Here is a 43314-nt window from a genome sequence, read left to right as displayed (position 1 = left end):
GGGGCGGGGTGGGGGGTGATGCGGGTGGTCAGGACCCCGGGCCGGGGTCCGGCCGTGGGGCGGTGGCGAGGCTGAGGGACACCTGCCGGGTGGGTGCCCGGACGATGCCCTCGACGGTGAGGGGGTCGAGGGCGGTGAAGAACGCCTCGCGAGCGTCGACGAGGGCTCGTCGCAGACCGCAGTTGCCCGCGAGCGGGCAGGGCGTCGGACCCTCGCACTGGACGACCTCGCCGGGGCCCTCCAGTTCGCGCAGCAATGACCCGACCGACTCGTGTCGGCCCGCCTCGGTGATGACGAGCCCCCCGCCCCGGCCGCGCCGGGACTCGGCGAGGCCCAGGTCGACGAGCCGGGAGACGATCTTGGCCACGTGGGAGGTCGAGGCGTTCACCGACTCCGCGATCGCCGCGGCGGTCATGCGGTCGCCGCGCTCATCGGCGACGGCGAGGCGCATGAGAGCGCGGAGCGCGAGATCGGAGGACCGGGACAGCTGCACAACGCCGAGCGTGCCATATTGCGAGCTGGCCGGGCGCATTTGATGCCGGTGATCTCAAATACCTTCTGAACTGGTCATTTGGGGCCGCCCTCCGACCTGCGGGAACGCCTCACCGCGGGCCGGTCAGATCCAGTCGATGATCTCCACGAGGTCGTCGGCCCCGGCGTCGGCGTCGGGGCCCCCGCCCTCGGGCACCACGGCCAGGGCGGGCGCGCCCGCCAGATCCGCCAGGTGCGCGGTGCGCACGCGGTCGGCAAGGTGCCAGCCGCCGGCGCCGTCCGGTCGGGCGGGCAGGATCCGCGAGCGGCCCGGGGTGGCCAGGTCGGCCAGTCCGTGGACGCGCCTCGAAACGGGTGTGCGCTGGCGGCCGGTGAGGGCGTCGACCAGCGCCCGGCCCGTGGTCGCCGCCGCGGACACCGCCGCCAGCGGGTTGCCGGGCAGCCCCAGCAGGATGCGCCCGTCGGCGAGGACGGCCACGAGTTGCGACCCTCCCGGGCGGACACGGACCCCGTCGAGGACGATCCGCGCGCCCGTGCGCGCCAGGGCCGGGCGCAGGAGATCGGCCACCCCGCGGCCGGTGGCCCCCACCAGCACCACCACGTCGCCGGTCGTCGCGTCGACGGAGCCGGAGCCGGCGTCGAGCAGCGCGTCGAGCGCGTCCGGGGTGTCCGCGCAGTGCCCGGGCGGGCCGACGCCGACGAACCCCGCCCGCGCCAGGACCCCGCCGAGCAGCGGGCCGACCGTGTCGCGGATCCGACCCGGCGGCAGCGGCGACGGCGTGTCGGCGGGCAGGACCTCGTCACCGGTGGTGACCAGCGTCGCGCGCACCGGCCCCCGGACCGGGACCCCCGTCACCCCCGCGGACAGGGCCGCGGACGCCAGTGCGGCGTCGAGCTCGACGCCCGCCGGGGCCAGTTCGTGACCGACCGGCCAGTCCTCGCCGACGGGGCGGAGGTCGTTCACCCCGTCGCCCCCCGGCAGGGCGGCGACCACCGGGGGGCCGGAGGGGGCCGGGGTCACCGTCACCAGTTCGTGCCGCAGTACGCGGTCGCAGTCGGCGGGGGCGAGGGCGCCGGTCGCGATGGGCACCGCGGTGCCGTGGGTCAGCCTCGCCGACGAACCGTCCCCGGCGCGGCGGGCGGTACCGGACAGTCGCCACGGGCCGGGCCCGGCCAGCGCGTAACCGTCCATCGCCGACACCGGCCCCCGCGGCATCGGGTCCTCGGCGACCAGCGGTGAGGTGAGTACCGCGCCGACGGCTGCCAGGGGCGGGCGCACGTCCGCCGGCAGCGGGGTCAGCCCGGCGCGCAGGACGGCCCCCACGTGTGGGAGCGCGACCGGTCCGTGTCCGGCCAGGTCGGCCCACGTGTCCACGTCGCGTGCGGGGTCGCCGACGGGGACGCGGACGACCTCCTCGTCGTCGTACAGGGCCCGTACCGGTCGCCCGCTCACGCCGCCGGAGGCCTCCAGGGCGGCCAGGCGCGCGGCGAGGGCGCGGCGGTCCCACACGGCGAGGAGATACTGGTCGTGCCCGGCGACGTCGACGGCGAGTGCCGCGCCGGGGGCGTGGGTGGTGGCGGCGGGCCGGAGCGCGGCGAGGAGGGCGCGGAGGGTGGCGGCGTCGAGGTCCGGCAGGTCACAGGCGACGACGACGACGAGGTCGACCGACGGCGGGAGCGCCCGCAGTCCCGCGGCGATCCCGGCGACGGGTCCCGAGTGGGGCGGATCCTCGCGGGTGTCGCCCCCGGGGCCCACGGTGCGGACGGGGCCCGCCACCGCCCGGGCGGCGCCGAGCACCGCCTCGACCATCGGCCGACCCGCCACCGCCAGTCGCGCCTTGTCGACCCCGCCGAGGCGACTCGCGCGACCCCCGGTGAGGACGATCGCGCCGACGGCGACCGCGGTAGCACTGTCCGAGGTGCCGCCGTCCGTCATCCGGCGTCCTCGGCCAGGCGGCCGCGGAGGAAGTCGTCGACGAGTCGCTCCACGTCCTGATCGGTGTACGGGCGCAGGCCGATCATCCGGGCCAGGACGACGGGGCCGGCCAGCTGCGCCACGGCCAGATCGCGGTCGCCGGGGATGAGGGCTCCGGATTCCTCCGCATCGGAGAGGACGGCGTGCAGAGGCTCGGTATAGGACTCGACCACGCTGCGGCGGAGCCTGCCCACCTCGTCGTCGTCACCGGCGTCGCGGCCCATCGCCAGCCACCCCAACATCGACTGCTGGAGCGGCGCGTCCTGGATGAGCTGCGTCATCGAGGCGGCCAGGTGCACGAGCTGCTCCCGGACGGGCAGGTCGGCCGGGGGGCGTGTCGGGGTGGGCAGCAGTCGCCGGAACGCCGCGGCGATGAGCGAGTCCGTCGACGGGAAGTTGCGGTACAGGGTGGTGCGGGCGACCCCCGACAGCCGGGTCACCGCGTCGACGGTCACGGCCGCCGCGCCGCCGGACAGCAACAGCGACGCCGCCGCGTCGAGCAACTTGCCCTGCGAGCGGGCGCGCCGCGGATCCGGGGTCGACATGGCCTCCATTGTGGCCTGTCCGGTGCGCTAGGGTGGGCGCACCATGCGATACCGACGGTATCGTTTCCGTGGAGCGGAGGCAGATATGTTGGAGATGAGTGCGGGTCGGCGGCGGTGGCTGCTGGTCGTCAACCTCGTGGCCGTGTCCCTGGTGGTGGCCACGATGTCCGCCCTGTACACGTCCCTGCCGGACATCGCCGTGGACATCGGTGCCACCCAGGCCGAGCTGACGTGGATCGTCGACTCCTACACGCTGGCACTGGCGGCGCTCGTCCTCACCGCCGGTGCGCTGGGGGACCGCTTCGGCCGCCGGGCCACGCTCATCGTGGGCCTGGCGCTGTTCACCGTCTCCTCGGCGCTGCCCCTGTGGTTGGACTCGCCGCTGTGGGTGATCATGCTCCGTGCGGTGGCCGGTGTCGGCGCCGCCTTCGTCATGCCCTCCACGTTGTCCCTGCTCACGGCAAGCTTCCCGCCGGATCGCCGGGGTGCGGCCGTGGGCATGTGGGCCGGCTTCGCCGGGGTCGGCGGCATCATCGGCCTGCTCGGATCCGGGCTCATGCTCAAGGTGTGGACCTGGAAGGCGATCTTCGGCGTGTACGCCGTCATCGGCCTGGTCGTCCTGGTCGCCGCCTTCACCATCGGCGAGTCCGTGGCCTCCCGCGTCGGCAGGCCGGACGTCTTCGGGGCGGTCTTCTCCGCCCTCGCGGTGGGCGGGGTGGTCTTCGGACTCATCGAGGGCGCGCACACCAGCTACTCCGAGCCGCTGGTGATCGTGGCGCTCCTCGTTGCGGCGGTGAGCGTCGTGGCCTTCGTCCTGGTCGAGCTGTGCGTCGCGGACCCCCTGCTCGACGTGCGTTACTTCCGCCGACGCGGGTTCACCACCGGCTCGGTGTCGGTGGCGCTGCAGTTCCTCACCATCTTCGGGTTCTTCCTGCTCATCGTGCAGTTCCTCCAGCTGGTCAAGGACTACGACGCCCTGTCCGCCTCGCTGGCCCTGGCTCCGATGGTCGTGCCGGTCATGGTCTTCTCGCTGCTGTCCCCGCGCATCACCGCGGCCGTGGGGCTGCGGGCGGTGTCCGTGGTGGGCGTGGGGGCCATCGCGGCCGGGATGGTCTTCCTCTCCCGGCTGTCCGTGGACTCCGGGTACTGGGACATCCTCTGGCCCATGCTCGTCGCGAGTATCGGGCTCGGCTTGTCGACCGCGCCTGCCACGTCGGCGATCGTCTCGGACGTCCCGTCCGACGAGCAGGGCGTGGCCGCCGCCGTCAACGACGCGATGCGTGAGGTCGGCGCCGCGATCGGCATCGCGCTGTCGGGCAGCATCCTGGCCGGGCGCTACGCCGCGGGGATCGTCGACGTCCTGCCCGGCGTCCCCGAGGCCGGCCGGCAGGCGGTCGAGAGTTCCTTCGCCGGCGCCCGCGAATTCGGCGCCGCGGCCGGGCCGGCGGGGCAGGCCGTCATCGACGCGGCCGCCGGGATCTTCGCGGACGGCATCTCGTCGGCGCTCTTCGCCCTGGGGATGGTGGCCGCGGGCGCGGCGGTCCTGCTGTTGTTCGTCGCGCCCGGTCGCGGGTACGTCGCCCTCGGGGACACCGACACCGACACTGACGCCCCCGGCGACCCCGACCCCGAACCCGGCGTCGGCGTCGGCGCCGATCGCGACCCGGTCGGCGCGGCCGGTGGAACGAGTGGCTACCCGGTGGCCGGATCGCAGGGGGTCACGACGCGTCCGGACCGGTGACCACGGGTCGTCCGCTCGCGGCCCAGGCCCTGGTCCCTCCGTCGACGCTGACGGCCGGAATGCCCCGGGCCTCCAGCGCCCGGCAGGCGGACTTGCTGCGATTGCCGGACGCGCAGATCACGAAGACGGTGGTCCCCTCGGGCGCGACATCCGGGGCGGAAGCGACGTCGCCCAGGGGGATCAGGCGCGCGCCGGGGACGTGGCCCGCGATGTACTCGTGGGGCTCGCGGACATCGATGAGCGGGGCGCCCTCCTGGTGGTGGGAGGCGAAGGTGTCTATGTCAGTCGTGGAAACCATGCCTGAAAGATACGCTGGGGGGTATCTAGTTCGCCAGGGTTGGGGTGAGTCAATCGCGGATGCGTTCGGGGTGGGTGTAGATGGTGGCGCGGTCGACCCGGCTGAAGGCGGCCAGGGTCACGCCGGTTCCCGCGGCGAGGTCCACCGCCAGCGATGACGGCGCGCTCACCGCGGACAGGAGCGAGATCCCCGCCATCGACGCCTTCTGCACGAGCTCGAACGAGGCCCGGCCGGAGACCTGCAGGATGGCCCCGCGCAGCGGCAATCGCCCCTCGCGCAACGCCCAGCCGACCACCTTGTCCACCGCGTTGTGTCGCCCCACGTCCTCACGCAGGCACAGCAGTTCGCCGGTGGGGGAGAACAGCCCCGCCGCGTGGACGCCCCCCGTCTTGTCGAAGACCCGCTGGTGCTCGCGGAGCCGGTCGGGCAGGGACAGCAGGACCGCGGGATCGATGAGCGGCTCCGCCGGCTCGGCCGGGAAGTGGGTCGAGCGCCGGACCTCGTCGATCGAGTCAACGCCGCACACGCCGCAGGCGCTGCTCATGGTGGACGCCCGCGCGGAGCGGGGCTCCGGGATGTCCGGTGACAGGGTCACGGTGAGGGTGTTGTAGTCCTGTTCCGTCCGGCCACTGACGGTGGTGCAGTAGCAGATCTCGGGCAGGTGCTCGCGGTTCCAGACGGCGCCCTCGGAGACCAGGTGGCCCGCCGCCAGGTCCATGTCGTCGCCCGGCGTCCGCATGGTCACGACGAACGGCTGGCCGCCGACCCTGATCTCGAGTGGTTCCTCGACGGCGAGCGTCGCCACCTCTCGCCTGACGTCACCCGCGGCGAGAATCCTGCGCGCCGGGTGACGAGTCGTCCGCCGTCCCATAGTCGCGCAGCCTAGCGCCGTCCGGGCCGGCGCGTAGGAGCAGGAGGGCGGCGAGCCCCACCGCGGCCAACCAGGTCAGCGGGTAGGCGTTGGTGATCACGGTGTAGATGACCGGCGGGATGTCGCCGCCGAGCATGAACAGGCCCATCGCCACCCAGCGGTCGTCCGGGAAGTTCGGGTCGGGGAAGCTCTGCACCCAGTTCGCGGTGGCCGCCCAGAGCAGCGCCGGCAGCAGCCAGAGATACCAGCGCCGGGCGGCGATCGCGTAGTGCACGGTCAGCACGAGTAGCGGGACAAACCACACCCAGTGGTGGCCCCAGGAGAACGGCGAGACCATGGTCATCGTCAGTCCGGCCAACGTCAGGGCGAGGAGCTGGTGCCCGGCGCGATGGGCCAGCGCGGCGACGCCCAGGCCGACGGCCGCCACCACCGCGGCCCCGAGCAGCCACGCCCAGGTGGGCGCCATCTCCGTGCCGGCGAGACGGGCCATGGCACCCCGCAGGGACTGGTTGGCCAACATGGCGTCGTGCCCGATCCGCTGGGATTCGAACAGGGTCCCCGACCAGTAGTCCGCGGCGTCGCGGGGGATCAGCACGAAGCCGAGGGCGACGGTGCCTGCGAACGCCGCCCCGGAGACGACCGCCATGCGCCAGCGTCCGGTGAGGACCCAGTGCGCCCAGAAGAACGCCGGGGTGAGTTTGATGCCCGCGGCCAGACCCGAACCGATCCCCGCCCACCGGCGGCCCGACCTCCAGGCGAGGTGATCGGCCAGCACCGCCACCAGCAGCACGATGTTGATCTGGCCCAACCACGCGGTGGTCCGCACCGGCTCGGTGGACAGGGCGATCAGCGCGAGACTCAGCGAGACCTGGGCGGTGACCCGGTCCGGGCGGTAGTCCAGTGCGCGCAGGCACATCCGGACCGCGAGGTAGAGCAGAGCGAGGGTCAGCGCGAGCCACGCCGCCTCCATGAGCCGCGGGGTCACCAGGTCCAGAGGGGTGAACAGCAGTGCGGAGAACGGCGGGTAGGTGAACGGCATCTCCGGGTAGAAGCGCCCGGAGTCGTCACCCGTCAGCAGTCCGTCGTACAACGGGATCGAGTTCAGGACGGCGCTGCCGCCCCAGCGGTAGACGTTGACGTCGAGGAAGTTCCCGGTGATGCCCCACCACGGGGTCCGCTCGTCGGGCGCCCGCAGGACCATGACGACCGAGGCGAGGGCCAGCAGCGCCAGCGGGGCGCGCAGCCAGTAGGTGGTGGGAAGCGTCCGCACAGCCGGAGAGCCTAGTCCGTCAACGAGAAGACCGTTCCGCACGCCGTCACTCGGGCGATGCGTGCGGAACGGTCTTCTCGATGGGATCCGCCTCAGATGTAGATGGCCGGATCGATGTAGAACTGCGCGTCGCGCAGTTCCTCCTTGGTGGACCTGGCAGGCCGTGCCTCGCCCGGGATGCCCACGACGATCGAGTCGGCGGGGGCGCTCTTGACGACGACGGCGTTGGCGCCGACCGAGGAGTCGTCGCCGATCTCGACGGGACCCAGGATCTTCGCGCCGGCGCCCACGGTCACACGGTCGCCGAGCGTGGGATGACGCTTGGTCTGCTTAAGCGAGACCCCGCCCAGGGTGACGCTGTGGTAGAGCATGCAGTCGTCGCCGATCTCCGCTGTCTCACCGATGACGACGCCCATCCCGTGGTCGATGAAGAACCGTCGGCCGATGGTGGCGCCGGGATGGATCTCGATCCCCGTGAGGAACCGTGAGAACTGGGACAGGACGCGCCCGGCGGTCCGACCGAACCCCCCCGCGTTCCAGAGTCGGTGGGACAGGCGGTGGATCCAGATCGCATGCAGGCCGGAGTAGACGACGGCGTTCTCGACGTCACCGCGGGCGGCCGGGTCGTGGGCGCGCGCCGCGGCGAGGTCCTCGCGCAGGGTGCGCCAGAACCCCACCGGGCGGTCGGAGATTCCCGACATCAGTCGCGGTAGTCCTCGAACAGCATCGTGGAGACGTAGCGCTCGCCGTAGTCGCACACGATGACGACGATGGTCTTGCCCGCGTTCTCGGGACGCTTCGCGAGCTCGAGCGCGGCCCACACGTTGGCACCGGACGAGATACCGGCGAGGATGCCCTCCTCCTTGCCGAGACGCTTGGCGATCTCCAGCGAATCCTCGAGGGTTACATCGACGACCTCGTCGTAGATCTCACGGTTCAGGATCTCGGGCACGAAGTTGGCGCCCAGGCCCTGGATCTTGTGCGGACCGGCCTTGCCCTCGGTCAGCAGCGGGGAGTCCTTGGGCTCCACGGCCACGATCTGGATGTCGGACTTCTGCTCGCGCAGGTAGCCGCCGGCGCCGGAGATGGTGCCACCGGTGCCGATGCCGGCCACGAAGACGTCGACCTCCCCGGCCGTGTCCTCCCAGACCTCCGGGCCGGTGGTGCGGCGATGGACGTCCGGGTTCGCGGGGTTGGCGAACTGCCGGGCCAGGACCGCGTTCTCGCGGGTCGCCGCGACCTCCTCGGCCTTGGCGACCGCGCCCTTCATCCCCTCGGAGCCGGGGGTGAGGATGAGCTCGGCGCCGTAGGCGCGCATGACGGCACGGCGCTCGACCGACATGGTGTCGGGCATGACGATCACGGCCTTGAATCCACGGGCCGCGGCGACCATGGACAGCGCGATACCGGTGTTGCCCGAGGTGCCCTCGACGATGGTGCCACCCGGCTTGAGGCCGCCCGACGCCACCGCGTCGTCGATGATGGCGGCGCCGATGCGGTCCTTGACGCTGGCGGCCGGGTTCGCGGACTCGAGCTTGGCCAGGACGGTGGCCTGCAGTCCCTCGGTCAGGGAGTTGAGGCGGACCAGCGGGGTCTTGCCGATGGTCTCGCTGATGTCGGAGTAGATCTGCGCCATGTGGGGGTTCCGTTCTGAAGAATGAACAGGTCTGTCTATCCGTGAGTGTACGTGATGGGACGACAGGGCACGAGGGTGTGGCCAGGGAATGGTCCCCTGATTGCCACGAGCGCCCGGCGGGCCGATAATCGACTGCGCTCCATTTTCATCGTCGCCCGAAAGGCCGCCTCCGGCATGCGCGAGATCACCGTCCCCGCCCAGCGAAACTTCATACGTTCCGACCTGATCCCGGTGGTGGCGCGAGGGCGCGCCGCCACGGCGCCGCGGGCGGTCCCGTTCGACCATCACGTCGACGGCCGGTGGCGATCCGTCTCCAACGCCGAACTCGTCGAGCGCGTGGACAGGATCGCGGCCGGACTCATCGCGGCCGGCGTCGAGCCCGGGGACAGGGTGGCGCTCATGGCCGGAACCCGCCTCGAATGGGTGCTGGTCGATCTCGCCGTCTGGACCGCCGGAGCCATCACCGTGCCGATCTACCCGTCATCCTCGGCGGGGCAACTCGAATGGATTCTCGCCGACTCCGCGGCGAAGGTTCTCGTGGCCGAGAACGATGAACACGTCGTCGTCGTCGGAGACACGACCGTCCCCGACACCTGCACCCGGATCCTCTACCTCGACGACGGCGGGCTCGAGGCCCTCGAGGCCGACGGCGAGTCCGTCGAGGCCGAGACCCTGGACGCCGCGGTGGCCACTCTCGAGCTCGACACCCCCGCCTCGATCATCTACACCTCCGGCACCACCGGACGGCCCAAAGGTTGCGTGATCACCCACCGCAACCTCCTGTCGGAGTGTCACGCGCTGCTCGACCACCCCATCGGGTCGATGGCGCAGCAGGGCAAGAAGGTCCTGATGTTCCTGCCACTGGCCCACGTGCTCGCCCGCGCCGTGACCTACACGGTCTACCTCGGTGACGCGACCGTCGGCTTCTGGGACGACACCTCCACCATCCTCCCGCGCTTCGCCGATTTCCGGCCGCACATGATTCTCGGGGTCCCCCGCGTCTTCGAGAAGGTGCGCGACGGGATCGCCACGAAGGCCGCCGCCAAGGGCGCGGTGCAGAGGGGGATCTTCGAGCGCGCCGAAGCGGTCGCCATCGAGGACAGCCGTCTGCGCGGCAACGACGGACTGGACGACGCGCGCCGGCCCTCGCTCCTGCACGCCGCCCGGTACAAGGCGCTCGACCTGCTCGTCTACAAGGCCATCCGCGAGGCGCTCGGCGGCCGGTGCGAGTACGCCATCTCCGGCGGCGGCGCCCTGCCCGACCGCATCTCGCACTTCTTCCGCGGAGTCGGCGTGCCCGTCTACGAGGGCTACGGGCTCACCGAGAGCACCGCCGCCGCCACCGTGAACGGTCCCGGCTGCCAGCGCATCGGCACCGTCGGGCGACCCGTGGCCGGGACGAGCGTCCGGATCGCCGACAGCGGTGAGGTGGAACTGGCCGGCGAGCTGATCTTCGACCGCTACTGGAACAACGAGGAGGCCACCGCCGAGGCCGTCCGCGACGGCTGGTTCGCCACCGGTGACCTCGGTTCGCTCGACGCGGACGGATACCTGACGATCACCGGTCGCGCCAAGGAGATCATCGTCACCGCCGGCGGCAAGAACGTCTCGCCGGGGCAGATCGAGGACGCGATCCGGGCGCATCGACTCGTCGGCCACGCGGTCCTCATCGGTGAGGCCCGTAAGTTCGTCTCCGCGCTGATCACGGTGGATGAGGTCGAGCTCGAGAACTGGGCGGCGGAGAACGATCGCAGCGGCCGGCCGGTCGAGGACCTGGTCACCGACCCCGCGCTGCGCGCCGAGATCCAGGCCGCCGTGGACGATGCCAATCGGCAGGTCTCACACGCCGAGGGCGTCAAGAAGTTCGTCGTACTGCCCCGCGACTTCACTGAGGACTCGGGCGAGTTGACGGCGACCCTCAAGGTCAAGCGGCACGTGGTCGAGCAGCACTACGCCGAGCAGATCGAGGGCATGTACGTCTGATCGGGCGGATGTGGGAGCGCCCGGAACCCGTCCGGGCCCGGGCGCTCCCACGATCGGCGGATTAGGCGCCGGTGTACAGCGACTCGATCTCGCTGTCGAACCGGTCGTGCACGACGTTGCGCTTGAGCTTGAGGGTGGGAGTGAGTTCGCCGGACTCGACGGAGAACTCGGCCGCGAGGATCTTGAACTTGCGGATGGATTCCGCGCGGGAGACCGACTTGTTGGCCCGGTCCACCGCGTCCTGGACCGCGCCGACCAGGTCGCCGTCCTGCAGCAGGTCCGAGACCTCGCCGGTCTTGCCGTGTCTGTCCCGCCACGCCGGGAACGTCTCCGGGTCGATCGTGACGAGCGCCGCGATGTAGCTGCGGTTGTCGCCCACCACGACGGCCTGGCTGATCAGCGGGTCGGAGGTGAGCAGGTCCTCGAGCTGTGACGGCGAGACGTTCTTCCCGCCGGCGGTGACGATGAGGTCCTTCTTGCGACCCGTGATGGACAGGTAGCCGTCGGAGTCGAGCTCGCCGATGTCACCGGTGTGGTACCACTCGCCGGTCCACGCGGCCTCGCTCGCCTCCGGGTTTCGCCAGTAGCCCTTGAACAGTGTCTTGGCCTTGGCCAGGACCTCGCCGTCCTCGGCGATGCGGATTGTGACGCCCGGGATCGGCGTGCCGACGGTGCCGATCTTGGCCCGGTTGGTCGGGTTGACGGTGAGGACGCCCGAGGACTCGGTCAGGCCGTAGCCCTCGAGCAGGTCGAACCCGGCGCCGCGGAAGAAATGGCCCAGGCGGGCGCCCAGCGGCCCACCGCCCGAGATGATGCGGTCGCATTCGCCGCCCAGTGCGTCGTGCAGCTTCGAGTAGACGAGCTTCGAGTAGAGCTTCTGCTTGACCTTCAGCGCGGCCGACGGCCGGCCGCCGTTCTCGAGGGCCTTGGAGTAGTCGATGGCCGTCTGGACGGCGGCCTTGAAGATCTTGGCCTTCGCGCCACCGGCGTTCTCTGCCTTTGCCGCGGCGGAGTTGTAGACCTTCTCCAGCACGCGCGGCACCGACACCAGGAAGGTGGGGTGGATCTCGCCGAGGCGCTCGATGACCTTGGTGGTGTCCGGCTCGTGCGCCACGGCCACGCGCTTGTAGAAGCAGGCCACCTCCAGGATGCGGGCGAGGACGTGGGCCAGCGGCAGGAAGATCAGGGTGCGGCTGTTGGGTACGAACGCGTCCTGGAGCTGCTCCTCCACGGCCACCACGACGCCGCCGAACCCGCCGTGCAGGATTTCGCAGCCCTTGGGTTTGCCGGTCGTGCCGGAGGTGTAGACGATCGCGCAGGGGTCCTCGTGGCCCATCGCCAGCGAGGCCTGCTCGAGCTCCTCGTCGGAGACGGCCGCGCCGGCCTCGGTGAGCTGGGCGACGAGATCGTTCTCGATGACGAGGATGTCGCCCTGCCACTCGGTCTCCGCGGCGAGCACCCCACGCAGGTCGAGGTCCTCGACCACCGCGACGGTCGCCCCGGAGTCCGTGAGGATCCAGTTGCACTGGGCCGACGACGAGGTCTCGTAGATCGGCACCGTCACCGCGCCGACGGACCAGGCCGCCCAGGCGATCAGCGACCACTCGTAGCGGGTGTGGCTCATGATCGCGAGGCGGTCCCCCGGCTTGACGCCGCGGGCGATGAGGCCCTTGGCCACGCCCTTGACCTCCTCCAGGTACTGGGCGCAGGTGACCTCTTTCCAGTCGCTACCGACGCGGCGCAGCACTGCGACGTCGTTCGGGGCCTCCTCCGCGTTCTTGAACACCAGTCTGGCCAGGTTCGGAACGGGGAAGGGCTTCGAGGCGGGAGGGGTGGCGAACTCGGTCGTCATCGCGATCCTTAGGTCATGTGTGGCCTGTATCACTGTCAAGTGTAGAGGGTTGCTCGCCATCCGTGTTCATCACGGTCTGTTTAGATCCGTTTATGAGGGGCGCGTCAGGTTCGTGATCCTCGTTACTGTGATATGGGTTACACTAGCGTCATGTTCGGGGGTACGGGACCCGCGGCGAGCCTGCTGGTGGCCGAGTCGTGGGAGCGCAGCAGGCACCGGGGGATCGACCCCACGGTGGTCGCGCCGTCGGTCGAACTGGAGGGTCCGGACCTCTCCCGCCACGTGGCGCAGCACCGGATGGCGTCGGTCCTCCCGGTGGTCGAGTCCGTCCTCGTCCCGGGGGTGGTCTCCAGCGGGCACATCGTCGCTGTCGCGGACGAGCGGGGACGACTGCTGCGGGTGATCGGTGACCGCGGGGTCAGGTCCCGCGCGGAGTCCATGGCGTTCATCCCCGGCGCGGTCTGGACGGACGAGGCGGTCGGGGCCAACGCGCCGGGGCTCGCGCTGAGGCACGACACCGAGGTGCGGGTCCGCGGATCCGAGCACTATCTTGAGATGGCCCACGAATGGAGTTGTGCGGCGGCGCCGGTCCACGACCCCGCCACGGGTGAACTGATCGGGCTCATCGACGTCACCGGCCCGAGCAGCGCCACCTCGGACCAGATGCTCGCGCTGATACGGGCGACGGTGATGCTCGCCGAGGGCGAGCTGCGCACGGCCGCCGGCCTCGTCGTCCCCCGGCGAGGCGGGGTCGACCACCCCCTCGGAGGGCGTGTGAGGCTGCGGGTGCTCGGTGCGGGGGCCGGCGTCCTCGACGGGGACGGCCCGGGAGGCGCGGGGCGTGCCCTGACCGGCAGGCATGCCGAGATCTGTGTCCTGCTCGACGCGAATCCGGAGGGGTTGACGGGAGGGGCGCTCGCGGAACTGCTCGCCGACGACAGGCTCGACGAGGTCAGCGTCCGCGCCGAGGTCTCCCGCCTCCGGCGGGTGTTCGGGCCGGATGTGGTGGCCTCGAGGCCCTACCGCCTGGCCCCGGGCGCTCTGGTCACCGACGTCCGAGAGGTCACGGACGCACTCGATTCCGGGGACGTGATGAAGGCGGTGGCCTCCTATCCGGGACCTATCCTGCCGGCCTCGGACGCTCCCGGGGTGGCCGACCTGCGGCTCGAGCTCCACTCGATGGTGCGGGCCGCGGTCCTGTCCGCTGATCGGCTCCCCGTCCTCAGGGCCTGGGTCGCCGGCGCCGGGCGGGAGGACCTCGCCGCGTGGCGGAGCCTGGCCCGGTCCCGGTACGCGGACGCCTCCACCGTCGCGGCGGCCGAGGCGCGGTGTCGCGTCCTCGATCAGCGCTTCGGGGCGTGAGGGGCGCGGGGATCGCGACGGCGACGGTGGCCTGAATGTCGGGGACGAATCGGCCCGGGCCCGTCCGTTCGGGTAGGTGCGGCGGTGCCATCCGGGTTGTCCGTGTGTGCCGGGTGGACAGAACACCGCAGTAGCTGTTCCGGACAGGGCGGCCGCCGGGCAAGAGTGATCGGTGTCACATTCACCGCCCCGCCGAAGGTGGGGGTCGCTCGAGCAGGAGGCGCACGATGGCGATCGAACTGAATCAGATCTGGGACATGCCGATCAAGGAGTTCCACCCTCTCCCCAAGGCTCTGCTGGGTGTCGGAGCACACGACATCCTCGGCGTGGAGGCCAAGAAGCTGGGGATGACCCGGGTTCTCATCATGACCACCGGACTACGCGGGTCGGGGATCATCGAGGAGCTCAAGGGCAAGATCGAGTATCAGGGGCTCGACGTCGTGGTCTTCGACAAGGTCGAGTCCAACCCGAAGGACTACAACGTCATGGACGCCGCGGCCCTCTACAACTCGGAGAAGTGCGACGGCATCATCTCGGTGGGCGGTGGCTCCAGCCACGACGCCGCCAAGGGCGCGCGCGTGGTGATCGCCCACGACGGCCGCGACATCAACGAGTTCCAGGGCTTCTCCAAGTCCACCAACTTCGAGAACCCGCCGCACATCGCGGTGTCCACCACTGCGGGGACCGGTGCGGAGACCTCGTGGGCCTACGTGATCACCGACACCTCGGACATGGACCACCCGCACAAGTGGGTCGCGTTCGACGACGCCAGCCTGGTCTCGCTGGCGATGGACGACCCGCTCCTCTACTACTCCTGCCCCCAGCACTTCACCGCCTACTGCGGCTTCGACGTCCTCGCGCACTGTTCGGAGCCGTACGTCTCGCGGCTCGACTTCGCCCCGTCGCTGGGCAATGCGTTGTACGCGACCAAACTCGTGGCGGACAACCTCACGACGGCCGTGTACGACCCCCGCAACCTCGAGGCGCGGACCGGGATGATGAACGCGCAGTACATCGCGACGCAGGCGTTCAACTCGGGCGGCCTGGGCATGATCCACTCGATGTCCCACGCGATCAGCGCCTACTACGACACGCACCACGGTCTGAACAACGCGATCGCCCTGCCCCGGGTGTGGGAGTACAACCTGCCGTCCCGCTACCAGCGCTACGCGGAACTCGCGCCGCAGATGGGCGTGGACACCCGCAACATGACGACCGTCCAGGCCGCCGACGCCGCGGTGGAGGCCGCCATCCGGTTGTCCAAGGACGTCGGTATCCCCGACAACTTCAGTCAGATCACGCCCGGGCTGTACGAGAAGAACCAGATGGACACGGGCAAGTACAAGGGCAAGGGCGACAGGATCGATACCTCGGCGGAGAACATCCGCAGGATCGCCGAACACATGATGGGGGACGCGTGCACCCCGGGTAACCCGCGTGAGTCCACGGTCGAGTCACTGATCCCGATGGTCGAACACGCGATGACCGGTTCGTACTGACCGTCTCGCGCCGGCAGGTCGCACTAACCCCACCAGGTCCTCCCCGGGGGCGGGCGAGCGGATCCGTCCCGCGCGCCCCCCGGGGGGACACCACCATCCAGAACACGGGAAGGGCCCGACCATGGACGTCATCGACGATCGCCCCGACGAGGTGGGTCCCGCGGACGCGGTGATCGACGTGGAGGTCCTGCAGGAGGCGCTCCGCGGGACGGGCTACATCATCGACCGGGAACTCGCGACGGTCGTGCACCTGGCGACGGTCCTCGACAGGCCGCTGCTGCTGGAGGGGCCGGCCGGTGTGGGCAAGACCGAGCTGGCCAAGTCGCTCGCCTCCGCGTTCGGTCGGCGGCTAGTCCGGCTGCAGTGCTACGAGGGACTCGACGACGCCCGGGCACTGTACGAGTGGGACTACGCCAAGCAGTTGCTCCACGTCCAGATGCTCCGGGATCGGATCACGGTGGAACTGCAGGTGCACGAGGATCTCGCCGCCGCCTCTGCCGCGCTGGCGGAGATGGAGGTGGGGATCCACGGTGAGGACTTCTTGGTCACTCGGCCGCTGCTCGAGGCGATCATGTCCGAGGACCCGGTGGTCCTGCTCATCGACGAGATCGACCGGACGGAGGAGTCGCTCGAGGCGATGCTGCTCGAGGTGCTCGCGGAGAAACAGGTGACGATCCCGGAGCTCGGCACCTACCGCGCACGCACCACCCCCTGGGTGATCCTCACCTCGAACGACACCCGGGAGCTGTCGAGTGCCCTCAAGCGCCGGTGCCTGCACTTCCACGTGGACTTCCCAGACGCCGCACGGGAGACGGAGATCGTCCGATCCCGCGCACCGGAGGTTCCGGAGACCGTGGCGGCCGATGTGGTGGAGAAGGCGCGGCGACTGCGCGAGATGCCGCTGCGCAAGCCTCCGTCGATCTCCGAGGTGGTGGACGCGGCCCGCGCCGCGTCGGTGTGGGGAGGAGACGGTCCGGAGCTCGGCTGGGTCCTGTCCGCCGCCCTTCTGAAGTACCGGTCCGACGACGATGTCGCCCGCGGCGTGCTCGGCGGTGGGGGCGCCCCCGGAGAGGAGCCGGCAGGGAACGGGCGGGACATGAGGGCGGCCGCCGATGCGACCGGGGCGTCGACCTCCGCCGCGTTCGGGGCCGGTCGGGCCCGCAGCGGGGCCGGGCGCGGGACCGGACGGCGATGACGACCGGGACGGCGTCCCGCCTCTCGCCCTCGGATGTCCTTGACATCGCCTCCGTGGCGTTCGGCCGACTCCTCAGGGAGCGCGAGGTGGCGGTCTCCCCGGCCGAGGTGGTGGAGCTGCGGACAGTCCTCGCGATGGTCGGGACGTCCCGGCCCGAGGCCCTGCGGGCGGCGCTCCGTGCGGTGACGGTCAAGTACCAGCGGGAGAACCGGGGATTCGACGCGGTGTTCGACCGCTTCTTCCTGGGCGTGCTGACCACCCGTACCGAGGACGCCGGAGGGGCCCACGGCGGCGCCCCGCAGGTGGGCGGACTGCCCGACGAACTGGAGCTGGACACGGACGAGTCCTCGCCCTCCACCCCGTCGGACCTGGACCCGGCCGAGATCGGGGATCTGGTCGAGGGAGACGAGACGAGCCGGCGGAACGAGGACATGCACTACGACGACTCAGACTTCTCGACCGCGACCGGGGAGGAGGAGTTCGCGGTCCAGGAGGGGGCGGAGCGGTGGCAGTCCTCGGTCACCTACGAGATCGAGGTGGACCGCGCGTCATCGGACCATGTCGGCGAGATGGGGTCCTCCGCGATCTCGGTGTCCGGTGAGGAGTCGTTGGAATGGGCGGACGCGCTCGACGTCCTGCGGACCCTCGACGGCTACGACGCCCGTCAGGTGTATGCGGCGCACGGTGACGACGGCGGGGATCTGAGAGGCGAGCAGGCGGGGATGTTCGTCGACGCGGTGCTCGCGTTCCTGAAGAGCCTCCCGGAGGACGCCACCGACGGACGTGTCGACGACGACGAGGTCCGGGGTGGCCGGGAGGTGACCGACAGCGCCGACCTCGAACGCGCGTCCCACGAGGTGATGCGCCGCATCCGTGGCGCCCCCCGCCGACGATCGCGACCGTTCGCCCGCGGACTGCTCGATTCTCGCTCCACGTTGGGTCGGGCGTGGGCGACGGACGGCGAGGCGTTCACCATCATGAACCGGACCCGCGTCCCCGGTCCGCTCAAGCTGCTGATCCTGGTCGACGTGTCGCTCTCGGTCCGGCCCGTCACCGGCTTCGTCCTGCGGCTGGCCCAGAGCCTGCACCAGAAGGTCAACCGGTGTTCGGTCGTCGCCTTTGTCGACCGACCCGTCGACGTGACGGACCACCTCCTGTCGTCGTCCGGCGAGAACGCGCTGGCGACCGTCCTGTCCGCACCCGGACTGGATCTCGAGGCGAGCAGCGACTACGGCCGGATGTTCGCCGAGCTGCTCGACCGCAACGGCGACCTGATCGACGCCCGGACCTCGGTCCTCATCGTGGGTGACGGGCGGAGCAACGGGCTCGATCCGCGGGAGGACCTGGTGGGCCGCATCAGCAGGCGGGCCCACCGGATGGCGTGGATCACCCCGGAGGCCCGGAGGTACTGGAACCGGCCCACGTGCGGACTGAGCGCGTATGCGCGATACCTGGACGGGGTGGTGACCGCGCGTGACCCCGCGGAACTGTCCGAACGGGCAGGTCTGCTGGGAAGCTCGCTCGCCTGAGATGCCCCGGGCCTATCGTGAGGTCATGTCGTCGGAAGGCCGGGTGGCGAAGTTCCACGCGCCGGAGATCCTCTTCGGCTTCGGAGCCCTGCCCGAGGCCGCGACCGCCGCCATGGGACTGGGCGCACGTCGCCCCCTCGTCGTCACCGATCCGTGGCTCGAACTCACCCCGTGGCCGGGCACGGTCGTCGAGGGGCTGAGGGCACAGGGTGCCGAGCCGGTCGTGTGGTCCGACGTCCGCCCCAACCCGCGCGCGTCCCAGATCCTCGAGGGCGCGCAGACCTATCACTCCTCGGGGTGCGACGTGATCGTGGCGGTGGGCGGCGGCTCGGTGATCGACGCCGCCAAGGGGGTCGCGCTCGTCGTCTCCAACGGCGGGCACGTCCTCGAGTACGAGGGGGTCGACCGTGTCCGGCTGCCGCTGCCCCCGGTGGTGGCCGTGCCGACGACGGCGGGCAGTGGGGCCGACGTCTCGCAGTTCTGCGTGGTCAACGACTCGGACCGCCGGACCAAGGTGACCATCGTGAGTCGGTCGCTGGTGCCGGACGTGACGGTCATCGACCCGAGTACCCATGCGACCGTCCCCGAGGACGTGGGGGCGGCGACCGCGATCGACGTGCTCTCGCACGGGGTGGAGGCGTACTTCTCGCGCGCGGCGGGCCCGCTGACGGACTCCCACGCCCTGCGGTCCGTGGAGCTGTGCGCGCGGTCGCTCGACAGGCTCGCGGCCGGCGAGAGGCTCAGTCACGTGCAGCTGGAGGACATTGCGCTGGCGTCGCTCGAGGCGGGGATGGCGTTCAGCAACGCCGTGCTGGGGGCGGTCCACGCGATGAGCCACCCGGTGGGCGGGCGGTACGACTCGTCCCACGGCCAGATCAACGGGGTCCTGCTGTCCCATGTCGTCCGACACAACGGGGTGGTGATGCCTCCGGACCGCATGGCCGGCCTGGCGCGCGCGGCCGGCGTCACCGTCGGTTCCCGGGGCGGCCAGGTGACGGACCGGGTCGCGGACCGCTTCCGGGACCTCTCCGCGTCGGTCGGGATCCCGTCGGGACTCTCGCTCCTGGGAGTCCGGGGCGAGGACATCCCCACGTTGGCCGCGCACGCGCTCGACGATCTCTGCATGGCCACGAATCCGCGTCCCGTCACCCTCGAGGACGTCGAACGGCTCTATCGGGAGGCGTCATGACCGAGGGGCCCACGGACCTGGACTCACTCCTCGGCCTGCGGTCGGTCAAGAGAAGTTTCTTCGACCAGTACCGTGCGGCCGAATCGCGGCTGCGACGGTCCATGCACGCACTCGATCGCGTCTCCGGGGCGCTGGTGCGGACCGCCGAGGGGCCCGAGGAGTTGATGCTGTCCGTCCTCAGGGTCGCGTACGACCAGCTCGACGCCCAGTGGGCGCTGGTGGCCCTCCGGGACGGTCAGCTCCCGTCCGTCGAACCACGGCACGTCCTCGTGGACCCCGAGGGGCGCTTCGTGGCGTTCGAGGGGCGGGATCTCGCGCCGGTGCCGGACGGTCTGCCCAAGGGTGTGGTCAACGTCCTGCTCGCGGTGCTCCGGGGCGGCCGCTCCGCCGAGGTGGCCGAGGCCGGCGGCCCCGACGCGGTGACCGTGCCGCTGATCCTGCACGGCGGGGTGATCGGCGGGCTGGCGTCGTGGCGCCACCCCGGGAGACCGGCCGATGACATCGACACCGTGGTCCTGCGGATCCTCGCCGCGCAGGCGGCCGTGGCCCTGCACAACTCCGTCCTGTTCCGGGACAAGGAGACGCTGCTCGCGCGGGCGGAGGAGGCGTACGAGGAGGCCCGGGGGCACGTGGTGGAGCTGTCCCGGCGGAACTCCGAACTCGAGATCGCCCACCGGGAGCTCGACGCCGCGCATCGCCAGCGGATCCTCGACGTGGAACGGTCGCGGATGGCCCGGGAACTCCACGACAGCGTGTCCCAGCTCGTCCTCGGCGCGGGGATGCATCTCCAACTCGGCCTCGACGCGGTGGGACGGGCCGAGCAGCAGCGGCCGCTGCTCGAGAAGGCGGTGCATCTGACCGACCAGGCCGTCGAACAGTTGCGGTCCGTGATCTACGCCCTCCGCACGATCGACGACGGTGACGGGAGCCTGAGTCGGCTGATCGAGGATCTCTGCCGTCTCCACGTCCCGTCGAGCATGTCCACCGAGGTCAGGCTCCTCGGCAGCGAGTTCCCCACGACCCACGAGATCGAGCACGAGTTGCTCCGGATCGCCGGTGAGGCGCTCGCGAACGCCGCGAGACACTCGCGGGGGAACGGAGTGGTGGTGACTGTGGACTTCAGTGACGAGGCCGTGGGTCTGACCGTGGAGGACGACGGCGAGGGCCGGCCGGAGGACCTGCGCCACCTGCTCGAAGCGGCCCGGACCGGGTCCCCCGACGAGCGCCACGGGCTGGTCAACATGAGGGAGAGGGCGGAACTGGTGGGGGGCGTGATGAGCATCGCGGAGTCCGAGCTGGGCGGGGTGGCGATCACGGTGGTGGCGCCCCGCGTCGACGGTGCGGACCGGCGGCCGGTCCGATGACCCCGTCGGCGGCCGGCCCCATGACCCCACCGGCGACGATCCGCACCGTCCTGGTGGACGATCACGCGGTCCTCCGAGAAGGGCTGCGGCTGATGCTGCAGCGGGAACCCGATATCGAGGTGGTCGGGGAGGCGTCGACCGCGGACTCGGCGCTGGAGGTCATCACCTCGACCCGCCCGGACGTCGCGGTGATCGACCTCAAACTAGGGAGCGGCTCCGAACTCGACGGACTGCGGGTCTGTGCAGCGGTCCGGGACCTGTTCCCCGACGTCGCCCCGCTGGTGCTCACCACCTTCCTCGACAAGGCGATAGTCGTGCGTGCGGTCCGGGCCGGAGCACGTGGGTACGTGGTCAAGAACGTGGATGTCACCGAGCTGGTGACCGCCGTCCGGTCGGTGTCGGCGGGGCAGAGCGCCTTCGACACCCGGACCGCGTCGATGGTGCTCGACGCTCTCAAGGGCGGGGGCTCGGCGTCCGAGGCCCTGTCGGCCCGGGAGATCGAGGTCCTGACGCTGCTGGCGGAGGGGATGTCGAACAAGGAGATCGGTCAGGCCCTGTTCATCTCGGCCACCACCGCCAAGTTCCACATCAGCAACATCCTGCGCAAACTCAAGGTCTCCCGGCGTGCCGAGGCGGTGTACGTGGCCAGTCGGCAGGGGTTGCTCTGACCGGCGACGGGCGGGGGTGGGAGGCGAGCGGGGCTGGAGTAGGGCGGGTGGCGAGAGGACTCACGTGTCCACCACGAGCCATCCCCCGTGGTGTTCGTCGACCCTCGTCCGGATACCGGCCGACCGGCCGTGTCCGACCGTCGCGATCCGGGCGGCCAGGCTCGTCAGTGTGGGGATGTCGAAGGTCCGGACATGCCCGTACTGTGCCACCGCCACCGCCTCGAAGGGGACGGCGATCACCAGACGGCGTCGCGCCAGACGGAGGGCTTCGCGGACCATGTCCCAGCCGGCGTCCTCGTCGAGGTGCTCGAGGACGTGGACGAGGTAGACGGTGTCCGCGGTGTCCGTCGCCAAGGGAGTCGTCCGCGCGTCGAGACAGACGGGGGTCGGCAGGGTGTCACCGGCCGGTGCGCAGGTCCGGAGCAGCTTGAGGACGGTGGGGTCCAGATCTGCCGCGATGGTCCCGGCCCCCTCCCGTGAGAGCCGCAGGGACAGGAACCCGAAGCAACACCCGATCTCCAGCGCCGAGTCGCCGACCAACTCCGCCACCGCCCGGTCGTGGACCGGGGAGAACGGGCAGTGGCCGTTTGTCAGTGCTGCGATCGAGGACCGGTAGTAGTCGGACCAGCACTCCTGCCAGCTCCCGTCCCGGGAGGTCACGAGCGCGGTCACGGCCCGGTGGAACTCGTCCACGGTGTGGAGGACCCCGGTGTCGAGCAGGTCTCGGGAAATGGCCGGGATCACCGCCTCGCTCACCTCGTCGTGGCTGAGGTCGTGCCCGATCCGTACCCGATGGGCGTCGGCCACGACGGTGAACGCCCCGAAGCGTCGGCCCGGTCCGCCCCGGATCGCGGAAATCTCTCGGGTCGCCCCGGGTCTCGCGGTGGTCTCCATGGGGGCTGACGGTAGGGCGGTCGGGACGTCCGCGGCGAGGGGATGCGGTGGATTCCGGCAGGTCGAACGGGTGGGGGCCTGTCCGGTCGGGCAGTGCCCGCACGGAGTCGGACGGAATCGTCCGTCGTGCAACGTTGCTGCAACCCCGCCGCGGATAGTGTCCTACATCACAGCGACGACCACGGGGGTCGCGCGGAGGAGAAGGAGGGGCACGATGCCCGTTTTCGCACAGCCCGGCGCCGATGGTTCGGTGATGTCCTACGAGAGCCGCTACGAGCACTACATCGGCGGCGAGTGGGTGGCACCCGTCAAGGGCGAGTACTTCGAGAACGTCACCCCGATCACCGGTCAGGTCTTCTGCGAGGTCGGCCGCGGCACCTCCGAGGACATCGAGGCGGCCCTGGACGCCGCGTGGGCCGCCGCCCCGGCCTGGAACGCCACCTCCGCCGCCGAGCGCTCGCTGGTCCTGCTCCGGATCGCCGACCGCATGGAGGAGAACCTCGAGGCCATCGCCCTGGCCGAATCGTGGGACAACGGCAAGCCGATCCGCGAGTGTCTGGCGGCCGACATCCCGCTGGCGATCGATCACTTCCGCTACTTCGCCGGGTGTATCCGCGCGCAGGAGGGCGGGATCTCACAGATCGACGAGGACACGGTGGCGTACCACTTCCACGAGCCGCTCGGCGTGGTCGGCCAGATCATCCCGTGGAACTTCCCGGTCCTCATGGCGGTGTGGAAGCTCGCCCCGGCACTGGCCGCGGGCAACTGCGTGGTGCTCAAGCCGGCCGAGCAGACCCCGGCGTCGATCCTGTTCCTGCTGTCGGTGATCGGTGACCTCATCCCGCCCGGCGTGCTCAACGTGGTCAACGGCTTCGGCGCCGAGGCGGGCAAGCCCCTGGCCTCCAACCCGAGGATCCGCAAGGTCGCCTTCACCGGCGAGACCACCACCGGGCGGCTGATCATGCAGTACGCCTCCGAGAACCTCATCCCGGTGACCCTCGAGCTGGGCGGCAAGAGCCCCAACATCTTCTTCGCCGACGTCATGGACGCCGACGACGACTTCCGGCAGGCCGCACTCGAGGGGTTCGCGATGTTCGGCCTCAACCAGGGCGAGGTGTGCACGTGCCCCTCGCGCGCGCTGGTGCAGAAGTCGGTCTTCGACGAGTTCACCGAACTCGCGATCGAGCGCACCAACAAAATCACCCAGGGCAACCCGCTCGACACCGACACCATGCTGGGCGCGCAGGCCTCGGGCGATCAGCTGGAGAAGATCCTGTCCTACATCGACATCGGCAAGCAGGAGGGCGCGGACGTGCTCACCGGCGGCGCCCGGGCGGAGCTCGACGGTGACCTGGCGGGTGGCTACTACGTGCAGCCGACCGTCTTCCGCGGTCACAACAAGATGCGGCTGTTCCAGGAGGAGATCTTCGGGCCGGTCCTGTCCCTGAGCTCGTTCACCGACTTCGACGACGCCATGACCATCGCCAACGACACCCTCTACGGACTCGGTGCCGGTGTGTGGTCGCGCAACGGCACCACCGCCTACCGGGCCGGCCGCACCATCCAGGCCGGCCGCGTGTGGACCAACACCTACCACCAGTACCCGGCGCACGCGGCGTTCGGCGGCTACAAGCAGTCCGGCATCGGCCGCGAGAACCACCGCATGATGCTCGACCACTACCAGCAGACCAAGTGCCTGCTCGTGAGCTACTCGGGCAAGCCGCAGGGCTTCTTCTGATGGACGACGTGTGCGGGTTGCCCTCGGGCGGGAGCGTGCGCATCGCCGCGCGGGCGCTCCCCCCGGAGGGCGCGCCCGCCGACCTACCGCCGCGCCTCGTGGCGACCGAGCCGGCCGTCGAGCTCATCCGCGAGCTCGTCGGCCGGCACGGCCCGGTGATGTTCCACCAGTCCGGCGGGTGCTGCGACGGCTCGGCGCCCATGTGCTATCCCGACGGTGAGTTCCGTGTGGGGCAGCGCGACGTGTTGGTGGGGGAGCTGGACCTGGCACCCGGGGTCCGCGTGTGGATCTCGGGTTCCCAGTTCGAGACGTGGAAACACACGCAGTTGGTGCTGGACGCGATCCCGGGACGGGGCTCGGGGTTCAGCCTCGAGAACCCCACCGGCAAGCGGTTCCTGTCCAGGGCCCGCACGTTCGACACCGCCGAGCTCGCCGCACTCGAGGAGTTCCCACCGAGGCTGGGCTCGGAGCTGGAGGAGTAACCCGATCCGGCGCGGATCAGCGCAGGTTCGGCGGTAGAGTCCGACCATGGACACGGATCGCACGGCCTCCGCTGACCCGCTCGACGCCCCCGTCGGGTTCCTCACCCCCGAGCTGCGGGCTGACCTGCTGAGACGCTGGAACGAGCCGCAGCGGCGGTACCACAACGAGACGCACCTGCGGGCGGTGCTCCGGGCCGTGGACGCGCTCGAGGCGGACGGGGAGACCTTCGACGCCACGGCGGTCCGACTGGCCGCGTGGCTGCACGCCGCGGTGTTCGATCCCGCGGGCGCGGAGAACAACGAGAAGTCGGCGGCGCTGGCCGAGGAACTGCTCGACCCCGCCGCGCCCGTCGAGGAGGTCGCGCGCCTCGTCCGTCTCATGGGCGGGCACCGGGTCGAGCCCGGGGACCTCGACGGGGCCGTCCTCTCGGACGCCGACCTGGCCGTCCTGGGCGCAGACCCGGAGACCTACGACACCTACGCCGCGGAGGTGCGGCACGAGTTCGCCCACGTCCCGGGCGAGAGATTTGTCGCCGGGCGGATCGCCGCGCTCGAGGGACTGCTCGAGCGCAAATCCGTGTTCCTCACCCGCGCGGGTCGCGACATGTGGGAGAAGCAGGCCCACGCCAACCTCAACCGCGAGCTGGGACTGCTGCGCGCGGGGGCCGCCGGGAGCGACTAGTCCGGCTCGACGCCCGGCGGGGTGATCGCCGCGGTGTGCTCGGCGACGCCGGCGGCGACCATGATCTCGGTGACGGCCCGCGCGTCGTCCGGCCCGGGCAGCCCCCAGCCGTCGCCGTAGCCGTAGATCTCGGCGAGCGTGTGCGAGTCCCGGGTGCCGCGGGCGAGTTCGACGTCGGTGGGGCCGATCAGGCCGGGGTGGGGGACGCCGACGGCGCCGGCGACCTTGACGAGTTCGCGACGCAGCGACCGGATGTAGTTGGAGCAGCGTTCGGCCATCGCGGTGGGCTCCACCCCGCGCACCAGCCACGGGTTCTGGGTGGCGACACCGGTGGGGCAGCCGCCGGTGTGGCACTTCTGCGCCTGGATGCACCCCACTGACAGCATGGCCTCCCGCGCGACGTTGATCATGTCCACGCCCAGTGCGAGCGCTACCACGGCGTTCTCCGGGATGCCGAGCTTGCCGGCGCCGATGAACACGACGTCGTCGGTGAGTCCCGCCTCGGCGAAGACCGAGTACACGCGCGGGAAGCCGAGGCGGAAGGGCAAGGACACCGCGTCGGTGAACACGAGCGGACCGGCGCCGGTGCCGCCCTCCCCGCCGTCGATCGTGATGAAGTCGACGCCGCGGTCGCGCGGGACCATCGCCGTGGCGAGTTCCTCCCAGAAGGTCATGTCGCCGATGGCCGACTTGATGCCGACGGGCAGGCCGGTGCGGTCGGCGATGTCCTCGACGAGGTCGAGCATCGAGTCGACGTCGCTGAACGCGGTATGCCGGGAGGGGCTCGCGCAGTCCTCACCCATCGGGATCCCGCGGATCGCAGCGATCTCCTCGCTGATCTTGGCGGCGGGGAGGAGCCCGCCCAGGCCGGGTTTGGCGCCCTGGGAGAGCTTGATCTCGATCGCCCGGATCGGGTGCTTCTCGGTGAGCGCGACCAGCTTGTCGATGTCGAACCGTCCCCGGTCGTCGCGGACCCCGAAGTAGGCGGTGCCGATCTGGAAGATGAGGTCCGCGCCGTTCTGGTGGTAGGGGCTCAGGCCGCCCTCACCCGTGTTGTGGAGGGCTCCCGAGAGGGCGGCACCCCGACCCAGAGCCTCGACCGCGGGCGCGGAGAGCGAGCCGTAGCTCATCGCCGAGATGTTGACCAAAGAGTCCGGCCGGAACGCGCGGGCCCGGCCGCGGGCGGCGCCGAGCACCTTGGCGGGCGGGAGCGGGAGCTGCTGTCCGGAATGGGGGAGCGCGGACAGGGTGACGTCACTGAAGGTGCGCTGTTTGATGATCGGGTAGCCCTCGAGGAACTCGATATCGTTGTCCGTACCGAACCCGAACGTGGTCCCCCGGGACTCGGCGGACTCGTAGATCCAGTCGCGCTGATCCCGGGTGAACGGCCGTTCCTCGTCGTTGCTGGCGACGATGTACTGCCGCAGCTCGGGTCCGATGGCGGTCAGCGCCATGCGGGCGTGTCCGAGGACGGGGAACGTCCGCAGGATCGGGAACCTGGTCTGCCGCAGGTCCGTGGCCGCGACCGCGGCCAGGGCGGCCAGGGGCGCGCCGAGGAGCCACTTGCGCATGTCGACCTCCAGTCGGGGGCGGGGACGGTTCCATCATGGACCACACCGCCGGGCGGGGCCGCGTGGTTCGATGAGACCACCCCAACCGCGACGGAGGAGTTCTCATGGGCCGCACCCGTGCCGACCGGGACCGACTGTGGGCGGCGATCCACGTGGAACGCGCGGCCCTGGCCGACGAGCTGGGGGCATTGCGCGACGCGGAGTGGCGCACCGGGTCGCTGTGCACCCGGTGGAGCGTGGAGGAGGTCCTCGCCCATCTGACGGCGGTCGCCCGGACGGGCCGGGTCCGGTGGGTCCGCAGCATCGTGGGTGCGGGGTTCGACACCGACAAGCACAACCGGCGGAGGATGCGGGAGCAGCTCCGCGACAGCCCCGGCGGGACGCTGGAGAACTTCGTCGACTCGTCGTCGCTCCGCGTGTCACCCTTCGGGGACCCCGCGGCGTGGCTCGGCGAGACGATCGTGCACGCGGAGGACATCCGCCGGCCCCTCGGCCTGACCCGCGCCTACCCCGTCGATCCCCTGACCGGGGTCGCGCGGTTCTATGCGTCGCAGGACTTCGCGGTGAACAGTGCGAGGCTCGTGAAGGGACTGCGCCTACGGGCGACCGACGGGCCGTTCGAGGCCGGCGCAGGTCCGGAGGTGGAGGGGCCGACGCTGGCGCTGGTGATGGCCATGGCGGGCCGGCCGGTGTTCCTCGACGAGCTGTCCGGCGGGGGAGTGGACGAACTGCGCCGGCGTATCGGCTGACCGCACCGCTGGTGACAACGCCGCCTCAGGGCAGGATGCGGGAGACGACCTCGGCGGCGACCTCCTCGAGCAGCGGGCCCGCGTTGGCGATGGAACGGGCCAGGTCGGGTTCCCGTTCGGTGAGTGCGGCCGCCGCCGCGAACCCGGCCTCGGCGACCCGGTCGGCCCCCAGATCCAGGCGGCCACACACCGCGACCACCGGGACGGCGTGGGACCGGCACAGGGCCGCCACTCCCATCGGGGTCTTGCCGTGCATGGTCTGGTCGTCGAGTCGGCCCTCGCCCGTGATCACCAGGTCGGCGGCGGACAGGACGTCCTCGAGACCGGTGAGGGTGCCGAGCACCTCGAACCCCGGGTCGAGGGAGGCGCCGAGCAGCTCACGGGCGATGAAGCCGACCCCGCCGGCCGCGCCGGAGCCGGGCGCATCCGGGTCGACGTCGAGTCCCTGCGCGCGCAGGACCCGCACCAGGCGGGTCAGGCCGGCCTCGAGCTCGTCGAGTTGGTCCGGGATCGCGCCCTTCTGCGGGCCGTAGACGCGGGCCGCGCCCAGCGGACCGAGCAGCGGGTTGTCCACGTCGCAGGCGACGAGGATGCGGGCGGCGCGGACGGCCGGGTCGAGGCCGTCGAGGTCGATCCGGTCGAGGTTGACCAGCGCGCCGCCGCCGTCGGGCAGCTCCGTGCCGGAGGAGTCCAGGAAACGCGCACCGAGAGCGGCGAGCATCCCGGCGCCGCCGTCGGTGGACGCGCTGCCGCCGATGCCCAGGTGGATGTTGCCGCGGCCGGATCGCAGCGCGGCCAGCATCACCTCGCCGACCCCGCGGCTGGACGCCTCCAGGGGGCGGGCCTCGCCGCCGGGCAGTCGCAGCAGGCCGCAGGCGTCCGCCATCTCCACGAACGCGGTGTCGGGGTCGATGGCGGCGAACGAGGTCTCGACCGGCTCGCCGGTGGGCCCCGCTGCCGTGACGGGCACGGTCCGGGCGCCGCCGGCGACCATCACCTCGAGACTGCCGCCCCCACCGTCGGCGACCGGGCGTTCCAGCACATCGGTGTCGGGGTGCGCCCGACGGGCGCCCTCGGCCGCGTGGTGGCACGCCTCGACAGCGGTGAGGGAGCCCTTGAAGGCCCCGCAGGCCACGACGATCGTCACACCTGCATCATCCCCCATGAGTGTCGGCGGACACACGACGGCCCGGGATCGTGAGGGGGAGGGGCACGATCCCGGGCCGGGAAGGCGCGTCGTCGACGCGGGGGTTATCAGCCCAGCGAGCCGAAGTTCAGCCCGGCGTCGGCCTCGACCTCGGCGTCGGCGTCGACGTCGACGGTGGCGCCGGTGGTGGTGTCGTCCTCGGCGCCGGAGCTCAGGCCGGCGAGCGACCCGCTCAGCGACTCGGTCTCGGCGGCGGTCTCATCGACGGGGGGCTCATCGGTGGTCTCGTCACCCGAGCCGAGCGAACCGCTGGTGGCCGGGGCCTCCTCGGTCACCGCGGCGGTCGTGACGCCGTCGGTGTCATCGGTGGTCTCGTCGCTGCTGCCCAGCGAGCCGCTGTCGGCGTCGGCGTCGGTCGCATCCTCGTCGGCGGAGCCGGTGGCCGACCCGGTCGCGGTCTCGGTCTCGTCCTCGGCGGAACCGGAGTTGCCGTCGATCAGCGCGCTGCCGGTGTTCGGCGAGACGCCGAGGCTACCCAGCTCGACGGAGCCCGGGTTGGGGGTCTCGGCATCGAGGTTGAGGTTGAACGCCAGGCTGCCCAGGTCGAGGTTGAGGTCGGTGCCCAGGGCGCCCTCGAGGCTGCCACCGTCGCCCGCGAGCTCGGCGAGGCTGCCGGTGTCACCTGCGAGGTCCTCGAGGCTGGCGGTGGGGTCGGTGGGGGCCTCGGTCTGCGCGGCGGCCAGGCCGGGGAACGCGATGGCGGCACCGAGTCCGAACGCGCCGACGGCGGCGATCTTCGCGGTGGTGCGGTTGGTGGTCTTCCGATGAGTGTTCGTCATAGAGCACGTCTCCGATCTACATCGACCCCGATGTCTCTCATCGCGGGCACCCCGGTCGGAAGCGAGGTGCGTCAGCGACCCTACAAGCGGCCTGCGAGAGCGCAAGGGGTCCGAATCGTGAGGGCGCGTTGATGTAACACTCCGGTCACTCGCGTGTCCCCGGGGGGTCGGGCGGGTCCGTCGGAGGCGCCACGGGCGGCGTCGTGCCTGCCTAGGCTGGGTCCATGACCGTGTCCGGAGCATCAGATCCCGCGACGCCGGGCCCTCCGGGCCTCGTGGAGACCCACAGTGCGCTCATCATCCTCTGGGGTGACCAGGCTCACAAAGTGCGCAAGCCACTGGATCTCGGCTTCCTCGACAACACCACCGTCGAGGCGCGGGCGGAGCAGAGCCGCCGTGAGGTCGAGCTCAACAGTCGACTGGCCCCGGACGTCTACACCGGCGTGCTGGAGGTGAGGGGCCCCGACGGCGAGGTGATCGATCACGTCGTGCGGATGCGTCGCCTCCCCGCGCACCGGAGCCTCGCCGCGCTGGTGCGGTCGCGGCAGGAGGGCTCGACCGGGGACGGCGATCCGGACATCGTGGCCGGCATCCGCGAGGTGGCCCGGCAGATCGACCACCTCCACACCGCCAGCCCCCGCTCGGAGGAGATCGACGCCGCGGGCTCCCCCGCCGCGGTGGCGCGGTTGTGGGCGGAGTCCCTCGACCACCTGCGCGGACTCGACGTGGGTAGGGACGCCCCGGAGATCGTCGACGACATCGCGGCCCTGGCGTCGGGCTACCTGCGGGGGCGGGCCCCGCTGCTGCGGTCCCGCGTGGCGGCCGGCCGGGTCGTCGACGGCCACGGGGACCTCCTCGCCGCCGACGTCTACCTCACCGACGACGGACCGCGGGTGATCGACTGCCTCGAGTTCGACGACCGGCTCCGGTTCGGCGACGCGATGCTGGACATCGCATTCCTGGCGATGGATCTCGACGCCGCGGGGGCGCGGGACCTCGCAGTCGTCCTCCTCGAGGCCTACCGCGACTTCTCCGGCGATGACGCGCCGCCCTCGCTGGTCCACCACTACATCGCCTACCGTGCCCTGGTCCGCTCCAAGGTGACCGCCATCCGCGCCGAGCAGGCCGACGACGGGGCCGCCGGCGGCGAGGCCCGCCGGGCGCTGGTGTTGGCGGACCGGGCGGTCGACTCGCTGCTGCGGGGCCGCGTCCGTCTGGTGCTGGTGGGCGGGGTGTCCGGGTCCGGTAAGTCCACGCTGGCCGCGCCGCTGGCCGAGGCGCTGTCGGCGGACCTGCTGCGTTCCGACGTGGTCCGCGGGGAGATCGCCGGCGCCGCCGCCGCCGACCGGTATTCGGACGCGGCGATCGACGCGGTCTACACGGAGATGCTCGCCCGCGCCGCCGGGCTGCTCGCGCAGGGGCGAACCGTGGTGCTGGACGCCACCTGGCTGGAGCCACGGCGCCGCGCGGAGGCCGAGACCGTGGCCGCGGACGCGCACGCCGAGCTGGTGGAGATCGCGTGCACCGCGCCCCGCGACGAGCTGGTGCGGCGGATCACCGCGCGGGCGGCCGCGGGCGCCGACCCGTCCGAGGCCACGGTGGAGGTCCTGGACTCCCAGCTGGTGGCGACGCCGCCGTGGCCGGACGCGATCGAGGTGGACACCGCCGGGCTCGACGCGCGCGACCGCGCCGCCGTGCACCGGTGGGCCGAACGCGAGTTGGGGCCGCTGCCCTGGGCGTGAGCCGTCAGGGCCCCTGGTCCACCGGGCCCCGGGTTGAGCCGCGATCCTGGTTCAGCCGCGCGGCGGGCGCGGGATCGAGCCGACGAACTGCATGGACCGGTACGGCCACCCGGCGGGCCCGGCGGCCGAGTCGTGGGTGTTCCACTGGCTCACCACGAAGTGCCACTCCTCCGGCGTGGATCCCGGCACCGGGCAGCCGCAGTAGAGCTGGGCGACCCGCGCGGGCCCGGACCCGGGGTCGGAGCCGTCCGACTCGTCGCCCCACGCACTGCCGCGCAGGAGCGTGGTGTGCGTGGTGATCGAGCGGTCGAGCAGGTCGGCCCCGATGTGCGGGAACGTCAGACAGTCGATGCGGTAGTGCCCGGCATCGAAGTAGGTCAGGGTCCAGAAGTCCTCGCACCGACGCAGGTACATCTCGCCGATCCGGCCGGGCAGCACGATGGTCGTGGGATTGCCCCAGTTCCAGGCGCCCTTCCGGAAGCCCCAGGTCTGCCACCTGCGGAGGTCGGGATCCGCGAGGTGCTCCTCACGCACCCGCATGAGGATGACGCCCTTGTCACGTTGGAACCCGGTGGACAGGACGTAGACGAACCCGTCCCCGCCGAGCTCCCACGTCCACAATTGGCGATGGCCGCCCTCCAGGAGAGGCGAGAACTCGGCCCCGGTGGGCTCCCAGGTCCGGCCGTCGTCGGTCGACCGGTGGATCCGGGTGCGGGTGACCGTGCCCAGGCCGTGGTTGACCATGACGTGCAGGTACATGGTGTCGCCGATGGTGAGCACGTCGCTCGGGAGGACGGTCGAGCAGCCGCGGCCGTGCACATAGTCGATCAGTTGGGCGGCGTAGTCCCGCGGGCCCGGGCCGGCGGCGTCCGCCCACTCGAGACCCCGGGACGGGTCGGCGGTGTCGGAGAACAACCCGACCGGGGAGCGCCAATCCGGATTTCCGGGACCGGGGCGCTCGTCCGTGGTGGGGGCACACTGCTCGATGCCCGGGTGCGGACGCCCCACATGGGGGGCACCCATCCCGGCGCCGGCGAAGGTGTCGCCGAACACCGCGAGCAGGCGCCCGGACGGGGTTCGGGTCAGGATTCCCAGATCCGTCCCCTCCATCCCGAAGGCCGTGGTGATCCCGGGTCCGGTGAGGTCCCGGACCTTGCGGGTGGCCGATGTGCGGGACGCAGTGGGCGGCGGCGGATCCGTCATGGGGCCGACGCTACCGCGCAACCGGTCGGGCGGCACCAGACTCGTTGTCAGGTCACAATTCTGGCGAAGCGGGCCCCACGCCCCGAACCGCGGGGCGTATGGTCATCGGCGTGACCCATCCCTTCGCACGGGCCGGGCGGGAGCTCGTCCCCGGCCACTGGCTCGGCCCCGCAGCCGTTCTGGCGCTCGGGTGTGCCACGGCGTGGACGCTCATCGGGTTCGGACACGGCGCGCCGTTGGCGGCCGTGGTGCTCGTCGCGGCACTGGTGCTGGCCCTGTGGAACTCCCCGCTGCGCGCCTCCGGTCACGAGCCACTCCAGACCGTGCGGTCCGTCGCCGACGCGGGTCGCGCCGTGGTGGTGCTGTGGAGGCCGGGGTGCCCTTATTCGTCGGCGCTGCGTCGCCGGGCCGCCCGTGAGGGACTCGACGTCCACTGGGTCAATATCTGGCGGGACGAGGACGCCTATCAACTGTGTTGCAGCATCAACGGCGGCTCGGAGGAGACGCCCACCGCGATGCTGCTCGACGCGGGTCTCGCCGCGCCGGTGGTGATCCCGGCCTCCGTCCCGGGCATCCGTGAGGCCACCGCCGCCCCCGCGCGGGGCGTCATCCACACGCGTGTCGTCTCACGCGCCTCCGGCCGCGTCCGCGGCCTCGGCGTCCGCGGCCACTGACCCGCCCTCCCGCCGGCCGGGCGTGGCCACCACCTCGTCGTCGTCGTCCTCACCGCCCGTACCGAAGTGCCCCCCGCACGTCCCCGCACTCGGTGCCCACCGCCATGTGGGCGATCCGGCCCTGCGCGCGGAGCTCTGCCAGGCGCGGTACCACCCGGTCACGCAAGCCCCACGGGTCGATCGTGTTGACGTAGACGCCGGTCGCGCCCTCGAAACCGGCGGGTGTCGAGATGCGCCACTTCAGCACGATCCGCCACGGCATGGCCGCGACACCCCGTTCAAGCGGGCGGGTGTGCCACTCCTCGTTACACGGCACCAGCCGACCCGTCGCCGCGTGGCAGGCGTGCAGCAGATCCGAGACGCCGCGCAGCTCGGCCGCCGAATGCTCCCACGGCGCGCTCGCCGCCGACCGCGAGTAGACCACCAGCGCGGGGTAGCGGTGCCCCACGCCCACCACCGCGACCGCGTGCTCGTTTTCCGCCAGCACCAACCCCTCGGCCGCGGCGTGGTCCACACCGAGCCGGTTGTAGAGGTCGGGGTCGCCGCCCAGCGCGGCCGCCTCGCGGGCGGTCTTGGCGGGGATCTCGTCGATCGCCACCAGCTGTTTGTGCAGGTGCGCGAACGAGGCGCCCGCGGGCGCGAGCCAGTTCTGGAACACCGACACGTACCGCGCGTGTGCGTTGTCGCGGTACAGGCCTCGCATCGCGCGGACCGTGAAGGCGGTGAACTGCTCGTGCTCGGCGGGGGTCAGGTCGCCCGACGCGGCGTGGCGGTCGCTGGCGGTGGCGCCGTCGGTGAGATGACGGCGTGCCACCACCACGTCGTGACAGCCGCCGAAGAAGCTCTCCGAGTGCGCGGCCAGTTCGGCCGGGCCCATGGCATCCAGGGCCGACGAGTCGCCCTGCGCTGCGGCGATGCGGGCGCGGACCAGCGCGCGGACGTGCTCGGCGCCGGACGGGGTCGCGAGATACGCGGACTGGTGGGCGGCCGCGCGGGCCGGGATGCGGTAACCGTGCACGGCCTTCCAGTAGTCCAGAGAGACGATCTCGAAGAGATTGCCGAACAGCCGGAACTCCGGGGTCGTGGCATCGAGCTCGTCGGCGGACACCTCCTCGAGCACCCGCCAGGTGTCGCCGTCGCGGATTACGCGCGCCTTCTCCGGGGTGGTCTCGCGCAGCCGGGTCACACAGAACGGGCAGTGCGCCTCCGCGGCGGACGGGTCCACCGCGGTGACCCGCCCGGGGGAGTGGTCGATGGGCCGGTGCGCCCGACCGGGCACGGTCCACACCTCGGTGCCGGTGAACGGATTGGTCTGCTTGACCGTGCCGTCCGCCATGCGGCGAAGCGGCGGGACCGGGGACGACAGGGTGTGGGGCGCAGTGGTCACCCATTGAGCGTAGGTGGACACGGGCCGCTGACGAGGTCAAATATATGTCGTTTCACCGGTAGTAATGTGATCTAGGTAACAGTATTCTGACTTTTCGCGATGTTTAGGTCAGGTAAGGGGATCGGTGCCAGCGATCCGCTGCAGCCTCCGGCAGAAGCAAGGGACACCGAGAGACGGATCGACTATGTCTTCGACACGCGCACGACATCTGAGGGCGGCGGCGCTCACCAGCGCAGCGCTGCTCGCTGCCGCCGGTTCGCCGGCGATCGCAGGTGCCCAGACCGGGTCGCTCAACGGCGAGCTCGGTCTGAACCTCGAACTGCTGCTCGGTTCAGCCGGGTCGGGGGATGGCGGATCGCTCGACGGAGGCATACCGAGCGGCTCGCTGGATCCCGGCTCGCTGGAACCGCTGTCCGCCGGTTCCGATACCGGCTCGGATGATCTTTCGGGGCCCGGTTCGGTGGACCCCGGATCCGTGCCGTCGGGGTCGTCCCCGGACACCGGATCGCTCAACCCGGGATCGCTCGACCCCGGTTCGCTGGACCCCGGCTCCCTGGACCCAGCCTCGCTGCAGCCGTTGTCCGCGGGGTCCGATGCCGGGTCGGATGACGTGGGCTCTGACGAAGGGTCGCTGGAGGAGGGGTCCCTGGATGCGGGTTCCCTGGCGCCGTTGTCGGCGGGCTCGGATGCCGGCTCGGACGACGGGTCGTTGGACCCCGGTTCCGCCGAGGGCGGATCGCTCGTGGCCGTGACTCTGCTCCTGGCGCTCGGATCGTCCGGTTCCGAGGCGGGTGATGGCTCGCTGGCGCCGCTGTCAGCCGGTTCTGAGGGCGGGTCGGAGGATCTGGGATCGGATGACGGGTCGTTGGAGGGGTCGCTGGATGCGGGTTCGCTCGCGCCGTTGTCGGCCGGTTCTGAGGGCGGGTCGGACAACGAGCCCGGGGAGGGGTCGGTCGACCTCGGTTCACTCGCGCCCGGGTCCCTTGCTCTGGGCTCCCTGCCTCTCGCATCGGTGGGAGGATCGCTGGGGCCGTTGTCGGCGGGTTCCGGTGGCGGGTCGGATGACATGGGTTCGGAGGACGGGTCGGTGGAGGGGTCCCTGGCGCCGTTGTCGTCCGGTTCTGATGCCGGTTCGGGCAACGGGACGGGGGAGGGTTCGCTCGACGGGTCGTTGGAGGGCTCCCTCGACGGGGGTTCCCTCGCACCGTTGTCGGCCGGGTCCGATGAAGGGTCGCTGGAGGAAGGCTCGTCTGAGGGCTCCCTGCCGATGGGATCTCTCGAACCGGGATCGGCCACCGGCTCCCTCGCTCCCCTCGGGTCCCTCACGGCGTCGCTGGCCCCACTCGGGTCCGCAGGATCGGCTGCGGGGTCACTGCCGCTGCTGCTGCCTGTCGCGCTCATCGGCGGTTCCGTGGCTGCTGCACCGATGATCCTGCAGGTGGGCGCGGACATGGGGATCGCGCTTCCGCCGCTGCCGGGCCTCCCCGCTCCGGTCGCGGCAGCGCCGGCGGTCGCCGCGCCGCCGGTTGCGCCCGGGCCCTCGACGCCCAACGGGCGTGGAGGCGAACCGGGTGTCGCCGGAGTCGGAGGCGCCGCGGTGGGCGTCAATGCCGCCATCGTGATGACCGGCTCGCTGGGTGACTACGAAGTGGCGCTGCCGGACGGTGTCACGTTGCCACCAATGCCGTTCATTCGGTGAGTTATCTGAGAGAAGGCCCGCCCCGGGAGCATTCGCCCGGGGCGGGCCTTCCGCCATCTCGGGAGGGCGTGAGGCGCGTACCCTGAGAGAAATCTCACAAGGTGGACTCAGCTTCCCATGTCAGGGGCCACAGTTTGACTTTCCCGATTTGTGTGCTGTGCCCCTTCTGCCCATATTATTTCCGAGCCAGAGCACTTCGGTCCTCTGAGTACGGGTGCTCCAGACACCACGGAGTCCGCCCGTCGACAAGCGAAGGCGAATACATGATGACGACTCCCGGCCCCAAGAGCCTGTACCGCCCTGAATACGAACACGACTCGTGTGGCGTCGCGTTCGTTGTGGATATGTACGGACGCAAGTCCCGGGACATCGTCGAGAAGGCGATCGCCGCACTGGTGAACCTCGAGCACCGCGGCGCCGTTGGCGCCGAGGCCAACACCGGTGACGGCACGGGCTTGTTGATCCAGGTACCGGACTTGTTCCTCCGCGAAGTGATGCGTGAGGAGCAGAACGTAGAACTGCCTGAGGCCGGTGCATATGCCACCGGCCTTTGTTTTCTCCCCCAGTCCCGCATGCTCGCGATGGACGCCATGCGGATGGTGGAGCGGATCGCCGCCGAACAGGGCGTGTCCGTGATCGGGTGGCGTGAGGTACCGGTCGACGACTCCACGGTCGGCGCGATCTCACGCGACGCGCAGCCCAGCATCCACCAGATCTTCGTCAAGGCCGCCGGCCCCGGAGGGGCGCTGCTCACCGAGCTGGACCTCGAGCGCAAGTGCTTCGTCGTGCGCAAGCGCTGCGAGCACGAGCTGGGCTCCAAGGGGCCGGGCAAGGGTGACCTCGGCTCGGAGACCGTGTACTTCCCGTCCCTGAGCCCTCGCACCTTCGTCTACAAGGGCATGCTCACCGAGAAGCAGCTCCCGGAGTTCTACCTGGATCTCCAGGACGAGCGTGTGGAGTCCGCCCTGGGCATCGTCCACTCCCGCTTCTCCACCAACACGTTCCCGGCATGGCCGCTGGCCCACCCCTTCCGCTACGTCGCCCACAACGGTGAGATCAACACCGCCCGCGGTAACGAGAACTGGATGCGGGCCCGCGAGTCACTCATGTCCAGCGAGCACATCGAGGACCTGTCGGCGGCACTGCCCATCTGCACCCCGGGCGGCTCCGACACCGCGCGCTTCGACGAGGCGCTGGAACTGTTGACGCTGGCAGGGCGCACCCTGCCCCACGCCGTGCTGATGATGGTCCCCGAGGCGTGGGAGCGCCACGAGACGATGGACCCGGCCAAGCGGACGTTCTACGAGTACCACGCCTCCCTCATGGAGGCATGGGACGGACCGGCGTCGATCACGTTCACCGACGGCACCGTGATCGGCGCCGTGCTCGACCGCAACGGTCTGCGCCCGTCCCGGATCTGGGTCACCGACGACGGGCTCGTCGTCATGGCCTCCGAGGTCGGCGTCCTCGACATCCCCCAGGACAAGGTCGTCACCAAGACCCGCCTGCGCCCGGGCCGGATGTTTCTGGTCGATACCGCCCAGGGGCGGATCATCGACGACGAGGAGATCAAGACCGAGCTGGCCGCCGAGCACCCGTACCAGCAGTGGCTCGACGAGGGCATGGTCCGACTCGGGGATCTCCCGCAGGTCGACCACCCGTACATGCCGCACGAGCGTGTCGTGCTGAGGCAGCGGATCTTCGGATTCACCGAGGAGGAGCTCCGGATCCTCGTCTCGCCGATGGCCGGGGCGGGTGCGGAGGCGATCGGATCGATGGGCACCGACACGCCGCTGCCGGTCCTGTCGGAGCGCTCACGGATGCTGTTCGACTACTTCGCGCAGCGCTTCGCCCAGGTCACCAACCCGCCGCTGGACGCGATCCGCGAGGAGCTCGTCACCAGCTACGGTGTGACGCTCGGCCCCGAGGGCGATCTCATCCACCCGGGCCCGGAGTCGTGCCGCCAGATCCGCCTGGACAACCCGATCCTCGGCAACGACGAGCTGTCGACGCTGATGGCGGCCGGCGAGACCCGTCCCGGTCTGCGATCGGTGGTCGTCCGCGGCCTGTACAACGTCGCTCACGGCGGCCGCGGCCTGCGCATCGCCCTGGAACGGATCCGTCGCGAGATCTCCCACGCCATCGAGGATGGTGCCACGATCATCGTGCTGTCGGATCGTGAGTCGGATGAGCGCAACGCGCCGATTCCGTCGCTGCTCCTCACCTCGGCCGTGCACCACCACCTCGTCCGCGAGAAGACCCGTACCCGGGTCAGCCTCGTGGTCGAATCCGGAGACGCCCGCGAGGTCCACCACATGGCGGTCCTCTTTGGGTACGGCGCCGAGGCGATCAACCCGTACATGGCGTTCGAGTCCATCGACGAGCTCGTCAAGACCGGTCACCTCACCGGGGTGGACACCCCCGCGGCCTGCGCCAATTACCGCAAGGCCGCCGCGAAGGGCGTGCTCAAGGTGATGTCCAAGATGGGCATCTCGACCCTGGCCTCGTACACGGGTGCGCAGCTCTTCGACATCACGGGGCTCTCGCAGGAGTTGTGCGACGAGTACTTCACCGGCTCGATCAGCCCCATCGACGGCATCGGGCTCGACGAGATCGCCGAGGACGTGGCCCGTCGCCACCGCTTCGCGTTCCTGCCGCGGCCGGAGGAGGCCGCGCACCGCGAGCTCGAGATCGGCGGGGAGTACCAGTGGCGCCGGGAAGGCGAGTACCACCTGTTCAACCCGGACACGGTGTTCAAGCTCCAGCACTCCACGCGCTCCGGTCGCTACGAGATCTTCAAGGAGTACACCCAGCTCGTCGACGACCAGTCGGAACGTCTGGCCACCCTCCGCGGCCTGTTCGAGCTGAAGGGGACCCGTCCCCCGGTGCCGATCGAGGAGGTCGAGCCCGTCTCGGAGATCGTCAAGCGGTTCTCCACGGGCGCGATGAGCTACGGCTCCATCTCGGCCGAGGCCCACGAGACGCTGGCGATCGCCATGAACCGTCTCCACGCCCGGTCCAACTCGGGCGAGGGCGGCGAGTCGATCGACCGCTTCAGCCCCGACCCCAACGGTGACTGGCGCCGGTCGGCCATCAAGCAGGTGGCCTCAGGACGGTTCGGTGTGACCAGCAACTACCTGGCCAACTGCACCGATATCCAGATCAAGATGGCCCAGGGCGCCAAGCCGGGCGAGGGCGGCCAGCTCCCGCCGGGGAAGGTCTACCCGTGGGTCGCCGAGGTTCGTGGCTCGACCCCGGGCGTCGGGCTGATCTCGCCGCCGCCGCACCACGACATCTACTCGATCGAGGACCTGGCGCAGCTCATCTACGATCTGAAGAACGCCAACCCCGAGGCCCGGATCCACGTCAAGCTCGTGGCCGAGCAGGGTGTGGGCACCGTCGCGACGGGTGTGTCCAAGACGCACGCCGACGTGGTGCTCATCTCCGGCCACGACGGTGGCACCGGCGCGTCTCCGCTGACCTCGCTCAAGCATGCGGGCGGCCCGTGGGAGCTGGGTCTCGCCGAGACCCAGCAGACCCTGCTGGTCAACGGCCTGCGGGATCGGATCGTCGTCTAGGTCGACGGGCAGCTCAAGACCGGGCGCGACGTCATCGTCGCGGCGCTGCTCGGCGGCGAGGAGTTCGGATTCGCGACGGCTCCGCTCGTCGTGGCCGGCTGCGTGATGATGCGCGTGTGCCATCTCGACACCTGCCCCGTCGGTGTCGCCACCCAGAACCCGATCCTGCGCGAGCGGTTCAACGGCAAGGCCGAGTACGTGGTGAACTTCATGGAGTTCATCGCCGAGGAGGTGCGCGAGTACCTCGCCGAGCTCGGGTTCCGTTCGCTGGACGAGGCGATCGGACACTCCGAATGCCTCGACAAGTCGCGGGCGTTCGCCCACAACAAGCGGGTCGCCAAGCTCGACCTGGCGCCGATCTTCGCCCAGGCGGAGTCCCCGTTCATGCACCAGGACCTGCGGAACACCAAGTCGCAGGACCACAAGCTCGAGGGCGTCATCGACCGCCGGCTCATCGAGGACAGCCGCTCCGTGATCGCTGATCCCGCGACGGGGCCGTTCGCGGGCAGCTACCCGATCTGCAACGTGAACCGCTCGGTGGGCACCATGCTCAGCCACGAGATCTCCAAGGCGCACGGTGGTGCCGGGCTCCCGGAGGGATCGATCGACCTGAGCTTCACGGGGTCCGCCGGCAACTCGCTCGGGGCGTTCCTCGCCTCCGGCGTGACCGTGCGGGTGTTCGGTGACGCCAACGACTACGTGGGCAAGGGACTGTCCGGGGGACGCATCGTCGTCCGCCCGGCGGAGGACGCCGCCCCCGATTTCGCGGCCGAGAACAACATCATCGCCGGCAACGTGATCTGCTACGGCGCCACCGCCGGCGAGGTATTCCTCCGCGGCATCGTGGGCGAGCGCTTCTGCGTGCGCAACTCGGGCGTCACCGCGGTGGTGGAGGGCGTGGGCGACCACGCCTGTGAGTACATGACGGGTGGACGCGTCGTCGTGCTGGGGGAGACGGGACGCAACGTCGCGGCCGGCATGTCCGGTGGCGTCGCCTACTTCTACGACCCGCAGGGCGTCCTGCCCGAGAACCTCAACGTGGAGCTCGTCGACACCGACGAGCTGACCAGCGAGGACGTGGAATTCCTCCGCGGCATCGTGGAGCGGCACGTGGAGGAGACCGATTCGGCCCGGGGCCGGGAGATCCTCGGTGGTTGGGCCCAGAACGTGAATCATTTCGCCAAGGTCATGCCGCGCGACTACAAGCGCGTGCTGCTGGCCATCGAGCAGGCGGAGAAGGACGGACGCAACGTGGACGAGGCGATCATGGAGGCCGCAAATGGCTGACCCGAAGGGCTTTCTCAAGCACACAGAGCGGGAGCTGCCCGAACGCCGCCCCGTCGACCTGCGCATCATGGACTGGAAGGAGGTCTACGAGTCGACGACCCTCCCGGAGGATCACCTGAAGACCCAGGCCTCCCGCTGCATGAGCTGCGGTGTGCCGTTCTGCCACCAGGGGTGTCCGCTGGGCAACATCATTCCCGAGTGGAATGACCTGGTGCACCGCGGGAAGTGGGACGCGGCGGTCGACCGTCTGCACGCGACCAACAACTTCCCTGAGTTCACCGGCCGGCTCTGCCCCGCGCCGTGTGAGGGCTCCTGCGTCCTGGGGATCAACCAGCCGCCCGTGACGATCAAGCAGATCGAGGTGGAGATCGCCGAGGCCGCGTGGGCCGACGGCGGCATGGCACCGGTGATCCCGTCGTTCCGTACGGGGCAGACCGTCGCGGTCGTGGGTTCGGGCCCGGCGGGTCTGGCCGCCGCGCAGCAGCTCACGCGCGCCGGACACTCCGTCACGGTGTTCGAGCGTGATGACCGCATCGGTGGACTCATGCGCTACGGGATCCCCGAGTTCAAAATGGAGAAGGCGGTCCTCGACCGGCGTCTCGCGCAGATGGAGGCCGAGGGAACGGTCTTCCGTTCCGGGGTCAACGTCGGCGAGGACATCACGGCGTCGCAGCTGCGGGAGCAGTTCGACGCGGTGGTGCTGAGCGGCGGCGCCACCATGAGGCGGGACCTGCCCGTGCCCGGCCGTGAGCTGGAGGGCATCCATCAGGCCATGGACTACCTGCCCCTGGCCAACAAGGCCGCGGTCGGCGACCCGGTGGTGGATGCCGACGGGTTGCCCGCCATCCACGCGCGGGACAAGCACGTCATCATCATCGGTGGCGGCGACACCGGCGCGGACTGCCTCGGCACGGCGACCCGTCAGGGGGCCAGGTCGGTCAAGAGTTTCGAGATCATGCCCCGCCCGCCGGCGACGCGTGCGGCCTCGACCCCGTGGCCGATGTACCCGCTGATGTTCCGCACGGCCTCCGCCCACGAGGAGAACGGTGAGCGCGTCTACGGCGTGTCCACCGCCGAGTTCGTGGGGGAGAACGGGCACGTCACCGCCCTCAAGGGTTCCGAGGTGAGGATGGTGGACGGGCGCTTCGAGCCCGTTCCCGGTACGGACTTCGAGTACCCGGCGGACCTGGTGCTGCTGGCGATGGGCTTCACGGGTGCCCAGAAGGCCGGACTCTGTTCCGACCTGGGGGTGGACTTCACCGACCGCGGAAACGTGGACCGTGACGGCACCTACGCGACCAATGTCGACGGCGTGTTCGTGGCCGGCGACATGGGCCGCGGGCAGTCGCTCATCGTGTGGGCCATCGCGGAGGGGCGCGCCGCCGCCGCCTCGGTGGATCGCTTTCTCATGGGGGAGACGGCGCTGCCGGAGCCGGTCCGACCGACGGACGTGGCACAGCGCTGAGATCCGCCGTGGCGCCTGACCTTAATGGAACCTAAGATCAGGTCTATTCTGATAGCAGGCCGCCCGGCCTCCGTCTCGGAAGGCATCCATGGTCCGCCGTCGCCCCGCCAGCATGATCGCCGCGCTCTGCGCTGCGGTCGTCCTGGCCGGGGCGCCGGTGGCCTCGGCCCAGCTGCCGGGACCGGGCGCCCAGCTCCCGGGACCGGGCGGCCGGGCCGTGGTGACGGACCTGCCCGTGCTGAGCGAGTTGCCACCACTGCCGTCCAGGGGCGAGTCCCCCGACGTGGACGAGCAGGAGGTCGACGACGCCTCGGGCATGTCGGGCGTGCAGATCATCGCGCTGGCGTTGGCCGCTGCGGCACTGGTGGCCGGCGGGACGGGGCTGGCCCTGGTGACGCGACGCGGCCGCGGGGACCTGCCCGGCGATCAGCCCGCGAGGACGGGTCCGCTCGCGTGACGGCGCGCCCGATAGGCTCGGGCGTATGAGCCGCCACATCGCAGGACGAGGACGGACCGGCCGGGCGACACCCCCGCCGGCCGGTCCACCCGTCGACGACGTCGAATGCGACCTGAGCAGCAAGCTGACGCTCGGGCAGTTCCTCAAGCTGGCATCACTGCTCGATTCGGGTGCCGAGGCCAAGGACGCGGTCGCCTCCGGCGCCGTGAGCGTCAACGACGAGGTGGACACCCGTCGCGGTCGCGGCCTGG

General features: G+C 70.9%; 34 protein-coding genes and 1 pseudogene (1 of these 35 cut by a window edge). 20 read left to right on the top strand and 15 right to left on the bottom strand.

The genetic code is table 11. From position 1 onward, the window contains the following. Nucleotides 1-28: 28 nt before the first annotated feature. The 3 genes from Q2K20_RS14955 to Q2K20_RS14945 all read right to left on the bottom strand — a co-directional run bounded on the left by Q2K20_RS14955 (nucleotide 29) and on the right by Q2K20_RS14945 (nucleotide 3012). Nucleotides 29-493 carry an RrF2 family transcriptional regulator gene (locus tag Q2K20_RS14955; protein WP_067715137.1) on the bottom strand — a complete coding sequence of 155 codons (465 nt, stop codon included), beginning with the start codon at nucleotides 491-493 and terminating at the stop codon, nucleotides 29-31. A gap of 123 nt (nucleotides 494-616) precedes the next feature. After that, nucleotides 617-2428 carry an NTP transferase domain-containing protein gene (locus Q2K20_RS14950; protein WP_067714994.1) on the bottom strand — a complete coding sequence of 604 codons (1812 nt, stop codon included), beginning with the start codon at nucleotides 2426-2428 and terminating at the stop codon, nucleotides 617-619. Further along, on the bottom strand, nucleotides 2425-3012 hold the full coding sequence (locus Q2K20_RS14945; protein WP_172812124.1) for a TetR/AcrR family transcriptional regulator: 588 nt from the start codon (nucleotides 3010-3012) through the stop codon (nucleotides 2425-2427). The genes Q2K20_RS14950 and Q2K20_RS14945 overlap by 4 nt, the downstream gene beginning before the upstream one ends. Nucleotides 3013-3097: 85 nt before the next feature. On the opposite strand from Q2K20_RS14945, the gene Q2K20_RS14940 reads away from it, so the two are divergent. After that, entirely contained in the window at nucleotides 3098-4753 is a 1656-nt protein-coding gene (locus Q2K20_RS14940) for an MFS transporter (protein WP_317176904.1), read from the top strand. Here Q2K20_RS14940 and Q2K20_RS14935 read toward each other — a convergent pair. The 5 genes from Q2K20_RS14935 to cysK form a co-directional block, all read right to left on the bottom strand. Beyond that, on the bottom strand, nucleotides 4731-5051 hold the full coding sequence (locus tag Q2K20_RS14935) for a rhodanese-like domain-containing protein (RefSeq protein WP_069390379.1): 321 nt from the start codon (nucleotides 5049-5051) through the stop codon (nucleotides 4731-4733). The genes Q2K20_RS14940 and Q2K20_RS14935 overlap by 23 nt on opposite strands. Nucleotides 5052-5100: 49 nt before the next feature. Next, on the bottom strand, nucleotides 5101-5922 hold the full coding sequence (fdhD, locus tag Q2K20_RS14930) for a formate dehydrogenase accessory sulfurtransferase FdhD (RefSeq protein ID WP_083249846.1): 822 nt from the start codon (nucleotides 5920-5922) through the stop codon (nucleotides 5101-5103). After that, nucleotides 5870-7192, bottom strand: a complete 1323-nt coding sequence (locus Q2K20_RS14925) for a glycosyltransferase 87 family protein (RefSeq protein WP_163375278.1) — start codon at nucleotides 7190-7192, stop codon at nucleotides 5870-5872. Before Q2K20_RS14925 ends, fdhD begins: the two co-directional genes overlap by 53 nt. Before the next feature lie 92 nt (nucleotides 7193-7284). Beyond that, nucleotides 7285-7893, bottom strand: coding sequence for a serine O-acetyltransferase EpsC (gene epsC / locus Q2K20_RS14920; protein ID WP_205475691.1), 609 nt, complete (start codon nucleotides 7891-7893; stop codon nucleotides 7285-7287). Further along, nucleotides 7893-8828, bottom strand: coding sequence for a cysteine synthase A (gene cysK, locus Q2K20_RS14915; RefSeq protein WP_163375280.1), 936 nt, complete (start codon nucleotides 8826-8828; stop codon nucleotides 7893-7895). Before cysK ends, epsC begins: the two co-directional genes overlap by 1 nt. Before the next feature lie 174 nt (nucleotides 8829-9002). On the opposite strand from cysK, the gene Q2K20_RS14910 reads away from it, so the two are divergent. Beyond that, entirely contained in the window at nucleotides 9003-10811 is a 1809-nt protein-coding gene (locus Q2K20_RS14910; RefSeq protein WP_069390383.1) for an AMP-dependent synthetase/ligase, read from the top strand. A gap of 61 nt (nucleotides 10812-10872) precedes the next feature. Here Q2K20_RS14910 and Q2K20_RS14905 read toward each other — a convergent pair whose 3' ends face one another. Beyond that, nucleotides 10873-12663 carry a long-chain fatty acid--CoA ligase gene (locus Q2K20_RS14905; protein WP_317176903.1) on the bottom strand — a complete coding sequence of 597 codons (1791 nt, stop codon included), beginning with the start codon at nucleotides 12661-12663 and terminating at the stop codon, nucleotides 10873-10875. Nucleotides 12664-12813: 150 nt separating this feature from the next. On the opposite strand from Q2K20_RS14905, the gene Q2K20_RS14900 reads away from it, so the two are divergent. From Q2K20_RS14900 to Q2K20_RS14870, 7 genes are all read left to right on the top strand, one after another. After that, nucleotides 12814-14025 (top strand): GAF domain-containing protein, encoded by a 1212-nt coding sequence (locus tag Q2K20_RS14900; RefSeq protein WP_082923828.1) that lies wholly within the window; start codon nucleotides 12814-12816, stop codon nucleotides 14023-14025. Nucleotides 14026-14252: 227 nt separating this feature from the next. Further along, entirely contained in the window at nucleotides 14253-15524 is a 1272-nt protein-coding gene (gene mdo / locus Q2K20_RS14895) for an NDMA-dependent methanol dehydrogenase (RefSeq protein ID WP_067714967.1), read from the top strand. A gap of 121 nt (nucleotides 15525-15645) precedes the next feature. Then, nucleotides 15646-16719 carry a MadB family AAA-type ATPase gene (locus Q2K20_RS14890; RefSeq protein WP_067714965.1) on the top strand — a complete coding sequence of 358 codons (1074 nt, stop codon included), beginning with the start codon at nucleotides 15646-15648 and terminating at the stop codon, nucleotides 16717-16719. After that, on the top strand, nucleotides 16716-18248 hold the full coding sequence (locus Q2K20_RS14885; protein ID WP_067714962.1) for a VWA domain-containing protein: 1533 nt from the start codon (nucleotides 16716-16718) through the stop codon (nucleotides 18246-18248). The genes Q2K20_RS14890 and Q2K20_RS14885 overlap by 4 nt, the downstream gene beginning before the upstream one ends. 25 nt (nucleotides 18249-18273) lie before the next feature. Further along, on the top strand, nucleotides 18274-19437 hold the full coding sequence (locus Q2K20_RS14880; RefSeq protein ID WP_317176902.1) for an iron-containing alcohol dehydrogenase: 1164 nt from the start codon (nucleotides 18274-18276) through the stop codon (nucleotides 19435-19437). Next, entirely contained in the window at nucleotides 19434-20801 is a 1368-nt protein-coding gene (locus tag Q2K20_RS14875) for a GAF domain-containing sensor histidine kinase (protein ID WP_067714959.1), read from the top strand. Before Q2K20_RS14880 ends, Q2K20_RS14875 begins: the two co-directional genes overlap by 4 nt. Continuing rightward, entirely contained in the window at nucleotides 20798-21469 is a 672-nt protein-coding gene (locus Q2K20_RS14870; protein ID WP_269502984.1) for a MadR family response regulator transcription factor, read from the top strand. Before Q2K20_RS14875 ends, Q2K20_RS14870 begins: the two co-directional genes overlap by 4 nt. A gap of 60 nt (nucleotides 21470-21529) precedes the next feature. Here Q2K20_RS14870 and mftM read toward each other — a convergent pair whose 3' ends face one another. Next, nucleotides 21530-22363, bottom strand: coding sequence for a mycofactocin oligosaccharide methyltransferase MftM (gene mftM / locus Q2K20_RS14865; protein WP_317176901.1), 834 nt, complete (start codon nucleotides 22361-22363; stop codon nucleotides 21530-21532). A gap of 214 nt (nucleotides 22364-22577) precedes the next feature. On the opposite strand from mftM, the gene Q2K20_RS14860 reads away from it, so the two are divergent. Genes Q2K20_RS14860 through Q2K20_RS14850 form a run of 3 tightly spaced genes read left to right on the top strand, consistent with a single transcriptional unit; the run spans nucleotide 22578 to nucleotide 25265 of the window. After that, complete coding sequence (locus Q2K20_RS14860) at nucleotides 22578-24101, top strand: aldehyde dehydrogenase family protein (RefSeq protein WP_067714957.1); 1524 nt, start codon at nucleotides 22578-22580, stop codon at nucleotides 24099-24101. Next, nucleotides 24101-24583: a DUF779 domain-containing protein gene (locus Q2K20_RS14855; RefSeq protein ID WP_194307384.1), complete on the top strand. Its 483-nt coding sequence runs from the start codon at nucleotides 24101-24103 to the stop codon at nucleotides 24581-24583. The genes Q2K20_RS14860 and Q2K20_RS14855 overlap by 1 nt, the downstream gene beginning before the upstream one ends. Before the next feature lie 46 nt (nucleotides 24584-24629). Next, nucleotides 24630-25265, top strand: coding sequence for a hypothetical protein (locus Q2K20_RS14850; RefSeq protein WP_317176900.1), 636 nt, complete (start codon nucleotides 24630-24632; stop codon nucleotides 25263-25265). On the opposite strand, the gene Q2K20_RS14845 is transcribed toward Q2K20_RS14850, so the two are convergent. Continuing rightward, nucleotides 25262-26836 carry an FMN-binding glutamate synthase family protein gene (locus tag Q2K20_RS14845; RefSeq protein WP_067714951.1) on the bottom strand — a complete coding sequence of 525 codons (1575 nt, stop codon included), beginning with the start codon at nucleotides 26834-26836 and terminating at the stop codon, nucleotides 25262-25264. The genes Q2K20_RS14850 and Q2K20_RS14845 overlap by 4 nt on opposite strands. Before the next feature lie 104 nt (nucleotides 26837-26940). Between Q2K20_RS14845 and Q2K20_RS14840 the strand changes: the two genes are divergently transcribed. Next, the gene (locus tag Q2K20_RS14840) at nucleotides 26941-27585 is read left to right on the top strand and encodes a maleylpyruvate isomerase family mycothiol-dependent enzyme (RefSeq protein WP_253002975.1); all 645 of its coding nucleotides are present in this window, start codon (nucleotides 26941-26943) and stop codon (nucleotides 27583-27585) included. 25 nt (nucleotides 27586-27610) lie between these two features. Here the strand turns inward: Q2K20_RS14840 and Q2K20_RS14835 are convergent, their stop codons facing one another. Further along, on the bottom strand, nucleotides 27611-28732 hold the full coding sequence (locus Q2K20_RS14835) for a glycerate kinase (protein ID WP_317176899.1): 1122 nt from the start codon (nucleotides 28730-28732) through the stop codon (nucleotides 27611-27613). A gap of 107 nt (nucleotides 28733-28839) precedes the next feature. Next, nucleotides 28840-29571: a hypothetical protein gene (locus Q2K20_RS14830; protein WP_317176898.1), complete on the bottom strand. Its 732-nt coding sequence runs from the start codon at nucleotides 29569-29571 to the stop codon at nucleotides 28840-28842. A 224-nt stretch (nucleotides 29572-29795) separates the two neighbouring features. Between Q2K20_RS14830 and Q2K20_RS14825 the strand changes: the two genes are divergently transcribed. Then, nucleotides 29796-31313, top strand: coding sequence for an AAA family ATPase (locus Q2K20_RS14825; RefSeq protein ID WP_317176897.1), 1518 nt, complete (start codon nucleotides 29796-29798; stop codon nucleotides 31311-31313). Nucleotides 31314-31364: 51 nt separating this feature from the next. Here the strand turns inward: Q2K20_RS14825 and Q2K20_RS14820 are convergent, their stop codons facing one another. Beyond that, nucleotides 31365-32516, bottom strand: a complete 1152-nt coding sequence (locus Q2K20_RS14820; RefSeq protein ID WP_067715122.1) for a DUF4185 domain-containing protein — start codon at nucleotides 32514-32516, stop codon at nucleotides 31365-31367. A gap of 110 nt (nucleotides 32517-32626) precedes the next feature. Here Q2K20_RS14820 and Q2K20_RS14815 point away from each other — a divergent pair, with 110 nt between their 5' ends. Further along, complete coding sequence (locus tag Q2K20_RS14815; protein ID WP_227022115.1) at nucleotides 32627-33190, top strand: hypothetical protein; 564 nt, start codon at nucleotides 32627-32629, stop codon at nucleotides 33188-33190. A 49-nt stretch (nucleotides 33191-33239) separates the two neighbouring features. Here Q2K20_RS14815 and Q2K20_RS14810 read toward each other — a convergent pair whose 3' ends face one another. Then, nucleotides 33240-34526 (bottom strand): DUF4921 family protein, encoded by a 1287-nt coding sequence (locus Q2K20_RS14810; protein WP_410494227.1) that lies wholly within the window; start codon nucleotides 34524-34526, stop codon nucleotides 33240-33242. 235 nt (nucleotides 34527-34761) lie between these two features. Here Q2K20_RS14810 and Q2K20_RS14805 point away from each other — a divergent pair, with 235 nt between their 5' ends. The 5 genes and pseudogenes from Q2K20_RS14805 to Q2K20_RS14785 all read left to right on the top strand — a co-directional run. Continuing rightward, on the top strand, nucleotides 34762-36276 hold the full coding sequence (locus tag Q2K20_RS14805) for a hypothetical protein (RefSeq protein WP_317176895.1): 1515 nt from the start codon (nucleotides 34762-34764) through the stop codon (nucleotides 36274-36276). 263 nt (nucleotides 36277-36539) lie between these two features. Next, nucleotides 36540-41141: pseudogene (gltB, locus tag Q2K20_RS14800) on the top strand (glutamate synthase large subunit). Further along, complete coding sequence (locus Q2K20_RS14795) at nucleotides 41134-42606, top strand: glutamate synthase subunit beta (RefSeq protein ID WP_067714930.1); 1473 nt, start codon at nucleotides 41134-41136, stop codon at nucleotides 42604-42606. Before gltB ends, Q2K20_RS14795 begins: the two are co-directional and overlap by 8 nt. Before the next feature lie 88 nt (nucleotides 42607-42694). Then, the gene (locus Q2K20_RS14790) at nucleotides 42695-43063 is read left to right on the top strand and encodes a hypothetical protein (protein WP_067714927.1); all 369 of its coding nucleotides are present in this window, start codon (nucleotides 42695-42697) and stop codon (nucleotides 43061-43063) included. 25 nt (nucleotides 43064-43088) lie between these two features. Continuing rightward, nucleotides 43089-43314 carry the 5' portion of an RNA-binding S4 domain-containing protein gene (locus Q2K20_RS14785; RefSeq protein WP_235027950.1) on the top strand. The gene runs 74 nt beyond the window's last position, so only the first 226 of its 300 coding nucleotides appear in the window; its start codon is at nucleotides 43089-43091; its stop codon lies off the right edge, out of view.

The organism is Dietzia sp. IN118 (assembly GCF_032905965.1).
GTDB lineage: Bacteria > Actinomycetota > Actinomycetes > Mycobacteriales > Mycobacteriaceae > Dietzia > Dietzia kunjamensis.
The sequence above is the reverse complement of the archived record's forward strand: the minus strand, read 5'-3'. Positions and strand labels throughout refer to the sequence as shown.

Excerpts from the sequence above, each read along its gene's own strand:
- Q2K20_RS14950 (WP_067714994.1), bottom strand. The coding sequence starts at position 2,428 with ATGACGGACGGCGGCACCTCGGACAGTGCTACCGCGGTCGCCGTCGGC.
- Q2K20_RS14945 (WP_172812124.1), bottom strand. The coding sequence starts at position 3,012 with ATGTCGACCCCGGATCCGCGGCGCGCCCGCTCGCAGGGCAAGTTGCTC.
- Q2K20_RS14940 (WP_317176904.1), top strand. The coding sequence starts at position 3,098 with ATGTTGGAGATGAGTGCGGGTCGGCGGCGGTGGCTGCTGGTCGTCAAC.
- Q2K20_RS14935 (WP_069390379.1), bottom strand. The coding sequence starts at position 5,051 with ATGGTTTCCACGACTGACATAGACACCTTCGCCTCCCACCACCAGGAG.
- fdhD (WP_083249846.1), bottom strand. The coding sequence starts at position 5,922 with ATGGGACGGCGGACGACTCGTCACCCGGCGCGCAGGATTCTCGCCGCG.
- epsC (WP_205475691.1), bottom strand. The coding sequence starts at position 7,893 with ATGTCGGGAATCTCCGACCGCCCGGTGGGGTTCTGGCGCACCCTGCGC.
- cysK (WP_163375280.1), bottom strand. The coding sequence starts at position 8,828 with ATGGCGCAGATCTACTCCGACATCAGCGAGACCATCGGCAAGACCCCG.
- Q2K20_RS14910 (WP_069390383.1), top strand. The coding sequence starts at position 9,003 with ATGCGCGAGATCACCGTCCCCGCCCAGCGAAACTTCATACGTTCCGAC.
- Q2K20_RS14905 (WP_317176903.1), bottom strand. The coding sequence starts at position 12,663 with ATGACGACCGAGTTCGCCACCCCTCCCGCCTCGAAGCCCTTCCCCGTT.
- Q2K20_RS14900 (WP_082923828.1), top strand. The coding sequence starts at position 12,814 with ATGTTCGGGGGTACGGGACCCGCGGCGAGCCTGCTGGTGGCCGAGTCG.
- mdo (WP_067714967.1), top strand. The coding sequence starts at position 14,253 with ATGGCGATCGAACTGAATCAGATCTGGGACATGCCGATCAAGGAGTTC.
- Q2K20_RS14890 (WP_067714965.1), top strand. The coding sequence starts at position 15,646 with ATGGACGTCATCGACGATCGCCCCGACGAGGTGGGTCCCGCGGACGCG.
- Q2K20_RS14885 (WP_067714962.1), top strand. The coding sequence starts at position 16,716 with ATGACGACCGGGACGGCGTCCCGCCTCTCGCCCTCGGATGTCCTTGAC.
- Q2K20_RS14880 (WP_317176902.1), top strand. The coding sequence starts at position 18,274 with ATGTCGTCGGAAGGCCGGGTGGCGAAGTTCCACGCGCCGGAGATCCTC.
- Q2K20_RS14875 (WP_067714959.1), top strand. The coding sequence starts at position 19,434 with ATGACCGAGGGGCCCACGGACCTGGACTCACTCCTCGGCCTGCGGTCG.
- Q2K20_RS14870 (WP_269502984.1), top strand. The coding sequence starts at position 20,798 with ATGACCCCGTCGGCGGCCGGCCCCATGACCCCACCGGCGACGATCCGC.
- mftM (WP_317176901.1), bottom strand. The coding sequence starts at position 22,363 with ATGGAGACCACCGCGAGACCCGGGGCGACCCGAGAGATTTCCGCGATC.
- Q2K20_RS14860 (WP_067714957.1), top strand. The coding sequence starts at position 22,578 with ATGCCCGTTTTCGCACAGCCCGGCGCCGATGGTTCGGTGATGTCCTAC.
- Q2K20_RS14855 (WP_194307384.1), top strand. The coding sequence starts at position 24,101 with ATGGACGACGTGTGCGGGTTGCCCTCGGGCGGGAGCGTGCGCATCGCC.
- Q2K20_RS14850 (WP_317176900.1), top strand. The coding sequence starts at position 24,630 with ATGGACACGGATCGCACGGCCTCCGCTGACCCGCTCGACGCCCCCGTC.
- Q2K20_RS14845 (WP_067714951.1), bottom strand. The coding sequence starts at position 26,836 with ATGCGCAAGTGGCTCCTCGGCGCGCCCCTGGCCGCCCTGGCCGCGGTC.
- Q2K20_RS14840 (WP_253002975.1), top strand. The coding sequence starts at position 26,941 with ATGGGCCGCACCCGTGCCGACCGGGACCGACTGTGGGCGGCGATCCAC.
- Q2K20_RS14830 (WP_317176898.1), bottom strand. The coding sequence starts at position 29,571 with ATGACGAACACTCATCGGAAGACCACCAACCGCACCACCGCGAAGATC.
- Q2K20_RS14825 (WP_317176897.1), top strand. The coding sequence starts at position 29,796 with ATGACCGTGTCCGGAGCATCAGATCCCGCGACGCCGGGCCCTCCGGGC.
- Q2K20_RS14820 (WP_067715122.1), bottom strand. The coding sequence starts at position 32,516 with ATGACGGATCCGCCGCCGCCCACTGCGTCCCGCACATCGGCCACCCGC.
- Q2K20_RS14810 (WP_410494227.1), bottom strand. The coding sequence starts at position 34,526 with ATGGCGGACGGCACGGTCAAGCAGACCAATCCGTTCACCGGCACCGAG.
- Q2K20_RS14805 (WP_317176895.1), top strand. The coding sequence starts at position 34,762 with ATGTCTTCGACACGCGCACGACATCTGAGGGCGGCGGCGCTCACCAGC.
- Q2K20_RS14795 (WP_067714930.1), top strand. The coding sequence starts at position 41,134 with ATGGCTGACCCGAAGGGCTTTCTCAAGCACACAGAGCGGGAGCTGCCC.
- Q2K20_RS14790 (WP_067714927.1), top strand. The coding sequence starts at position 42,695 with ATGGTCCGCCGTCGCCCCGCCAGCATGATCGCCGCGCTCTGCGCTGCG.